At 39.6% G+C, this 57,091-nt stretch carries 61 protein-coding genes (2 of these 61 running past the window's edge); 34 read left to right on the top strand and 27 right to left on the bottom strand.

What is annotated here, in order from left to right; all coding sequences use genetic code 11:
* On the top strand, positions 1 to 569 hold the 3' portion of the coding sequence (locus BN985_RS03665) for a FecCD family ABC transporter permease (protein WP_042221167.1). Its footprint begins 445 nt before the window's first position; the window shows 569 of its 1,014 coding nt (coding positions 446-1,014); its start codon lies beyond the left edge, outside the window; its stop codon occupies positions 567 to 569.
* Between the two features lie 103 nt (positions 570 to 672).
* Here BN985_RS03665 and BN985_RS03660 read toward each other — a convergent pair whose 3' ends face one another.
* Together BN985_RS03660 and BN985_RS03655 are read right to left on the bottom strand one after the other, a co-directional pair.
* A complete protein-coding gene (locus tag BN985_RS03660) occupies positions 673 to 1,098 on the bottom strand; it encodes a pyridoxamine 5'-phosphate oxidase family protein (protein ID WP_042221165.1) in 426 nt (141 codons plus the stop codon).
* 173 nt (positions 1,099 to 1,271) lie between these two features.
* Positions 1,272 to 1,652, bottom strand: a complete 381-nt coding sequence (locus BN985_RS03655; RefSeq protein WP_052360598.1) for a helix-turn-helix domain-containing protein — start codon at positions 1,650 to 1,652, stop codon at positions 1,272 to 1,274.
* Between the two features lie 209 nt (positions 1,653 to 1,861).
* Here BN985_RS03655 and BN985_RS03650 point away from each other — a divergent pair, with 209 nt between their 5' ends.
* From BN985_RS03650 to BN985_RS03635, 4 genes are all read left to right on the top strand, one after another.
* Complete coding sequence (locus tag BN985_RS03650; RefSeq protein WP_042221164.1) at positions 1,862 to 2,251, top strand: hypothetical protein; 390 nt, start codon at positions 1,862 to 1,864, stop codon at positions 2,249 to 2,251.
* 92 nt (positions 2,252 to 2,343) lie between these two features.
* Positions 2,344 to 3,180: a glucose PTS transporter transcription antiterminator GlcT gene (gene glcT / locus BN985_RS03645; RefSeq protein ID WP_042221163.1), complete on the top strand. Its 837-nt coding sequence runs from the start codon at positions 2,344 to 2,346 to the stop codon at positions 3,178 to 3,180.
* 179 nt (positions 3,181 to 3,359) lie between these two features.
* Positions 3,360 to 5,417: a glucose-specific PTS transporter subunit IIBC gene (gene ptsG, locus BN985_RS03640; protein WP_042221162.1), complete on the top strand. Its 2,058-nt coding sequence runs from the start codon at positions 3,360 to 3,362 to the stop codon at positions 5,415 to 5,417.
* A 660-nt stretch (positions 5,418 to 6,077) separates the two neighbouring features.
* Complete coding sequence (locus BN985_RS03635) at positions 6,078 to 7,268, top strand: IS110 family RNA-guided transposase (protein ID WP_042222889.1); 1,191 nt, start codon at positions 6,078 to 6,080, stop codon at positions 7,266 to 7,268.
* Positions 7,269 to 7,908: 640 nt separating this feature from the next.
* Here the strand turns inward: BN985_RS03635 and BN985_RS03625 are convergent.
* From BN985_RS03625 to BN985_RS03600, 6 genes are all read right to left on the bottom strand, one after another.
* A complete protein-coding gene (locus BN985_RS03625) occupies positions 7,909 to 8,193 on the bottom strand; it encodes a hypothetical protein (RefSeq protein WP_042221159.1) in 285 nt (94 codons plus the stop codon).
* A gap of 129 nt (positions 8,194 to 8,322) precedes the next feature.
* Complete coding sequence (locus tag BN985_RS03620; RefSeq protein ID WP_042221157.1) at positions 8,323 to 9,360, bottom strand: Gfo/Idh/MocA family protein; 1,038 nt, start codon at positions 9,358 to 9,360, stop codon at positions 8,323 to 8,325.
* Positions 9,361 to 9,375: 15 nt separating this feature from the next.
* The gene (locus tag BN985_RS03615) at positions 9,376 to 10,359 is read right to left on the bottom strand and encodes an ABC transporter permease (protein ID WP_232225526.1); all 984 of its coding nucleotides are present in this window, start codon (positions 10,357 to 10,359) and stop codon (positions 9,376 to 9,378) included.
* On the bottom strand, positions 10,322 to 11,866 hold the full coding sequence (locus BN985_RS03610) for a sugar ABC transporter ATP-binding protein (RefSeq protein WP_042221156.1): 1,545 nt from the start codon (positions 11,864 to 11,866) through the stop codon (positions 10,322 to 10,324). Before BN985_RS03610 ends, BN985_RS03615 begins: the two co-directional genes overlap by 38 nt.
* Positions 11,867 to 12,111: 245 nt before the next feature.
* Positions 12,112 to 13,077 carry a substrate-binding domain-containing protein gene (locus BN985_RS03605; RefSeq protein ID WP_042221155.1) on the bottom strand — a complete coding sequence of 322 codons (966 nt, stop codon included), beginning with the start codon at positions 13,075 to 13,077 and terminating at the stop codon, positions 12,112 to 12,114.
* A gap of 125 nt (positions 13,078 to 13,202) precedes the next feature.
* Complete coding sequence (locus BN985_RS03600) at positions 13,203 to 14,195, bottom strand: LacI family DNA-binding transcriptional regulator (protein ID WP_042221153.1); 993 nt, start codon at positions 14,193 to 14,195, stop codon at positions 13,203 to 13,205.
* A 192-nt stretch (positions 14,196 to 14,387) separates the two neighbouring features.
* Here BN985_RS03600 and BN985_RS03595 point away from each other — a divergent pair, with 192 nt between their 5' ends.
* Entirely contained in the window at positions 14,388 to 15,356 is a 969-nt protein-coding gene (locus BN985_RS03595) for a sugar phosphate isomerase/epimerase family protein (protein ID WP_042221152.1), read from the top strand.
* Between the two features lie 354 nt (positions 15,357 to 15,710).
* On the opposite strand, the gene arsC is transcribed toward BN985_RS03595, so the two are convergent.
* The 4 genes from arsC to BN985_RS03575 all read right to left on the bottom strand — a co-directional run bounded on the left by arsC (position 15,711) and on the right by BN985_RS03575 (position 19,119).
* Positions 15,711 to 16,130, bottom strand: coding sequence for an arsenate reductase (thioredoxin) (arsC, locus tag BN985_RS03590; protein WP_042221150.1), 420 nt, complete (start codon positions 16,128 to 16,130; stop codon positions 15,711 to 15,713).
* Between the two features lie 12 nt (positions 16,131 to 16,142).
* On the bottom strand, positions 16,143 to 17,438 hold the full coding sequence (locus BN985_RS03585) for an arsenic transporter (protein WP_042221149.1): 1,296 nt from the start codon (positions 17,436 to 17,438) through the stop codon (positions 16,143 to 16,145).
* 11 nt (positions 17,439 to 17,449) lie between these two features.
* Positions 17,450 to 17,794 (bottom strand): ArsR/SmtB family transcription factor, encoded by a 345-nt coding sequence (locus tag BN985_RS03580; protein WP_042221148.1) that lies wholly within the window; start codon positions 17,792 to 17,794, stop codon positions 17,450 to 17,452.
* A gap of 95 nt (positions 17,795 to 17,889) precedes the next feature.
* Positions 17,890 to 19,119 carry a hemolysin family protein gene (locus BN985_RS03575; RefSeq protein WP_042221146.1) on the bottom strand — a complete coding sequence of 410 codons (1,230 nt, stop codon included), beginning with the start codon at positions 19,117 to 19,119 and terminating at the stop codon, positions 17,890 to 17,892.
* Positions 19,120 to 19,276: 157 nt separating this feature from the next.
* Between BN985_RS03575 and BN985_RS03570 the strand changes: the two genes are divergently transcribed.
* Together BN985_RS03570 and BN985_RS03565 are read left to right on the top strand one after the other, a co-directional pair.
* A complete protein-coding gene (locus BN985_RS03570) occupies positions 19,277 to 19,396 on the top strand; it encodes a DUF4023 domain-containing protein (RefSeq protein ID WP_081779477.1) in 120 nt (39 codons plus the stop codon).
* A gap of 10 nt (positions 19,397 to 19,406) precedes the next feature.
* On the top strand, positions 19,407 to 19,601 hold the full coding sequence (locus tag BN985_RS03565; protein WP_042221142.1) for an H-type small acid-soluble spore protein: 195 nt from the start codon (positions 19,407 to 19,409) through the stop codon (positions 19,599 to 19,601).
* Positions 19,602 to 19,648: 47 nt separating this feature from the next.
* Here BN985_RS03565 and BN985_RS03560 read toward each other — a convergent pair whose 3' ends face one another.
* Positions 19,649 to 20,392 carry a hypothetical protein gene (locus BN985_RS03560; RefSeq protein ID WP_042221141.1) on the bottom strand — a complete coding sequence of 248 codons (744 nt, stop codon included), beginning with the start codon at positions 20,390 to 20,392 and terminating at the stop codon, positions 19,649 to 19,651.
* Positions 20,393 to 20,530: 138 nt separating this feature from the next.
* Here BN985_RS03560 and BN985_RS03555 point away from each other — a divergent pair, with 138 nt between their 5' ends.
* Positions 20,531 to 21,235: an NAD-dependent protein deacylase gene (locus BN985_RS03555; protein ID WP_042221140.1), complete on the top strand. Its 705-nt coding sequence runs from the start codon at positions 20,531 to 20,533 to the stop codon at positions 21,233 to 21,235.
* A 20-nt stretch (positions 21,236 to 21,255) separates the two neighbouring features.
* Here the strand turns inward: BN985_RS03555 and BN985_RS03550 are convergent, their stop codons facing one another.
* A complete protein-coding gene (locus BN985_RS03550; protein ID WP_042221138.1) occupies positions 21,256 to 21,852 on the bottom strand; it encodes a YpjP family protein in 597 nt (198 codons plus the stop codon).
* A 191-nt stretch (positions 21,853 to 22,043) separates the two neighbouring features.
* Here BN985_RS03550 and BN985_RS03545 point away from each other — a divergent pair, with 191 nt between their 5' ends.
* Positions 22,044 to 23,057 (top strand): DUF3231 family protein, encoded by a 1,014-nt coding sequence (locus BN985_RS03545; RefSeq protein ID WP_042221136.1) that lies wholly within the window; start codon positions 22,044 to 22,046, stop codon positions 23,055 to 23,057.
* A gap of 89 nt (positions 23,058 to 23,146) precedes the next feature.
* Here BN985_RS03545 and BN985_RS03540 read toward each other — a convergent pair whose 3' ends face one another.
* On the bottom strand, positions 23,147 to 24,556 hold the full coding sequence (locus tag BN985_RS03540; RefSeq protein WP_042221134.1) for a SpoVR family protein: 1,410 nt from the start codon (positions 24,554 to 24,556) through the stop codon (positions 23,147 to 23,149).
* A gap of 183 nt (positions 24,557 to 24,739) precedes the next feature.
* Here BN985_RS03540 and BN985_RS03535 point away from each other — a divergent pair, with 183 nt between their 5' ends.
* Complete coding sequence (locus tag BN985_RS03535; protein WP_042221132.1) at positions 24,740 to 25,864, top strand: metal ABC transporter solute-binding protein, Zn/Mn family; 1,125 nt, start codon at positions 24,740 to 24,742, stop codon at positions 25,862 to 25,864.
* Positions 25,865 to 26,020: 156 nt separating this feature from the next.
* Here the strand turns inward: BN985_RS03535 and BN985_RS03530 are convergent, their stop codons facing one another.
* On the bottom strand, positions 26,021 to 26,950 hold the full coding sequence (locus BN985_RS03530; protein ID WP_042221131.1) for a TIGR03943 family putative permease subunit: 930 nt from the start codon (positions 26,948 to 26,950) through the stop codon (positions 26,021 to 26,023).
* A gap of 16 nt (positions 26,951 to 26,966) precedes the next feature.
* Positions 26,967 to 27,950 (bottom strand): permease, encoded by a 984-nt coding sequence (locus tag BN985_RS03525; RefSeq protein ID WP_042221130.1) that lies wholly within the window; start codon positions 27,948 to 27,950, stop codon positions 26,967 to 26,969.
* A gap of 242 nt (positions 27,951 to 28,192) precedes the next feature.
* Here BN985_RS03525 and rpsN point away from each other — a divergent pair, with 242 nt between their 5' ends.
* From rpsN to BN985_RS03485, 8 genes are all read left to right on the top strand, one after another.
* Positions 28,193 to 28,462 (top strand): 30S ribosomal protein S14, encoded by a 270-nt coding sequence (gene rpsN / locus BN985_RS03520; RefSeq protein ID WP_042221128.1) that lies wholly within the window; start codon positions 28,193 to 28,195, stop codon positions 28,460 to 28,462.
* Positions 28,463 to 28,489: 27 nt separating this feature from the next.
* Positions 28,490 to 29,650 (top strand): FAD/NAD(P)-binding protein, encoded by a 1,161-nt coding sequence (locus tag BN985_RS03515; RefSeq protein WP_042221126.1) that lies wholly within the window; start codon positions 28,490 to 28,492, stop codon positions 29,648 to 29,650.
* Positions 29,651 to 29,672: 22 nt separating this feature from the next.
* The gene (locus BN985_RS03510; protein WP_042222886.1) at positions 29,673 to 30,848 is read left to right on the top strand and encodes a GTP-binding protein; all 1,176 of its coding nucleotides are present in this window, start codon (positions 29,673 to 29,675) and stop codon (positions 30,846 to 30,848) included.
* A gap of 218 nt (positions 30,849 to 31,066) precedes the next feature.
* Complete coding sequence (locus BN985_RS03505; protein ID WP_042221124.1) at positions 31,067 to 31,999, top strand: metal ABC transporter solute-binding protein, Zn/Mn family; 933 nt, start codon at positions 31,067 to 31,069, stop codon at positions 31,997 to 31,999.
* Positions 32,000 to 32,031: 32 nt separating this feature from the next.
* The gene (locus BN985_RS03500; RefSeq protein WP_042221123.1) at positions 32,032 to 32,814 is read left to right on the top strand and encodes a metal ABC transporter ATP-binding protein; all 783 of its coding nucleotides are present in this window, start codon (positions 32,032 to 32,034) and stop codon (positions 32,812 to 32,814) included.
* Complete coding sequence (locus BN985_RS03495; RefSeq protein WP_042221122.1) at positions 32,786 to 33,655, top strand: metal ABC transporter permease; 870 nt, start codon at positions 32,786 to 32,788, stop codon at positions 33,653 to 33,655. Before BN985_RS03500 ends, BN985_RS03495 begins: the two co-directional genes overlap by 29 nt.
* Entirely contained in the window at positions 33,652 to 34,521 is an 870-nt protein-coding gene (locus BN985_RS03490) for a metal ABC transporter permease (RefSeq protein ID WP_042221121.1), read from the top strand. The genes BN985_RS03495 and BN985_RS03490 overlap by 4 nt, the downstream gene beginning before the upstream one ends.
* A gap of 226 nt (positions 34,522 to 34,747) precedes the next feature.
* Positions 34,748 to 35,095 (top strand): hypothetical protein, encoded by a 348-nt coding sequence (locus BN985_RS03485; RefSeq protein WP_042221119.1) that lies wholly within the window; start codon positions 34,748 to 34,750, stop codon positions 35,093 to 35,095.
* A 43-nt stretch (positions 35,096 to 35,138) separates the two neighbouring features.
* Here BN985_RS03485 and yhbH read toward each other — a convergent pair whose 3' ends face one another.
* The gene (gene yhbH, locus BN985_RS03480; RefSeq protein WP_042221118.1) at positions 35,139 to 36,302 is read right to left on the bottom strand and encodes a sporulation protein YhbH; all 1,164 of its coding nucleotides are present in this window, start codon (positions 36,300 to 36,302) and stop codon (positions 35,139 to 35,141) included.
* Between the two features lie 256 nt (positions 36,303 to 36,558).
* Between yhbH and BN985_RS03475 the strand changes: the two genes are divergently transcribed.
* Entirely contained in the window at positions 36,559 to 36,954 is a 396-nt protein-coding gene (locus BN985_RS03475; RefSeq protein ID WP_052360597.1) for a DUF3221 domain-containing protein, read from the top strand.
* A gap of 69 nt (positions 36,955 to 37,023) precedes the next feature.
* On the opposite strand, the gene BN985_RS03470 is transcribed toward BN985_RS03475, so the two are convergent.
* Together BN985_RS03470 and BN985_RS03465 are read right to left on the bottom strand one after the other, a co-directional pair.
* Positions 37,024 to 38,919: a PrkA family serine protein kinase gene (locus BN985_RS03470; RefSeq protein ID WP_042221116.1), complete on the bottom strand. Its 1,896-nt coding sequence runs from the start codon at positions 38,917 to 38,919 to the stop codon at positions 37,024 to 37,026.
* 55 nt (positions 38,920 to 38,974) lie between these two features.
* Positions 38,975 to 40,243: an MFS transporter gene (locus BN985_RS03465; protein WP_232225568.1), complete on the bottom strand. Its 1,269-nt coding sequence runs from the start codon at positions 40,241 to 40,243 to the stop codon at positions 38,975 to 38,977.
* 153 nt (positions 40,244 to 40,396) lie between these two features.
* Between BN985_RS03465 and BN985_RS03460 the strand changes: the two genes are divergently transcribed.
* Together BN985_RS03460 and BN985_RS03455 are read left to right on the top strand one after the other, a co-directional pair.
* Positions 40,397 to 40,741, top strand: a complete 345-nt coding sequence (locus BN985_RS03460; protein ID WP_042221115.1) for a PadR family transcriptional regulator — start codon at positions 40,397 to 40,399, stop codon at positions 40,739 to 40,741.
* Positions 40,722 to 41,870 carry a DUF2812 domain-containing protein gene (locus tag BN985_RS03455; RefSeq protein ID WP_042221113.1) on the top strand — a complete coding sequence of 383 codons (1,149 nt, stop codon included), beginning with the start codon at positions 40,722 to 40,724 and terminating at the stop codon, positions 41,868 to 41,870. Before BN985_RS03460 ends, BN985_RS03455 begins: the two co-directional genes overlap by 20 nt.
* 269 nt (positions 41,871 to 42,139) lie before the next feature.
* On the opposite strand, the gene BN985_RS03450 is transcribed toward BN985_RS03455, so the two are convergent.
* Positions 42,140 to 43,306: a TraB/GumN family protein gene (locus BN985_RS03450; RefSeq protein ID WP_042221112.1), complete on the bottom strand. Its 1,167-nt coding sequence runs from the start codon at positions 43,304 to 43,306 to the stop codon at positions 42,140 to 42,142.
* Between the two features lie 193 nt (positions 43,307 to 43,499).
* Here BN985_RS03450 and BN985_RS03445 point away from each other — a divergent pair, with 193 nt between their 5' ends.
* From BN985_RS03445 to BN985_RS03435, 3 genes are all read left to right on the top strand, one after another.
* Complete coding sequence (locus BN985_RS03445) at positions 43,500 to 43,811, top strand: PadR family transcriptional regulator (RefSeq protein ID WP_042222881.1); 312 nt, start codon at positions 43,500 to 43,502, stop codon at positions 43,809 to 43,811.
* Between the two features lie 19 nt (positions 43,812 to 43,830).
* Entirely contained in the window at positions 43,831 to 44,580 is a 750-nt protein-coding gene (locus tag BN985_RS03440) for an HAAS domain-containing protein (RefSeq protein WP_042221111.1), read from the top strand.
* Positions 44,581 to 44,665: 85 nt separating this feature from the next.
* Entirely contained in the window at positions 44,666 to 44,869 is a 204-nt protein-coding gene (locus BN985_RS03435; protein WP_042221110.1) for a hypothetical protein, read from the top strand.
* A gap of 13 nt (positions 44,870 to 44,882) precedes the next feature.
* Here BN985_RS03435 and BN985_RS03430 read toward each other — a convergent pair whose 3' ends face one another.
* Complete coding sequence (locus BN985_RS03430; protein WP_042221109.1) at positions 44,883 to 45,173, bottom strand: hypothetical protein; 291 nt, start codon at positions 45,171 to 45,173, stop codon at positions 44,883 to 44,885.
* A gap of 164 nt (positions 45,174 to 45,337) precedes the next feature.
* On the opposite strand from BN985_RS03430, the gene BN985_RS03425 reads away from it, so the two are divergent.
* From BN985_RS03425 to phnE (BN985_RS03410), 4 genes are all read left to right on the top strand, one after another.
* Positions 45,338 to 46,261 carry a phosphate/phosphite/phosphonate ABC transporter substrate-binding protein gene (locus BN985_RS03425; protein WP_042221108.1) on the top strand — a complete coding sequence of 308 codons (924 nt, stop codon included), beginning with the start codon at positions 45,338 to 45,340 and terminating at the stop codon, positions 46,259 to 46,261.
* A 90-nt stretch (positions 46,262 to 46,351) separates the two neighbouring features.
* A complete protein-coding gene (gene phnC / locus BN985_RS03420; RefSeq protein ID WP_042221106.1) occupies positions 46,352 to 47,140 on the top strand; it encodes a phosphonate ABC transporter ATP-binding protein in 789 nt (262 codons plus the stop codon).
* A complete protein-coding gene (gene phnE, locus BN985_RS03415; protein ID WP_042221105.1) occupies positions 47,124 to 47,915 on the top strand; it encodes a phosphonate ABC transporter, permease protein PhnE in 792 nt (263 codons plus the stop codon). Before phnC ends, phnE (BN985_RS03415) begins: the two co-directional genes overlap by 17 nt.
* Positions 47,912 to 48,703 carry a phosphonate ABC transporter, permease protein PhnE gene (gene phnE / locus BN985_RS03410; protein ID WP_042221103.1) on the top strand — a complete coding sequence of 264 codons (792 nt, stop codon included), beginning with the start codon at positions 47,912 to 47,914 and terminating at the stop codon, positions 48,701 to 48,703. Before phnE (BN985_RS03415) ends, phnE (BN985_RS03410) begins: the two co-directional genes overlap by 4 nt.
* Before the next feature lie 207 nt (positions 48,704 to 48,910).
* Here the strand turns inward: phnE (BN985_RS03410) and BN985_RS03405 are convergent, their stop codons facing one another.
* A complete protein-coding gene (locus BN985_RS03405) occupies positions 48,911 to 49,750 on the bottom strand; it encodes a LysR family transcriptional regulator (RefSeq protein WP_042221102.1) in 840 nt (279 codons plus the stop codon).
* Between the two features lie 121 nt (positions 49,751 to 49,871).
* Between BN985_RS03405 and BN985_RS03400 the strand changes: the two genes are divergently transcribed.
* Positions 49,872 to 50,420: a flavodoxin family protein gene (locus BN985_RS03400; RefSeq protein WP_042221100.1), complete on the top strand. Its 549-nt coding sequence runs from the start codon at positions 49,872 to 49,874 to the stop codon at positions 50,418 to 50,420.
* 144 nt (positions 50,421 to 50,564) lie between these two features.
* Positions 50,565 to 51,536: an HD domain-containing protein gene (locus BN985_RS03395; protein ID WP_042221099.1), complete on the top strand. Its 972-nt coding sequence runs from the start codon at positions 50,565 to 50,567 to the stop codon at positions 51,534 to 51,536.
* Between the two features lie 50 nt (positions 51,537 to 51,586).
* Here the strand turns inward: BN985_RS03395 and BN985_RS03390 are convergent, their stop codons facing one another.
* The 4 genes from BN985_RS03390 to BN985_RS03375 all read right to left on the bottom strand — a co-directional run bounded on the left by BN985_RS03390 (position 51,587) and on the right by BN985_RS03375 (position 54,438).
* On the bottom strand, positions 51,587 to 52,303 hold the full coding sequence (locus tag BN985_RS03390) for a GNAT family N-acetyltransferase (RefSeq protein WP_052360596.1): 717 nt from the start codon (positions 52,301 to 52,303) through the stop codon (positions 51,587 to 51,589).
* Between the two features lie 30 nt (positions 52,304 to 52,333).
* A complete protein-coding gene (locus tag BN985_RS03385) occupies positions 52,334 to 52,834 on the bottom strand; it encodes a hypothetical protein (RefSeq protein ID WP_042221098.1) in 501 nt (166 codons plus the stop codon).
* A 241-nt stretch (positions 52,835 to 53,075) separates the two neighbouring features.
* Positions 53,076 to 53,549, bottom strand: coding sequence for a methylated-DNA--[protein]-cysteine S-methyltransferase (locus BN985_RS03380; protein ID WP_042221096.1), 474 nt, complete (start codon positions 53,547 to 53,549; stop codon positions 53,076 to 53,078).
* On the bottom strand, positions 53,542 to 54,438 hold the full coding sequence (locus BN985_RS03375) for a DNA-3-methyladenine glycosylase family protein (RefSeq protein ID WP_042221095.1): 897 nt from the start codon (positions 54,436 to 54,438) through the stop codon (positions 53,542 to 53,544). Before BN985_RS03375 ends, BN985_RS03380 begins: the two co-directional genes overlap by 8 nt.
* A 188-nt stretch (positions 54,439 to 54,626) precedes the next feature.
* Here BN985_RS03375 and BN985_RS03370 point away from each other — a divergent pair, with 188 nt between their 5' ends.
* The 3 genes from BN985_RS03370 to guaC all read left to right on the top strand — a co-directional run.
* Complete coding sequence (locus BN985_RS03370) at positions 54,627 to 55,118, top strand: PH domain-containing protein (RefSeq protein ID WP_042221094.1); 492 nt, start codon at positions 54,627 to 54,629, stop codon at positions 55,116 to 55,118.
* Positions 55,118 to 56,623, top strand: a complete 1,506-nt coding sequence (locus BN985_RS03365) for a PH domain-containing protein (protein WP_042221092.1) — start codon at positions 55,118 to 55,120, stop codon at positions 56,621 to 56,623. The genes BN985_RS03370 and BN985_RS03365 overlap by 1 nt, the downstream gene beginning before the upstream one ends.
* Before the next feature lie 211 nt (positions 56,624 to 56,834).
* Positions 56,835 to 57,091 carry the 5' portion of a GMP reductase gene (gene guaC / locus BN985_RS03360; protein ID WP_042221091.1) on the top strand. 727 nt of this gene lie beyond the right edge of the window, so the window shows 257 of its 984 coding nt (coding positions 1-257); its start codon is at positions 56,835 to 56,837; its stop codon lies beyond the right edge, outside the window.

Raw genomic sequence — 57,091 nt, 5'->3', positions numbered from 1 at the left:
AAAATGGTGTTTCTCCAATACGGCTTATTCTAGTTGGGATCGGAATTAATGCAGCATTCTCAGCCTTGATTATTGTTTTTCAATTAAAAATGGATCCAAACGACTTTACAAGAGCTACAGTTTGGCTGTCAGGAAATATCTCAGGTACAGATTGGACATACGTCTATGCATTATTGCCTTGGATTCTAATTCTGTTACCATATACTTTTTCAAAAGCGAATACATTGAATACTATGAACCTAGGGGATGATATTGCGAAAGGTCTGGGTACAAAAGTTGAGAGGGAAAGATTACTACTATTGCTTGCTGCAGTCGCCCTTGCAGGCTCCAGTGTTGCAGTAGGTGGAGGAATTGCATTTCTCGGCCTTGTTACCCCACACCTAGTCAAAAAAATGGTTGGGACTAGGCATCAAGCTGTTTTACCCATTTCAGCTCTCATGGGGGGACTATTGCTTCTTGTCGCTGACACAGTTGGAAGAAACATTCTATCCCCCTCAGAAATCCCAGTAGGGCTAGTCGTTTCCGTAATCGGTGGCATATACTTCATCTACCTGCTCATTAAATCTTAAATAGAAGCAAACATATAACCATAGGTAGAATGTTAATCTTTAAAAAACGCCGAGCGAATTTCTAAAATTAGAATTTCACTCGGCGTTTTTACTTAGAAACAATTTATAGTTCTAACTCTCTCGGAGGCTGTCCTTTTTTATTCATCAAGCGAACTGCTGTCGGTTCAATTTCTAGAACAACGAGGTTCGGATCATCTGGACCATTAAAATACAACTTCATATGATCATTCCACAAAGCCTTCTTTACCTCTTCGGAATCATTAAATTTTACTTTACCTTCGTATTCAACAAAGCTGTCTCCAAACCCCTCTCCTTCATAACCTAAAATAATATGCGTATAAGGGTTTTCTTCTATTTCCTCTGTTTTGTCTGTATCTTCATTCGTAGGTGTATACAGCTTTAGTCCATCGTTATGAAAGGTCATATACCTAGAATGTGGCTTGTTGTTCTTTACGGTCGCCATCGTTCCAACATGACTATTATCAAGTATTTGCTCGACCTCTTTTTTAATTTCGCTTTGATTATTCATCAATATACACTCCCTTTGGTGGTCTATAGGTATTATTCCATTTGGACAAGAATATTAAACACATTATAAAATGAACTTCTTATCTTAGATCCGCCCATACAAAAAAGCAGCTGATTTTCCAATAAACCAGCCCCTTTTTATAGTTCTTACATTATATTTGTTTTCTTTATGATTTAGTGCTTTCTGCCATAAGAACCATGAAGTTTTCGATCAGATTGGTTTTTCACCATACGCCGGGCTTTAATAAGTAAAATTGCATCTTCTACCTCTGCTTTACTAACCTCCATATGCCCTATAAAGAGTTTATAGTCTTCCCACGTTTTATCTAGCTGCAAGTCAATTACGATTTTATGTTTTTCTTCTTTAAGAATATCCTGGACGGTTACACCAAATAGTTGTGCCATTTGGCAAAGGTGCTCATGACTCGGCTCCCTCTTTCCAAGCTCATAACTCCAAACGACACTTTTAGTAAAATGTAGTTCCCTTGCAATTTCTTCAGGCGTATACCCTTTTTCCTCTCTTAGTTTCTTTAATTTATCCCCTATTTCACTCATGAGTACCTCCTGCCTAACCATATATTCCCTTTTTTAAAAAATGTATAGTTAATATCATAGCACAAATTTTTTAATTTTAAATGGTAATTTTAATTTTTCTGAAAAATATATATTCTATTTACAAAATACAGATACAATTACTTGCTTGGCATGATTTTATTGCTAAATTCATAAACATAAAGTGAAACTTCAATCAGGGGGGATTAGTCATGGAAAAGGCACAAATTATTACGGAAGAAGATATAAAACGCTATGATATTTTAAATAAGCAAAAGAAAGAATTAGAGCAGGAAATGAATCGATTAAAAAAGAAATTTCATACGTATTTGGATGAAGAACTAGGAGAGGACAAAGCAGGAGATGTCACGCGAGGTCATTTTAACTTAAAACGACAAATTAGATCTAGTACTGCATACGATCCTGAATTAACAATTAAAATGTTAGAGGATGCGAGTCTTCAGGATTTTGTTCTCATTGAAAAAAAACCTGACACCGAAAAACTGGAAGCGGCAATTAAATTAGGTTTAGTGGAAAAAGAACCATTTGAAAAATGTAAAAAAGTGAAGTCTACCCAAGCTATTGTAGTAAAAGAAGTGTAGTCTATTATCCTTTTCTATTAATTACTAAATATATTTCTTTTCACGCTCCCTACTATAATGCTATGATATAGCTTTAAAGGACGTGATATGGAATGAGTGATTACCGAGTCATAAAGGTACTCAACAACAATGTATTGATCGCCCAAGATCAAAATCAACGTGAAGTGGTCTTAATCGGCAAAGGAATAGGCTTTAACAAAAGTAAAGATGCTGTTATCCGAGAAAACACAGTGGAAAAATTATTTGTTCTGCGTAATAAAAAAGAACAGGAACACTATAAGAGCCTCATGCCTGTATTAGATGAGAACACGTTAAATACTATAATATCTTCAATTGAGATTATTCGAAAACGGACAAAATCCATACTTAGCGAAAAAGTGCATGTTGCACTGACTGATCACATCCTGTTCGCCACTACAAGACTGTTAAGTGGAATGGCCATCAAAAATCCATTTTTAACGGAAACGAAAGCGCTATACCCTTTCGAGTATGAAGTGGCTGCAGAGGTGGTAGAATTCATTAATCACTCTATGGACATAGATTTGCCAGAAGGAGAAATTGGTTTTATTGCATTACACGTCCACAGTGCGATGACAGATAGAGCAGTCTCAGATGTCAATCGTTACTCCAAGCTTATTATCCAACTAATTGAAATGATAGAAGAACAGTTACATGTGACGATCGACCGGGAAGGTATGGAGTACGCTCGTTTACTCCGTCACTTGCGCTATACCATTGAACGGGTAGTTAACGGCGAGACTGTGCAAGAACCTGAAAAAATTGCTTTACTATTGAAATCTGAATATCCCACATGCTATAATCTTTCCTGGAAACTGATTAAAATTATGCAGCAAACGTTGAAAAAGCCAGTATATGAGGCCGAAGCGGTATATTTAACAATGCACCTTCAACGGCTTATATCTAAATAATGGAATGATATTATTATACGTGTTACTGATTCGATCAGGCATGAGTAGAGACGATTATGAAAATAAATGATCGGGAAGGCTATCCCTGTCATGCTTTTTCATCGTATCTGTTCATGCCTTTTTTGTTTGTCTTTATAGTTTGATCAGCTAAAAATATTAGCTATCGGGAGTGTTTTTCTATGTTTAAAAAAGCTTTTGGCGTCCTACAAAAAGTAGGTAAAGCATTAATGCTACCTGTTGCACTCTTACCAGCAGCTGGTTTGTTGCTAGGTTTTGGTAACGCTGCTCAACAGGAAACAATGCTAGAATACCTGCCTTTTCTAAATGCCGACTGGATCCAATTATTGGCTACCGTTATGGAAGACGCTGGGGGAATTATTTTTGATAACCTGGCACTTATATTTGCTGTCGGTGTAGCCATAGGATTAGCTGGTGACGGAGCAGCAGGTCTTGCCGCCATCGTAGGTTACTTGGTACTAAACCAAGTGATGAGTTCCTGGGTTGGTGTTACACCAAACATGGTGGAGGCAGATCCTGGTTATGCCAATGTATTAGGAATACCAACGCTGCAGACAGGTGTGTTCGGCGGGATAATCGTTGGGCTCATAGCAGCATTCTGTTACAACAGGTTCCATGATATTGAAATGCCTTCATTCCTTGGATTCTTTGCAGGAAAACGTTTTGTTCCTATCGTGACGGCTGCGATTGCATTTGTAGCAGGTTTGTTACTTCTTCTTATTTGGCCACCTGTGCAGACTGCGATGAACAGTGCATCTTATTGGTTAATTGAAGAAGGAACTTATTTAGCAGTATTCTTCTTCGGATTTATTAAACGTTTATTAATACCATTTGGGTTACATCATATATTCCATGCACCTTTCTGGTATGAATTTGGTTCTTATACGACCGAAGCTGGAAATGTTGTTCGTGGCGATATGACGATCTTCTTCGCCCAGTTAAAAGATGGTGTAGATATTACAGCCGGTAATTTTATGGCAGGGGAATTTCCAATTATGATGTTTGGACTTCCAGCAGCCGCACTTGCGATGTATCATGCTGCAAAACCAGCTAAAAAGAAACTAGTCGCGGGTCTATTAGGTTCTGCTGCGTTAACATCCTTCTTAACTGGGATCACAGAACCACTTGAATTCACATTCATGTTTATTTCACCACTATTATTCTTCCTACACGCTGTACTTGATGGTCTATCCTTTGTATTAATGACCATGTTTAGTGTTAACGTGGGGTACACTTTCTCTGGTGGCGCCATAGACTTTGCATTATTTGGAATTCTACCTAACCAAGAACCTTGGTGGATTACCATTATTCTCGGATTGATCTTTGCAGTTATTTACTACTTTATCTTCCGTTTCTTCATTAAAAAGTTTAATTTAATGACTCCAGGACGGGAACAAGAGGAAGAAGTAGAAAATGAAACAAAATCAGAAGCCGGCGACCTTGCTTTTAATGTATTAGAAGCAATGGGCGGACAGCAAAACATCGCACATTTAGATGCGTGTATTACAAGACTTCGCGTATCAGTCAATTCCATTAACGATGTGGACAAAAACCAACTTAAAAAACTAGGTGCTGCCGGTGTGCTAGAAGTTGGAGACAATATCCAAGCCATTTTTGGACCTCGTTCTGAAACGATAAAGGGGCAAATGCAGGATATTATTTCAGGTAGAAGACCACGTGCGACAGAAACAAACCAGCAAGAAGAAGTGAAGCAGCAGATTGAAGAAGTAAATCCGGAAGCATTGCAGAATGAACTCGCTACAGATGAAACTTTTCATGCCCCACTTCCAGGCAAGCTTATCTCTATTACAGAAGTACCGGATGAAGTTTTCTCTGCAAAGATGATGGGTGACGGCTTTGCAATCATCCCTACTGATGGAACGATTGTTTCTCCGGTAAATGGGAAAATTGTTAATGTGTTTCCTACAAAACATGCAATCGGGATTGAATCGGATGGTGGTAGAGAGATCTTGATTCATGTTGGAATTGATACAGTAAACCTTAAGGGTGAAGGGTTTGAAACACTTATTGAACAAGGCGATACAGTAGAAGCTGGACAACCTTTACTAAAAGCCGATTTAAATTATATTAAGGAAAATGCCAAATCAACTATAACGCCAGTGGTCTTTACAAACCTTCTAGAGGGTGAAAGTCTTACACTCCAAAAACAAGGGACCATTACAGCGAATGAAAAAGATATCATTCGCATTGAGAAATAGCTGTTAAGTGTATCATCCTGTTAACATTTGACGGTTTTGCACGAAGCAGACGTGCTTTATACTCGAGGAGATTTCGCTATCTAGGTATTCGCTACCTTTAATAGCAAATGTATGGCCGACAGTATTCGATTCTTTATTAAAAGCTTCGAATACTGTTGGCAATTTTTTTACTAAATCCTATGTTATCAACCTAAATAAGAATCAATATAAATATAGAGGGGCATGAATTTAGGTGAAAAGTCTTTCCTTTTTGTCATTTTTTGATATAATTTAGCTAAAGAACAGGCGTTCTTCAAGCAGAATTAGCGACTAATGAAAAAGTCACGGTGGTTTACATGAATAACCCGACCCTCTTCTAAGAAAAGGTATCCTTCATTAACCAAAGGTCTTACTCAACTAATTAAAAGAACTTCTTCAAAGGCAACGCTATCCCCCAATAACAGCGTAAACGCCCTAACTAGCTACACATTAAAAATGGAGGGTGTCGGTAGCTTCGCTTGAAGTATAATCTTCGTCGGAAAGTTTGACACCTCCCCTTTATAGAATACTCGAATTAGCTGGATGGCACGTGTTGTCGAATATCTAACGAGCATGATGATCTATAAAGAAGTGGAGGATTCTCCTACTATCTGGTTAATTTTTCATACAGGCGGTGTTAGTATGCATTATCTAGGTATTGATATTAGTAAAAAGGAGCACGAAGCTGGTCTTATTGACAATAATGGTAAACCTATCGGTAAAAGTCTACGCTTCGCTAACTCTAAACGTGGTAGTGAGAAACTATTAACGTTTATAAACAACCATCAACTTACCATAGAAAATTGTGTTATTGGGTTAGAAGCCACAGGTCATTACTGGCTTTCTATATTCACATACCTAAACCAACTTGGTTTTAAAGTAACAGCATTTAACCCCTTAAGATCGGACGCTTTACGGAACTTCTTCATTCGTAAGACGAAAACAGACGCACGAGATGCTTTTCTTATCGCACAGGTTATACGTATCGATATGCCTGATGCCACGCCCTTTTTAGAAGAGGATTTACTTCAATTAAAACAATTAGAAAGGCTACGTTATTCTCTCGTTGACCAAAGTTCAGATATTAAGCGCAAGATTATAGCTCTTTTGGACCAAGTCTTCCCAGAATATGAAGATATGTTTTCAGAAGTTTTTGGCACATCTTCTTCAGAATTGCTTAAGCATTATCCTATGCCTGAAGATATTCAGGCTATTGATACAGAAACATTGGCTAAGTTTCTAAATAATGCGAGTAAGAATTCATATGGAGAGCGTAGAGCCCATGAAAAAGCAACTAAAATTAAAGAATCTGCGGAAGATACCTTCGGTATCAACATGGCAACAGATGCCTTTAGGATGCAAATCCATCTGCTTCTAGAACAGATATCTTTATTGGACAAACAAATAGATGAGCTTGATAAAAAGCTGATGAAACTTGTAGATAACCAAAATACACATTTAACAACTATAAACGGTATTGGCTATCCAACCGCAGCCGTAATCTTAGGAGAAATAGGGTCCATAAAACGTTTCGAACGCCCTGAACAGTTAGTAGCGTTTGTTGGGTTAGACCCGGCTGTGAAACAATCTGGTAATTTTGAGGCTTCCTACGTGAAAATTTCCAAAAGAGGCTCCCCTTATTTACGACGAGCTATTTGGTATGCCGCCTTCTCTGCGAGCCAATGTGACCCGGCATTATCTCAGCATTATAAAAGGTTAAAAAGTAGGGGGAAAAGCCACCAAGTCGCTGTAGGAGCTGTAGCACGAAAGTTAACACACATCATTTTTGCCATTTTACGAGATCAAAAGCCATATGAGCCTCATGTGAAATAAAATGTTCACGAACTTAGGTTCCCCATAACACCTTGAAAGAGAGGTGTATTTTGGCATGAGATTTTTTAAATACATTCATATAAAAATATGTCTTTATCTCCTTGACAACTCATAGCTGGTCTTTCCGTGGGCACGGCCTTAGTCTCCTCAGAAGCAAAAATCGCTTCTTGCGGGGCCTTCGGACTCGTGCTGTTCTCACTGGAGTCTCCGCATTTATCCTTCGCTAAAGTGTGATTCAGATATCCAAAAATTAGGGGGGATCCGGATGCGTTCGAACTTTTTCTGCATTGCTCCGTTTGAATGTACGTTTTTTTCTTGTTTGATTTTCTTATGTCCCAGCCTCTTTTCACTTACTTATTCTAACAGCATCATCTACAAAGTCCTCTTTGTAGAAAGTTTAGTTCTATTTTTTAGTTCTCCATCGCCTGTTCTGTTGTCAGGTTTTAGAGAATTTCTCCATAATGTTTCACATAGTAACTGTAATCATGACTTGCATCAAATGTGCTAGTTCATTCTCTGTTTATATACTTAAAACAGGCATTTTCAGGTAAGGTTTTAGGCTATTATTAATCTGATCATTTCTTCACTATTCTCATAATTGAACATTTCAGCAAGGAATTGCTCAACTTTATGGACACAATTAAGCTTGGCAATATGATCGATATACTTCAATAAACGCCATAGGGGATTCTTTAACGGTATATGAATAGATACCCTGAGAAGTATGTAAGTACAAGAGACCTCCTCCATCCCCGATTTCTCGATAAGACATATCCATAATATCTTTCATGAGGAATTCTCTGTTTTGTGTGGTGATTTTCTCGTCATATAATGTTAAAACACGCTCGTGTTCAATATCAATTTGTTCTATGCTCGTTACCTTCCGTTCCACTTTAAAATACGTCTGTGTTGCCAAAAGGTTCATAACACCCCTCCATTCCCCTACATCTTACTATCTACCAGACATAAGGGCAATTAGAAAAGGGCAGAATGCTTAGCTGTCGGAGTGGACGAGAGAGGGCGCACCGCAACACAAAACAGTAGACCCTTCATCTTAGAAAGGGTCTACTGTAATAACAGTCCCTGTTTCTGCTGCCTCTAACATGGCCAATACAACTTTTAAAGATCCTAGGGCATCCTGTCCAGAAGCAATTGGTTTTTTTCCAGTGTTGACACATTCAATGAATGCATCGATTACACCTGTATTAGTTTGGTTATCGTTTGTTTGGATTGTCTCCAACTGATAATGAACCTTTTCCCCATTACTTTTTATTATTTCTAATTGATAGTCAGGGTGATGGTAAATCTTAAGTATTCCTTCTTCACAGTAAAGAATAGTACTATTATCTTCTTCCCCATAATAAGACCAGGAAAAGGACGCCGATCCTAGACAGCCTTTCTTTGTTTGCATACTAGCTACTACGTTATCACAGACTTCAATTGGCTTACCCTTCTCATCTAGTTTATTAAGTGCTCCCTGAAAAGCACTGATCTTGGTAATCTCGTCATCAAGAAGGTAATGAATTAAATCGAGCTTATGAATACCCAAATCCCCAGCCACGCCGAATCCTGAACGTTCTTTTTTGAAGAACCATGTAGAGTTTGATTTATTCACTCCCCAATGTTCCGGACCTTTATGTCCAAAGGTTGTTCGAAAGGTTAGAACCTTCCCCAGCGCTTCTTCTTGAATAATCTCTCTTGCCTTTTGATGGGCACGAGTAAATCGCTGGTTATGATCCACCATCAACACCTTATCCGATTTCTTCTGTGCTTCTACAATTTCCATTGCATCCGCGACAGTTAAAGAAATAGGTTTTTCACAAAGTACATGCTTTCCATGCAATAAAGCTTTTGTTGTGAAAATATGATGATGTTCATTGGAAGAACAATCACTAATCACTTTAATTGTAGGGTCTTCTAACAATGCGTCTACCGACCTCACCACAGATCCATTAAACATGGAGGCTAGACGGTCTGCCCGTTCGGGATTGCGATCATAAAAAACGATTTCAGAGATATGTTTATTTTCCTTATATTCAGGAGCATGGCGTAATTTAGCAATCGAACCACATCCTATAATACCTGCTTTCATCTTTAATCGCTCCCTCTATTCACGTTTTTGGAACACTACCGCTATAATGATGATCAACCCTTTGACAAAGCCTTGCAGGTGGGGTGATACATTCATTAAGTTCATCATATTATTTAGTATCCCGAGAATTAGGACACCAAAGAAGGTACCAATTATCTTTCCTCTTCCACCAGTCATTCTTGTTCCACCAATAATAACCGCAGCAATCGCATCTAATTCATAGGAAGCACCAGAACTGGAAGAGGAGATGGAATTAAGTCGAGAGGTTTCAATGGTAGCAGCAACACTAACCAAAAGCCCTGTTAGACTATATACCCCTATTTTCACTCTGTCTACCCGAATTCCCGATAACATTGCTGCTTTTTCATTACTTCCAATTGCGTAGACATACCGCCCAAATCTCGTTTTATGCATAAGCAAATAGACAAACACGGTCATGATAATAAAAATAATGATTGGGTAATCAATCATGAAAAATTCGCTATTGGCAATAGCACTAAAACCAGACACTTCCCCCGAGATGCTTCCCCCATTTGCAATATACAATGCAATTGACCTAGCAGCTGCCATCATGCCTAGAGTGGCAATAAAGGAGGCTATCCTTCCTTTAGCGACCATCAATCCATTCAGAAGTCCTGCAAAGGAGCCTACAATAAATGCTGTTAAAACAGCTGCTATAATGCTTCCGGTTGCATTTAATGCAATAACCGCAATAACACCGACCAATGCAAGAACAGATCCCACTGATAGATCAATTCCTCCAGACAGCATGACAACAGTCATTCCAAGGGCAATAATACCAATTATGGAAACTTGCATAAGAATATTCATCTGGTTGTTGAGATCTAAAAACCTTGGACTCATAAAAGATGCTGCGATAAAAATAATTAAAAAGGCTATAATAACGCTGTAATCCGACCACAGCCAGGATAGTTTTTCTTTAAATCCGGAACTCTCTTGCCTATTGTTTTGCTTTGGCTGCATTTCTGTATTTCCCACCTTCTCCTACCTCCCTTTTCGATCCGGTTGCATAGCTCATGATCAAATCCTCTGTGGCATCCTCCCCATTAATTCCAGCAGTAATTTCTCCTTGATACATGACGTGAATATAATGGCAAACCTTCATTATTTCTGGGGCTTCTGAGGAAAGAATGATAATTGCTTTTCCTTCTTTAGCCAGGTCAATAATATGCTGGTAGACTTCTCTTTTTGCCCCCACATCAATGCCTTGTGTAGGATTATCAAAAATAAGCACGTCTGGGCCAACCTCCAGCCATTTTGCAATGACGACTTTTTGTTGGTTTCCCCCACTCAATTTATCAATCGTAACGGTTGGATTATGCAGTTTTATGTTTAGCTTATCTCGATAAAAGGAGAATCTGCTTTTTTCCCTCTTTTCCTGAATAAAACCCGTCTTCTCAAAGTGACCCATGGAAGAAAGCGTCAGGTTATGAATAACGTTTAAATCTTTAATAATCGCATTTTCTTTACGATCTTTTGGAACGAGCCCCAGACCCGCTTTAAGCGCATGTTTAGGGTGTTTTATTTTCACTGATTTTCCATTTATCTTTATACTTCCAGTGGACTTTTTTCTATAGCCAAATAGCGTTTCAATAAGTTCGGTTCGCCCATCTCCTTCAAGGCCGGTAAAGCCAATCACTTGCCCTTTTCTTACGGAAAAGTTAACAGGGCTAAATGCTCCCTCACAACTTAAGTCTTTTACTTCTAACACCGTTTCTCCGAAAGCATGGTCCTGTACAAATCGCTCTTCTGATACAGATCTTCCAACCATCATGTTGGTAATTTGGTCCAGTTCTGTTCCTTCTAGACTTCCTGTTCCAACCCATTCTCCATCCCGCAGTACGGTATATCTATCACAAATAGCTTCAATTTCTTTTAACTTATGAGAAATGTAAATAATCGAGACGCCTGTCTCTCGAAGTTTTGCCATGAAATTGAACAGTCTCTCCACTTCATGCTCTGCAAGTGCAGTAGTTGGTTCATCCATTATGATAAGACGGGATCTGTGTAGTAGGGCCCGTGATATTTCTATTAGCTGCTTGTATGAGGTATCCAAGTCACGTACATACCCTCTTGGGTTTAGCGTGACACCCAGCTTAGCCAGTATATCCTCGGTCTGCCGACACATCTCATCCTCTTTCACAAAACCAAACTTATTACGCAGTTCTGAACCTAGGAACATATTTTCATAAATTCTTAAATCGCCCACGACATTTAATTCCTGGTGAATAAAACTTATTCCAAGTTCCTGAGATACTTTTGGAGTTGTCATGGTAACTTCTTCTCCATCTATCGCAATAGAACCAGCATCAGCTTGATGTATTCCCCCGAGGATATTCATTAATGTAGACTTACCTGCGCCATTTTCCCCTAGTAATGCGTGGATTTCCCCTTTATCTACTTGAAGCGATACTTTTTTCAACACAGGGACTCGGTTAAATGATTTTTCAATATTTTTCATTTGTACAATCCACTCGTTCGACATACCTATCCCTCCTCTAATAAAGTGAAACTCAATCAATGTGGGGATTCATTTTTCTCCCTGATTGTTAGTTGAACGAATCGGGCATGTTAGTCCGTTTACTCCCACTAAAAACTAACGGTTTCTCTTCATGTTTTGAAGTGGGAGTCTTACGAACGGTTGCTCCGGGATAAACAAAAGCGTAGATTGCCTAGACAAAATGAGATAAAGGAAACACAACGCTAACATTGTGTTTCCTTGCCATTTATTTAGAACTTAGAGTCAGGATCATAATGTTCCTCTACATTGTCTTTGATTACTTCTGTTGCTTCTAAAATAACCATTGTTTCTTCTGGCTCTTCACCTTTTGCTAGATCCGCCGCAATCTTCACACCTTCTCTAACCATCGTTGGTGAATAAAGGAAGGTAGCTGAAATAAGACCATCATCTCTTATACTTTCATATACTCCTTTTGCACCACCTGCGCCTGTTACAAATTGAATATCTTCACGTCCAGCTTCTTTAATTGCTTGAACCACACCTAATGCCATTCCATCATCCTGAGTAAACACGGCGTCAATTTCCGGTTGTGCCTGCAAAATGTTTTGCATCACTTCTAAAGAAGTCTCAGTTGAAAAGTCTCCACTTTGCGATGCAATGATTTCCATACCATCCGTACTCTCAATCGCCTCTTTAAAGCCTGCGCCACGTTGTTCTGTAACAGAGCTAGGTGGACCGGTAATCTCCACTATTTTCCCTTCTCCGCCTAACTTATCAATGAAGTACTCCCCGGCGTTTACACCAATTCCTTCGTTATCGCCTTTTACGACTACTGTAGCTGCATCATTCTCTAGCTCACGGTCCACAATAACTAACGGAATACCAGCATCTTTTACCTTTTGCCCCACTGGCGATAGTGCTGCAGATTCGATAGGAAGCATAACAATGACATCTACATCCTGGGAAATGAGATCATCCACATCATTCGCCTGCGAGTTTGGATCTGCTGCATTCGTCATAACATAGTTAATACCTTCTGAGTCCTTAATTTCCTTCGCCTGATTCTCAGCATTATCAATTAACGCCCCCATCCAACCATGTGTTGCAGAAGGAAGGGAAATCCCAATCGTTAGATCGCCGTCCCCCGAACCTTCACTTTCTCCATTGCTCTCTTCTCCACAAGCAACTAAACCAATAACGAATAATGCCATCAAAAACAAACCAAACCTCTTCACATCAAACACCCCTTTTTTGTTTTTGTAAAAAACCAGCCACGTTGTAATCGATTACAATTAGCTTGTTCTAAGGCTAGCGCTCTATTATCAAAGCTCCTATTTAATAACAGAGCGCTAGTCTTAGGTTAATATCCTGCTGTTGAGCCACGAATGACAAGTTCATGTTCAAGTATTACGCTCTCAACTGGATTTCCTTTAATTCGGTTAATAAGCATACTAGCTGCGATTTTCCCCATCTTATACATGGGCTGTGAAATGGTCGTCAAGGTAGGATAGGTCATGTTGGAGAAATCAATCTTGTCAAAGCCGACGATAGCAATATCTTGCGGGACTTTTAAACGTTGGTTATTTACTTCTTTTAGTGCACCGATGGCAAGTAAGTCTGACACAGCAAAAACTGCTGTTGGTCTGTTTTTTAGTTTTAGTATCTTTTTCATTGCCTGCTGTCCATAATCAAAACCCAGCTCTGCAGTATGTAAAACATAGTCAGAACGGAAGGTAATACCATGCTCCTCTAAGGCTTTTTGATAACCTTGTCTACGTTGCTGTGCATAAAGATATGTCTCATCAGAGTTAATCATCGCAATATTTCGGTGGCCTATCTGAATGAGATGATTTACAGCACGATAAGCAGCCTCTTCATTATCAATCGTTACGTAAGGAATTCCACTATTCGGAGTGTATTCACTGCATTGAATTATTGCATGCTTTTCAGCTAGTTTAGCTAACGATTCTCTATTTACTGCTGGGTCCATCGAGATAATGCCATCTGCCATCTTATTTCGCACTAATTCAAAATAAATATCCTCACGTTGGGGATTTGAGTCTGTCTCGCAAAGTAAAATATTATAGTGAAGACTAATTGCCGTTTGCTCAATCCCTTTAATTATTTCTGTGTAAAAAGGATTAGATATTTGTGGTATTAAAATTAAAAGTATTCTACTTTCTGAGTTTCGTAGATTTCTGCCAAGCATACTGGGTTCATAATTTAATTTGTTTATCGCTTCTTCAACCTTAAGTCTGGTTTTGTATGTAACACTATTCTGTCCGTTTAATACACGTGAAACAGTAGCTACAGATACGCCTGCTTCTTTTGCAACGTGATGTATGTTAGCCATAGGTATTCCCTCTTTCCCAGCGCATCTTTTGTAAACGTTTACAAATCCATAATATTACAGTCCTAATTTTCTGTCAATACTTTATTAAAATATATATAAAACGGTTGATTTATAATGTTTAATTATATATGTTTAATAATGTAAAGGATTACAAAAAACAAAGTTTAAGATTAATAGAGGAGGTTTTTTAAAATGAAATTGGGTGTTTTTACAGTATTATTCTCCGATAAGTCATTTGATGACATGTTAGACTATGTTTCTTCAAAAGGATTGGAAGCTGTAGAGTTGGGAACAGGTGGTTACCCTGGTGATGCACACTGTAAGGTTGATGAACTGTTACATGACGAACAGAAAATTATCGAATTTAAGCAAAAGGTGGAAGAACGAGGGTTAATGATAAGTGCTTTAAGCTGTCATGGTAATCCCCTTCACCCCCAGAAGAAAATTGCTGATCCTGCAGATGAGATCTTGAAGAAAACCATCGTGCTTGCCGAAAAGCTTGATGTCCCAGTTGTAAATACCTTCTCTGGATGTCCAGGTGACCATGAAGGTGCTCTTTACCCAAACTGGCCTGTAACACCTTGGCCGCATGATTTCCAAGAGGTATTCAATTGGCAATGGGAGAAAAAGCTCATTCCCTATTGGAAAGAAAAAAATGACTTTGCAGAAAAACATGGTGTAAAGATCGGCCTTGAGCTACATGGTGGCTTCTCTGTTCATACTCCTGCAACCATGTTGAAGCTACGTGAGGCGTGTGGACCGGCAATTGGAGCAAACCTCGACCCAAGCCATATGTGGTGGCAAGGCATTGATCCAATTGAGTCGATTAAGATACTTGGACGTGAAAATGCTATTCACCATTTTCATGCAAAGGATACGATCATTGACCAGCCTAACATGAACCGTAACGGACTTACAGATATGACGGATTATTCCCAAATGCGTGATCGCGCTTGGTATTTCCGAACAGTTGGATTTGGCCATGATACGAAAACATGGGCAGATATCGTGAGCACATTGCGTTTAATGAATTATGACTATGTGGTTAGCATTGAACATGAAGATGGCCTCATGTCAATAGACGAAGGCTTCACTAAAGCAGTAGAAAACCTCAAGCCAGTCATGGTTAAAGAATCCATGGGTGACATGTGGTGGGCATGAATACTCCCGCCACTTAGCAAGCTTGAAGTGGGGGAACTCTGGATGGATTTGATAGAATAACATGACTTAAAGAGAGACTGTGGGATAAGAGAGGTTTGATAGTTCAAATGGCGAACGAACATTATAACCTCGAAATTAGTTTACCCTTTCTATTCGTTGGGTTAGGTTTTCACACGCCCTTTAGCGGAGGAAAATACGCAGACTCCTCGGGGAGGAAAGGCATCGGTAAGACCCCGTAGTGCGAAGCACACGGAAGCTTACCAGCCGCCCCGGGAAAGCGAAGTATTTTCCGCAGCGTTGCTAAAAGTTCTACACTACCTTTCAAGATCAAGTGTACCAGTCTCTCTTAAATATTTACTTTCCCGTCTCGGCAAATTGCTTGATTCTTTCACCTATTTGATCTCTAACACGTTGGAAGACTTGCCACTTTTCTTCTTCTGTTCCTTCTGCTTTTGCGGGGTCATCAAAGCCCCAGTGCTCCCTGCGAACTTGTGGTGGCGTTACAGGGCATTTATCTGCTGCATCCCCACATAATGTTACAGCCAGGTCTGCATTGTTTAAAATTTTTGGATCAATAATGTCAGAGGTTTGATCAGAGATATCGATTGATACTTCGTTCATCGCCTGAACAGCCTTAGGATTTAAACCATGTGCCTCAATTCCCGCACTCTTTACCTCCCACTCTTCACCCAGTAATTGTTTTGCCCATCCTTCGGCCATTTGACTACGACATGAATTCCCTGTACATAAAAAATAAATGATTTTTTTAGCCATATATTGTTCCTCCTATAGAAAAGTTAACGTTAGATATAAACCAATTAATGTAATAAATAAAATTGGGATCGTCAGGATAATCCCTGTTTTAAAATACGTGCCCCATGATATTTTAATGCCTTTCTGAGAAAGAACATGAAGCCATAGTAATGTAGCTAGCGAACCAATTGGCGTAATTTTTGGCCCTAGATCAGAACCAATTACATTTGCATAAATAAGTGCTTCTCTTATTACGCCAGATGTATCAGTCTCGGCAATTGCAATCGCATCAATCATTACGGTTGGCATATTATTCATAACCGAGGAAAGGATAGCCGCAATGAACCCCATTGATACTGTCGCGATGAATAGCCCCTGCTCCGCGCTCGTTTGGATCACAACGGCTAAGATGTCCGTAAGCCCTGCATTCCGTAGACCAAAGACCACCACATACATTCCAATAGAGAAAAAGACAATCGCCCAAGGTGCTCCTTTAATTACAGCAAGGGTATTAACAGCCTTGCTTGACTTAGCCATGAGTAAAAAGAAAATGGCTACCACACCAGCTACAATTGAAACAGGCAGCTGAATGAACTCACTAATAAAGTAACCAACAAGTAATATTCCAAGTACATACCAGGACAGACGGAACATTTCCTTATCCTTAATGGCTTCTTCCGGCTTCATTAACTGCGTGACATCGTAGGTTGCAGGAATACTTTTCCTAAAGTATAGAAATAGAACTAGAATGGTTGCTCCTAAGGAGAAAAAGTTCGGTATGATCATTCGAGAAGCATATTCGACAAATCCAATATTAAAGAAATCCGCTGACACAATGTTTACCAAATTACTAACCACGAGTGGCAAAGAAGTCGTGTCTGCAATAAACCCACTTGCCATGATAAATGGAAAGACCATTTTTTCTTTAAACTTTAGATTTCTTACCATAGCAAGCACAATAGGCGTGAGGATTAACGCTGCACCATCATTAGCAAAAAATGCCGCGACAACAGCTCCAAGAATACTAACATAAATAAACATTCTAATCCCTTTGCCTTTTGCCGCTTTGGCCATATGTAAAGCTGCCCACTCGAAAAATCCAATTTCATCAAGCACTAGTGATATTAGGATAATGGCAACAAAGGCAAGCGTGGCATTCCATACAATACCGGTTACTTCTGCTACGTCATGGAAGTCCACTACCCCCACCAATAAAGCAAGTACTGCACCGGAACAAGCCGACCAGCCAATGGATAATCCTTTCGGCTGCCAAATTACGAAGATTAGGGTTACCAGGAAAATGAGTAACGCTAAGATGACAGATAACAATATATTTCCCCCTAACAACAATTTATTCTTGTCCCGTTCTCCTCAAGCTCCTTTAAACGATAACGCTGATCAGGAAGCTGTTCTAATAATGGCACAAGAAAGGTATAGTACGCATTCGTTTTATTCAGCGAATAAAAAATCCATTGCCCTTTTCTTTCTTCCTTTACAAGACCGACGTCTCGAAGCTTACGTAAATGTTGGCTAATTGATGGTTGACTCACTTGAAAGATCTCCACAAACTCACATACACAGCAGGTATGTTCATCTAACAGCTTTAGCATTGTAAGTCGCGTTTTATCCCCGAGTAATTTGAGGATGACTGCTGCTTGCTCCATTTCTACACTTACCTTTACCATTTGCCTCACCTCTTTTGCATAAGTATATAACTATATACTTATATACGCAACAACAAAAAACATGCTACTACATAAGCAGCATGCCTTGTTCCTATCTATATTTCCTCTTCTGGTTCTTTCAAAATCTGAACACGCTTTAAGGTTCGTTCATCTGTCCGCAAGATGTTAAAGGTTAATCCAGACGCTCTTAGGGTTTCTCCTTCTTCCGGGAAATAATTGAACTCCTTAATTAAATAACCAGCAAGCACATCTTCCTCTTCAGGTATGCTTGTATGAAAAATAGTATTTAAACGGTGAAGTGGTATTTTTCCGTGGCAGACGATTTCCTTATCTGTTGCTTTTTCCACGAGTGCTTCACTCATGACATCCGTCTCATCTTCAATTTCCAGCCCGATTAACACTTCGATGATATCCTCATGCGTGATAATTCCTTCTGTTCCTCCATATTCATCAAGCACTACAGCCATATGCTTCTTTTCTTGCATCATCTTACGAAAAACATATTCAATGGAGTGAAATTCAAACACGATGAGCGGGTCCATATCACTAAAGGATTCCAATGTTTGTTCAGGGTCTATCGACCAGGACAATAAATACTTCGAATGAAACACCCCGATTATGTTATCCACATCTTCTTCATAGATGGGATATCTTGTGAAAGGATTTTGGATCGCCACATCCCTAGCCTCCTCAAAGGTAGCATCATTTGGCAAGCCAACAAGATCCACTCTGGGGGTCTTCAAGGCATCCTTTACATTTAGATTATTGAATTCTAGAACCCCTTTAATTCGGTGGGATTCATCTTGTTTAAAAATACCTTCTGTCCGGGCAACATCCACCATTGCACGTATTTCTTCCTTCGATACAGAGGCCTCTTTGTCCTGTCCTTTAGATAGGATTTTTATAATAAATCCAGTTATTGCATTTAACATTAACGTTAATGGTTTAAAGATAGTAATCACAACACGAATAGCAGGATAGACGAGGTATGAAATGCGGTCAGGAAACGTTGCCGCAACCGATTTTGGAATAACCTCTGCAAAAATGATAATGACGATGGTTAAAATCGCAGAAGCCAGTCCAACGCTAAATCCATACTCTAAAGCAACCATTGTAACCAAAGTTGGCAGGAGAATGTTCGAGATATTATTTCCAATTAGAATAGCTGTGATAAACTGCTCAGGTTTTGAAACGATATCAAGTAATTTTTTGGACTTTTTATCCTGTTTTGACTGCAGTCTCATTTTATTAGTAGCGGTTAATGCGGTTTCACTACCGGAAAAGAAAAGCGATGTAAATATTAAAATGATTATAGCAATAATCACTTGGTTAATTCCTCCTTGGATGAATGCACTTAATCATAGTAACCATATAATAAAGTATTACCCTACACTTGAAAAGGAAAACGAAAATAATCATCACATGATTTCGCCTCCACTGGTTAAATTAATAAAGGGGACATTTTCTTCAGGAGGGGATTAAATGGAGAGTACAAATGAATTTGTTAAAAAGTTTAATGAAACAAAGCAAAAGGATATACAAAATAAAAAGCGCCAAGGTTTTAATGACCCGGCCAAAAAGCTTCCAAACAAGCGGCATTAAGGAGACATCCATGGATAAACAAAGGGTAAAGGAAATCCTAGAAGCTCCAAATTTAATTCAAGTTGAATATGCTGGGATACCGGTTTATATCCAGTCTGTTGCAGAAGATGGGGACAATGCTACTGTCTTTCCACTCGATGAGATGCATCATGAACAGATGGTAGAAATCAGCAGACTAACGGAAACCGTTCCAGTAAAACATTAGTAGGGAAACCGCCCCGTCCATGTGCTGCACATCGACGGGGAATTTCCCTACTTTTTATTTTGCCTTCGATCCATTTTAAAGTGTGCTATTTGATTTTCTGAGCCAGTGAAGAGCTTTGTAATATATGCGGTGGTTAGACGATAATTCTCTTCAATCTTTTCTGCTAAATGATTAGTTCGTTCGAACAAGGTAGATCGAATATGATCAAGTTGCCTAGTCAACTTTTCAGTTAACGCCTCCTGTTTTTCCAAACTCTCCATGACAGACTTCTGATGCTCCTCCTGTTTTGTCAGTTTGGTTTCGATTTTATCCTGCCATTCAGAATGTTGCTGCAAACTAGCTCGTAAATCCTTATCCTCTTTGTCACGAGACGTTATATGAGCCTTCATATCTGACTGGGACAATTGTAGGTGGTTCACTTTCACGGAAAGCTCCTTATCTGTTCGTTGTGTATCTTCTAGTAGCTTTTCCATTCTTGTATGCTTTGCCTCCATTTGCTCCAAAAGGCGGATCATTTCTGCATCACGTCTGTCTTGCATTGAATTATTTTGTTGTAATGCGTTTAACTCCGTTAGCATTTCTCGCCACTGTTTAGCAGTTGTATCCTGTTGTCTATTAAACATCTGATTCGTTTTCATATGTTGATGTTGAAGTGACTGATTTATTTTCTTTTGTGCTTTGATCATTTCGGCTACATGATTCCTAATATAAATCCCTTGATTTGGCTCTGTTAAATGTTCCTTATTTTTATACAAGGTTCGGTGCTTATTTCGATCCATATATAGCCCCATACCTGTCATCCTTTCTACCTTTCTTCTGTATAGCGTATGCAAGGACAAAGATTATGGGACACCACCCAGAAATTTGATACACTAATGACAAAACACTTATGTTTAATCACAGGAAAAGCGAGATGGGGATGGTGAAACATGCTAAAACAATGGATCGATGAAGCAACGTATACTGTGGTGTTTACAGGGGCTGGTATGTCTACTGAAAGTGGGTTGCCTGATTTCCGTTCCGCAAACGAAGGGCTATGGAATAACTTGGACCCAAGCGAAATTGCAAGTACGGATGCATTAAATAGAAATGTGCATGCATTTACTGAATTCTATCGCCAGCGAGTGCTTGGTGTGAAAACCTATGAGCCCCATAAAGGCCACTATATTTTAGCTGACTGGGAGAAACAAGGTAAAATAAAATCCATTATCACACAAAATGTAGATGGGTTTCATCAAGCGGCCGGTTCAAAACAGGTAGCAGAGTTACACGGTACACTACAAACATTGCACTGCCAATCTTGCAAAAAGCAATATAGTAGTGAAGCGTATATTGATAAGGAATATCACTGTCTATGTGGCGGAATTCTTCGTCCTTCTATTGTATTATTTGGGGAAGCACTACCACAAGACGCTTTTCAAAAGGCCTATAAAGAAGCTCAAGCCTGTGACCTAATCATAGTACTCGGTTCCTCTTTAAGTGTAACGCCAGCGAATCAATTCCCTCTGATCGCGAAGGGTAATGGAGCAAAGCTTGTTATTATTAACAGGGAGGAAACAAGTCTTGATTTTTACGCAGACCTTATTATAAACAAACGAAATATCGGAGACATATTAAAGGAGCTGGATTCCTAATCCAGCTCCTTTTAAGTACATTATGTCATCCATTTAGGTGGATCATTTTTACCCCAATATATTTCGCCAATTTCCCGGTGTGATTCAAACTGATCATGCTTTACATGGTAATGAAAGTTAAACCAGTGTCCTTCCAGCGGGCGGTTATCCCTACGCACATGAAACTTAGCAATGGCCTTATTTGTCCGCACATCATAAAGGTCAAATATCTTTTCTCCCCAACCATCTGTTGGGCTATCTGTTATCCCGATATAAGGATATTCAGATTCATCAATAGTAGCCACTGTAGTGGTTACCGCTTCCTCCACACCAAATAAAATAGCATTTAAGAATGCAGGATCAATTTGAGATGATATTTTCGGTCCTAGCTTATCCAGTGTTTGGGCCTGGGCCTCGTTCGCCATTGACTGGACAAGATTGGAGTCATCCGATTCCTGACTTGTCTCTTCTGAAGGAACTGCTTCTGCTAGCGAATGGGAAACATCTTCTTTTATATTCGTTTTAGCTGTGAAGTCGTCTTTACTCTCATCAGCATTTAAAAAAGCTGGGGGGACATATATTCCCAACGTCATTATTGTGATGAGGACGACTGCCGCCTTTCTTAGCCAAAGTTTCATAATCCGAACCCCTTTTATATACTTACTAAAAGTTTACCATGAAGAAAAAATATGTCCAGACTATTTTTGTTTTTTTACAAAACGATTACCAATTTTCTAATATTTATATCAGGTATTCATGTACCTATACATATTAAATGGCTATTAGGAAAGGCTACTATATAAAGAAACTTGCCAGGAGTGAAGAATTAATGAACGAAAAAAAGTTTTATTTAGATGCGGGGGAAATCGCCTCTCTATGGACCAACTATGTAAATGATACTATGTCCATTTGTATTTTAAAGTTCATGATCCAACATATGGAAGACCCAGAAATTAGACCAGCCCTTCAAACCGCACTAGATATCTCAAGTGACCATATAGAGAAGCTAACAGACATCTTTGAAGAGGAAGAATACGCCGTTCCAAACGGGTTTACAAGTAAGGATGTACAAGTGGGTGCCCCATGGCTATTCTCTAATACTTTTTGTCTAACCTACGTATCCCATATGGCAAAGGTTGGTATGCTCTCCTACAGTAGTTTACTATCCATGAGTACAAAACCTTCTATCAGGGAATATTTCACCAACGCATTAAACGAAACGGCCTCTCTATACAATCAAACCGTTGAAATTGCAACAAATAAAGGGATTAACGCCCGCATTCCTAATGTAGAGGTACCTAAAAAAACAGATTATATTAGGAGCAAACAATATTATGGTGGATTGAATCCTTTTAGCGATAAACGACCATTAAACGACATTGAAATCTCTCATTTATACATGAATGTTCTTTCCAATTATGTCGGTATGAAGCTTTCTTTAGCATTTGCGCAAACTTCCCCCACAAAGGAAGTACAGGAATATCTGCTGAGATGTAAGGATATTGCTAATAAGCATAATAAAATATTCGCCACTATATTGAATGATAATAATATTCAAACATCACAACTACCTGATGTAGCTGTTAGCAGCTCTACTACGCAAACATTTTCCGATAAAATGATTATGTTTCATATGGCTTTACTAACTTCAGCTGGCATTGGGAATTACGCTACTGCTGCCGCAGCAAGCCAAAGACTGGATCTTGCTCTAAATTATGAACGCTTGTCTCTGGAAGTAGCTAAACTCGCGAAAAGTGGCGCAGACCTTATGATCGAAAACCACTGGCTTGAGCAGCCACCTGGAACAAGAGATAGGGAAAAGCTTGCAAGAGAGAAAAAATAAAAGCAGCTTATAAGCAAGCTGCTTTTTTATTTCTTCTTAACAAAAGCTAGAAAAAAATATTTTAGAGTGCCTTGATTCGAGCATCATTCCTATAAATTACGTTGATAAAACTTTTTTCCATCATACGAGTAGACTACTGGCTTTTCTTCAACAGAGGTTTCCATATAAACGGTCTTACCCCATAGCTGGTAAATGTATGGCAAAACATTTTCCAAGTAACCTATGTCCAGCTCCATGCCTTCATAGCTATGCTTTAAATACAGCTCTCCATTTCGTAGGTAGTCACCATTTTCTACCGTAATGTATGGGAATCCTCCATTCACTCTCATGGACACTAACTGGTCTCGTACTTCTTCATATTTTTTATCAGTTATCGTATAGTCTCTGCCCTTTTTTTCAAACAGGTATAAATCTTCCCTCTGCACAAGTTCCTTCGTTAAGTAATTGCGGATAAATGAAATATCTGCTTCAATCTCACGTACTTCAAACATTTTCTCTCTACCTGATCCTGGCTCTATGCCGAGCTCTCGCATTTCCTTTGTTGGATTGTTATATCGATCTTCAATATCTTCAAAGATTTTCAATCCAAGGTAGTATGGATTAATACCTTGCTTGGACGGCTGCACGACTCCTGCATTCAATGTTGCAAACTCAATCGTGTCATCTGAACTAAGATCCATCTCCCGCAAGATACGCTGATGCCAGTAGGAAGCCCAGCCTTCGTTCATGATTTTTGTTTCCAACTGTGGCCAGAAATAAAGCATTTCCTCTCGCATCATCGTTAAAATATCGCGTTGCCAATCTTCGAGCTCTTTGCTGTATTCTTCAATAAATAATAAAAGATCTTTTTCGGGTTGTGGCGGGAACTTTTTACGTTTCTTCACAAATCGTTTTTCTTTTTCAGATTTATTATCCAAATCCCAAAGATCGTCATAAGCTGTCTTTGCTTTAAAAGGTTCTTCTTCCAGTTCCTCCTCCATATTATAAGTGGGGAGTTTTGGACGGACAATGGATGGGTCAATATGTTCCTGAATAGCAAGAATGGCATTTAAAAACTGCTCTACTTCTTCCTTACCATGGATCATTTCATAGTTTGCTATTCTCTCTGCCGTAGCCGTCATACTTTCAACCATGTCACGCCTCGTATTTGAAAAACGAACATTATTTTTAAAGAAGTCACAATGGGCAAGAACATGAGCAATGATTAACTTATTTTGAATTAGGCTGTTAGTATCAAGCAAGAAAGCATAACAAGGGTTCGAATTGATTACCAACTCATATATCTGGCTTAAGCCAAGATCATATTGCAGTTTCATTTTGTGGAATTGCTTTCCAAAGCTCCAATGGGAGAAGCGGGTTGGCATCCCATAGGCACCAAATGTATAAATGATGTCGGCAGGACAAATCTCATAGCGCATCGGATAAAAATCCAATCCAAACCCAGATGCAATTTCGGTGATTTCTTCAATGGCATAGTTAAGTGCTTTCGTATCGGTCAACGAATATCCCTCCTATTAAGCTTTATATAGTGTATGAGAAGGGCAATTAATGATGAACAACTTTCTTATCTCATTTACAATAGGAAAATAGACAAATCGAAACAATTACTATTTACAAACCGTAATCATTACGTTATGATATGTAAAGATAAAGCGAAACTTCAATCAAGGGAGCATGAACAAATGAAAAAGAGAAACTACATAGTTCTAATCGGACTATTTTTTTCACTATTACTGATAACTGCTTGTAATAGTGAGTCAGAAAATACTACCGCCGAAAGCAATGAGGAAGAATCCGACAACCCGCTCAAGATTTATACAACACTATATCCATTAGAAGATTTCACAAAGAAAATAGGTGGGGAATTTGTTGAAGTAGAAAGCATAATGCCACCAGGTGCAGATGCCCATACTTTCGAGCCAAACTCGAAGCAAATGGTAGATATCGCTAAATCCGATGCCTTTATTTATAACGGAATGGGCATGGAATCTTATGCAGAAAGCATCTCCTCTGCACTACAAGATGAAAATGTTGCTTTAATAGAAGCAGCTGATGGCATTGAAACGGTTGAACATAGCCATGATCACGATCATGACCATGATGGCGATGAAGAAGGGTCTCATGATCATGACCACGAGGGCGATGAAGAAGCTTCACACGATCACGACCATGAGAGCGATGAAGAAGGGTCACATGACCACGACCATGAGAGTGATGAAGAAGCTTCACACGATCACGACCATGAGAGTGACGAAGAAGCTTCTCATGATCACCATCACCATGGCGATGAAGATCCACATGTATGGTTAGATCCAATTCGTGCGATTAAACTTGCGGAAAATATTAAAGACCAGCTAGTGGAATTGAAGCCTGAAGAAGAAGAAACGTTTGAAGCAAACTTTGAAACATTGAAAGCAGACTTAGAGAATCTAGATAGTGAGTTTCATACTTTGATAGATTCAAAGGAAAACCCAGAAATGATCGTTTCCCATGCTGCGTACGGCTACTGGGAAGACAACTACGGTGTTGTACAGATTCCAATTGCTGGACTATCTTCCAGTGAAGAGCCTTCTCAGAAGGAACTTACAGAAGTAATTAGCATTGCAAAGGAAAAAGACTTGAAATACGTCATATTTGAGCAAAATGTAACGACAAAAGTAGCAGAAGTCATCCGCAACGAGATTGGTGCAGAACCATTGCAATTACACAATCTCTCCGTTCTTACGGAAGAAGATATGGAAAACGAAGAAGACTACTTTAGTTTAATGGGAAGAAATCTTGAAACCTTGGAGAAAGCATTGAAATAAGACAATAATGTGTGTATAAAGGTCTATTTCGCTGTCACTTAAAAACGATTGAATAAAGGGAAAAACGCCGGATGTTTACTCAAACTCTAGTTCATTACTAGTTTCGAGTATCGTCCGGCTTCTTTTTTTACTTACTATTCCATTTCCAAGCCTACTCTATAAATATTGGATTTGTATTGGATAAACATACGGCTGAGAAGGTTGCTCGATAATCTTCCAATCCGTAATATGAATAGTAGGAATCTCTTTTCCTTCATACTCCTGTAGCCTTAACTCTCCTGTAGCCTCGACCCATGTATCTTCAGCTAACTCATTTGCGCCATCAAGTTGTGAAAGGAATCCTACTACCCCTGCATCTGCTATACAATGGGTGATCAAAAACCGGGAAAGTACCATTTCATTATCAGAAAAACCTTCCTCTTTGTATACAAACCCTTGAAGTGTTATTTTTTTACCGACGAATACCTCCGGCTCTTGGTTTATCTGCTGGTAGTATACCGAATACAATTCTTCTGACATGGTAATGTCCTTCGTTTTCCTCAATGCTTCCATACTACTTTCATATTCTTCCATCGTCATCGTATTAGTTAGTAGATTTGGGTCTGGTTCGGTATGCTCAAGAGGAATTTGCTCTCCCTCTGGTTTCGCGCCACCTCCATTTCCCTCTTGCCCATTGTTTCCCAAGGATAGCATTATCCCTTTTTTCTCAGCAATGGACGCATCCAACGTAGTCTCAGGAAACAAAAGCCCTGTCGCAAGCGGTAGAATAATAACACCATAGGAGAAGATTTTCCTTAGTGTGAGCGAGCCATCACCATGGTCATGATGATGGTGATCATGATCATGACAGTGATTGTTTTGACACGCATGTGCCTGCTTATGAACAGATTCCTTGGTTATGGCCCAGATTCTAAAAATTTGTGTAAAGAAGAGTATAAGGAAAAGCCATGCTCCAATCATACTTAAATATTCGTATTTGGGATTAATATAGTGAATAATATCGCCTGTTTGATGCAGCTGTACGAGAAAAACAACAAACGTCATTAAAATAACAGCTCGAAAAGCCTGCTGCAACTGTATACGCATTTACGCACCTCCTTTATTAACCTACTTGAAAGAGCATTAATGTTAGAAATACAATGATGGTAACAATGAGCACAAATAACGTAACAAACTTTGCCTTAAATACACTAAGCATCATGAACGTATTTTTCATATCAATCATTGGCCCATAGATTAAGAAACCTAATATTGCCGTATCTGGAAAGAGACCTCTAAACGAGGCACCAATGAAGGCATCCGCCTCTGAACAAAGGGATAAAATATAAGCCAACGCCATCATAACGACGGTAGCTGAAGCCACTCCACCGCCTAGTGATACTAAGTCACCTGAGGAAATATACGTCTGCACAAAGGCCGCTAAAGCTGCGCCAATTATCAAGTACTTGCCCATATCAAAAAATTCATCTACTGCATGAGTAAAAGTGTGCTTTACCTTCTCTTGCAAGCCCGTATGCTTTATAGACGGAACAGGAAATTTTTGCTTTAGCTGGTTCCCTTTAAAGAGAAAACTTATAATAATCGCAACCACCATCGCAATGACAAATCCCAAAATCATACGTGCAGCAGCTATTTTGGCATCATTTCCGAATGCCATGTATGTGGAAAGAATGACGATTGGGTTGATTAAAGGCCCTGTAAGCAGAAAACCGATACCTGCATAAATTGGCACTCCTTTCCCAACAAGTCTTCTTACGATTGGTACAATGCCACATTCACACGCCGGAAAACATGCTCCAACTACACAGCTCATCGTGATTGCCAGGTATTTATTCCGAGGAATCCACCTACGTATATGCTCATCTGTTACAAACACTTGGATTAGCCCAGCTATTAGAACACCGATTAACACAAATGGTAATGCTTCTATTAAAATACTTAGAAAGAGCATATTCATATGATAGATGGACTTAGGTAACTCTATTATTTTCTCAACCTGTTCACTAAGTGTTAGTAGTGTCATCACGATTGCAAAGATGAACAAACCCGTTAATTCAACCAACAGTGTATGTCGCCTGGTAAGCATAAATAGATTCCCTCCCTATCAATTCATGCATGTCCTTTTCAATCCATCCTATTCTTGCAGAAGAAATGCTAGAACTTCCTTTCTATAAAAAAACTTCTTTCAATATCGAGACATATCTATTTACAAAGGTCATATTCTAAGTTAATATAGATTAAAACGTAACGATTACGATTTACAGATGCGGGAAGCGTCTTTTATTTTTGGAAGCAAATCGTAATGATTACACTTTAAGGAGGATAACCATGGCTAAAAAGTCTAAAATAGCGAAAGAGAAAAAACGTCAACAAACCGTTGAAAAATATGCAGAATTAAGAAGAGAGTTAAAGGATAAAGGAGACTATGAAGCTTTAAGAAAGCTCCCAAGAGATTCGTCCCCAACCCGACTAAAAAATCGTTGCCAGGTAACAGGCAGACCTCGTGGTTATGTCCGTAAATTTGGTATGTCACGAATTGCTTTACGTGAATATGCACATAAAGGGCAACTACCAGGTGTGAAAAAATCAAGCTGGTAATGGACGGTGGAAGGAGCTGTGAAGCCATTGTATAAATGGATTATTGTAGGGGGCGGTATCCAAGGGTGTACCATTGCAGTCCAACTTTTGCAGGCAGGTAAGGTTTCAACACAAGAGTTATTAATTATCGATCCCTACTCTAGACCCATGCACAAATGGTTGTCTTTAACAGAAAAAATTGGCATGACCTACCTGCGATCACCCTTTGTCCATCATATGGACACAAGACCTTTTGCTTTAAAAGATTTCGCTGAGAAAAATGATTATACCAAGCCTTTTCTAGGTCGGTATAAACGGCCTCAGCTTCAGTTATTTAATGATCACTGCAAATCGCTTTTTGATCAATTACATATTACAAAAAGCTGGCATCAAGCGACGGTACGCCAACTTAAAAGTGTTGGTACAAACGCGTGGAGCGTTGAAACAGATCAAAACACATTTACAACAGAAAGAGTCGTCCTTGCCATGGGAGTAAATGATAATCCCTATTGGCCAGGTTGGGCCATTGAAGCCAAATCCCACTATCCGAAGAAGGTTTCGCACTTATTTACTGAGAACTCTCCCCCTCCCTCCTCTGTATGTGTAGTAGGAGGCGGACTGACAGCGGCTCATATGGCAGTATTACTATGTGAAAATCCAGGCGTGGAGAAGGTTACCTTGATTAAAAGACATGATTTCCGCGTTCATGATTTTGACAGCGATCCTGGATGGCTTGGCCCAAAATATTTAAACAACTATCATAAAATCATTTCTCTTCCTGAAAGAAGAGCAACCATAAAAGAAGCAAGAAACCGTGGGTCTATTCCAAGGGAAATGTTTCTCAAATTAAAACGTCTAGAAGCAGATGGCTCATTGAAATGCATCGATGATGAAATACAAGATGTAAGTACACATTTAGCTAACCCGTTATTGCATTTCAAACGTAACCAGAGTGAAAGCTTCGAGGGAATTTACTTAGCTACAGGTTCAGCACAAGGATTACCAGAAGAAATCTGGTTAAAGCATGTCATTGATAGAGAAAGTCTCCAATGTGCAGATTGTGGGTTCCCTATTGTGACAAAACAATTGGAGTGGAAAAAAGGACTGCATGTTGCTGGTCCCTTGGCAGAATTGGAAATTGGCCCAGTCTCTCGCAATATATCAGGAGCTAGGAAGGCTGCAGCAATTCTTTCCTCCATCTCTATATAGCTCAAAGGTGGGAGATGACATGATGAATAAAAAAATACCTGTTACTGTATTAAGCGGATACCTTGGTGCCGGCAAAACATCGGTATTAAACCATTTACTACACAATAAACAAGGATACAAAATAGCCGTTGTGGTTAATGACATGAGTGAAATTAATATTGACTCGGCCATGGTAAAACAAGGCGGATTGATTCGTAGTGACGAAAAGCTTGTTGAGCTACAGAATGGATGTATTTGTTGTACTCTAAGAGAAGATCTCATTGTGGAGCTTGACCAACTTTCAACGCTTGAATTGGATTATGTTTTAATCGAGTCAACAGGAATATCTGAACCCATTCCGGTAGCACAAACATTTACATATGAAGCAGATGAATTAGACATCGACCTTCGACAGCACTACAAGCTTGATTCCATGGTTACTGTTGTTAATGCAGCTCAATTTTGGGAGGATTATTACTCGGGTGAAAACCTGCTTGACCGCCAGCAAGAGGCTGTCCCTGGTGACGAACGAGAAGTCGCTGATCTTCTTATAGACCAAATTGAATTTGCCAATGTTATTTTAATAAACAAAATTGACTTAATCCCAAAAGAAGAGTTACAAAAATTAATCGCCACTATAGCGAAGTTTAACCCAACCGCAAGGATTTTACCTACTGAGCATGGAAAAGTAGATCCAGGAAGCGTTTTAAATACATCCTTGTTTGACTTTGAGGAGGCTAGTAGCTCTGCAGGTTGGATAAAAGAGTTAAACGAAGAGCACATACCAGAGACAGAAGAATATGGCATTCAATCGTTCGTTTACAGAATGAATAAGCCTTTTCACCCTGAACGGTTCTTTCAATGGTTGGAAAAATGGCCACAAGAAGTAGTGCGCTCCAAAGGATTTTTCTGGCTTGCTAGTAGAAATGATGCAATTGGGCTTCTCTCTCAAGCTGGGAAATCTTTAAGCGTCCAAGGTGCCGGAAACTGGGTAGCTACTTTTTCTAAAGCAGAGCAAGACGAGCTCTTACAAGAAGACCTAGCAACAAAAGAAGCATGGCATCCCCAGTACGGGGACCGCAAGACTGAATTAGTGTTTATCGGTATGAAGCTTAATCAAATAGATTTAATTGAATCATTAAATCAATGTGTTTTAACAGAAAAAGAAATGGCAGAGGACTGGGCGATGTTACCAGATCCGTTTCCCCCTTTCCTATAATAAAATTTGCTCCCCTAATTGGGGGCTTTTTATTTTTTTTATAAAATCATTGCATTTTCTTCGCTTCCCGAATATAATTTGCCTATAGGAAACTTTTTAACCATCATAAAATTATTTATTCCATTAGCAACATCCAACAATTCAGCATATCATGCCAGTAGATTTTTTTTCGCATTGTTTTGCCTTAAGGAAACAAAATAGGGAGAGGGGAAAAGGAAATGAAAAAGTTATTCTTTGTTGGTTTTGTATTCTTGTTTTTTGGAAGTCTAATTGGTTGCTCAACAAACGCAGAAAACACAGATGGGTCTACTGAAGGGAAAGTTAAAGTAGTAACCACGATTGCCCAAATTGGAGATATAACAGAACAAATAGGTGGTGAAGCAGTAGAGGTGGAAAGCCTTATGGGTCCTGGGGTTGATCCACATTTATATAATGCAGTTCAAGGAGACATTAAAAAGCTTGATGAGGCAGATATTATTTTCTATAATGGTCTCCATTTAGAAGGACAGATGGACCAAATATTTGAAAATATGGAGCAAGAAAAACCAACGATCGCGGTTGCGGAAACTATTCCAGATAATGAGCTCTTGGCAGATCCTGAAAGTCCGGGTATCAGTGACCCACATGTCTGGTTTGACATTAGCTTATGGAAGCAAGCTGCTGAAGCGGTACGGGATGGGCTGATTGAACTAGACCCTGATAACGAGTCAATATATAACGAAAATACATCTAACTATTTAAGCGAACTGGATGATCTGGAGGCTTATGCAAAGGATAGATTTACTGAAATACCAGAAGAAAGTCGTGTATTAGTAACTGCCCATGATGCATTTAACTATTTTGGTGAAGCGTATGGTTTTGACGTTATTGGTCTACAAGGCTTAAGTACAGAATCTGATTATGGAGTAAATGATGTACAACACATTATTGATACGCTGGTTGAACGGAATATTAAAGGGGTCTTTGTAGAAAGTAGTGTATCCGAGCGATCGATCAATGCTGTCGTAGAAGGTGCGAAGGAAGCTGGCCATGATGTTGCCATTGGTGGAGAGCTTTATTCAGACGCTATGGGAGAAGCCGGTACAGAGGAAGGAACTTATATTGGGATGTTCAGACATAATGTGGACACCATCGTAGAATCATTAAAATAACGTAAACTTAAATTAAAAAGGGGATACGAAAAATGCAGGCAATAAATGTTACCAATCTAACCGTTTCCTATGATAGAAATCCTGTTTTGGAGAATGTTTCTTTCACCATCCCGAACGGCTCTATTACAGGCATTATAGGCCCTAACGGTGCAGGGAAATCAACATTGATAAAATCCATTCTTCGCCTGATCCCCTCTAATTCGGGGGAAGTGGAAGTATACGGAAAACCATATGGGCAACAAAAACAACTAATTGGATATGTTCCACAACGAAGTGAAGTCGACTGGGATTTTCCGACAAATGCTCTTGATGTCGTCTTGATGGGAAGATACCGCCATATCGGGATGTTTAAACGTGCAGGGAAAGCAGAGGTTGCTTGGGCTAAGGAATGTCTAAAGAAAGTGGGCATGCAAGATTATGCTCAGCGCCAGATTAGTCAACTTTCTGGCGGCCAGCAACAGCGTGTTTTTTTAGCTCGCGCCCTAGCTCAGGATGCCATGGTTTACTTTATGGATGAACCATTTTCCGGAGTTGATGCTGCAACAGAGCGGGCTATTATTGAGCTAATGAAGAAATGGAAGCAAGAAGGAAAAACTGTGATCGTCGTTCATCACGACTTACAAACTGCGGAAGATTATTTCGACCATATTTTGCTTCTTAATAAACAAACAATCGATTTCGGGGAAACAAAGAAGGTTTTTACACTGGAGAACTTAGAAAAAGCCTATGGTGGAAAAATTGCTTTCCTACAAAGGACCCCGAGCACAGCGAAGGAGCCGACAGCGCATGGAAGCCTTTCTTACCAGCCTGAGTAATGCCAATTTCCAATGGGTACTAGTGGGTAGCTTGCTCTTAGGGTTTGCCAGTGGTGTTATTGGAAGTTTTGTACTACTAAAAAAGCAAAGCCTTATCAGTGACGCTATGGCACATGCGGCATTACCCGGAGTCTGCATTATGTTTCTCATTTTTGAAGTAAAAAATGTTCCCATTCTCTTAATTGGTGCGGCGATAACAAGCCTTCTGGCAACCCAGGCTATTCAGTTTATTATTAACAAATCACGTATTAAAACAGATGCAGCAATTGGGGTTATCATTTCTGTGTTTTTCGGATTTGGTATCGTCTTGTTAACATATATTCAACAAAATTCCTCCGGCAGTCAGGCTGGACTGGATTCCTTTATTTTCGGGCAGGCTGCGTCGCTTGTAAAGAGTGATGTCCAGCTAATCTCTGGAGGTGCATTTCTCTTAGTGGTAATAACAGTGCTCCTCTTCAAAGAATTTAAGTTGACTCTGTTTGACCCACAGTTTGCAAAAGGTATCGGGTTACCTGTTTCCTTTCTTAATGGCCTTATGTTGTTTTTAGTTGTAGCAATTGTTGTTATAGGCATTCAAATGGTTGGCGTCATTCTGATCGCCGCCTTATTAATCACACCTCCCCTTGCTGCAAGGTATTGGACAGAGAATCTAGGCATTATGGCTATTCTTGCCGGCATATTCGGTGCAATTTCCGGAGTATCTGGAGCAGTCATCAGTACTACGGTTGTTGGGTTGCCAACTGGACCGGTTATTGTACTCAGTGCTTCGCTAATCTTTTTTATCTCCTTGCTGTTTGGTACGAAAAATGGATTTTTACAAAGGAGGGTTAGAGGAGTATGACCTACACATTATGGATTTTAATAACTGGTTGTTTAGTAGGCCTTACATGCGGTATTACCGGCTCCATCCTTGTATTGAGGAAAATGGCCATGATTGCAGATGCCATCAGTCACACGGTGCTCCTCGGCATTGTAGGTGCTTTTTTTGTAACACAGTCACTTAATGGGCTCCCTATGCTAATTGGTGCTGCAGTTGTTGGCCTACTAACCGCCTTTTTTGTGGAGACACTGCACCGTTCTGGTGTGCAATCTGATGCAGCAATTGGCGTTGTGTTTACCTCTCTTTTCGCACTTGGGGTAGTGCTCATAGCCTTTATTGGCGATCAAGTTCATTTAGATGTACAGCATGCATTAATGGGAGAAATCGCTTTTGTTCCATGGAACACGCTGCAAATTGGCGGGGAATCCTATGGCCCTATAGCCGTTTGGATGCTTGGCGGGGTACTCGTATTAAACACACTTTTTATTGCGATCTTTTACAAGGAAATTAAAATATCGACCTTTGATCCACAATACGCTATTTTGATTGGCGTTCCAGTCGTCTTTATCCATTATCTCCTAATGGCCATGGTTTCCTTATCAACGGTTGCCTCCTTTGACAGTGTAGGGGCGATCCTCGTAGTAGCGATGCTTATTGTACCTGGAGCAACGGCCTATCTTCTCACAGATAAGTTCTTTAGTGTGATATGGATGAGTGGAGCTATAGGCATTTTATCTGCTTTAATTGGTTACGGTGCAGCAGTATCCTTCAATGTTTCCATTGCGGGTTCAATGGCCAGTGCAACAGGCTTATTATTCCTGCTTGCCTTTCTTTTCAGCCCTAAGCACGGGCTTGTCTTTAAACGGCAACGTATGACGTCAACCTAGATATTCAAAAACAGGTTCTGGTGGAAATATAACCGGGGCCTGTTTTTTTGGTGCTTCTGGTGGCGATGAACTGCATTTTAAGTGATTTCTTTTTGCGTTTTGACGTTCATCCGAACCGCATTAGGAAATCCTTATCCGTGATCTCTCCATCCAAGTATTCTACCGCTTTCATTTTTAGGTATGATTCTGTATTAAACGGGGAAAATACGTTAATGGAGGGATGACAATGGAGCAATACTTAACGATCGAAAAATTTAATAAGCTATTAATGAAATGGAACGGAAAAAAAGTAAGGGTAGTCAAACAGGAAATTGATGACTGTGATGAAATGATTATTGACCTCCAGGCTGTAAGCTACGAATCAAACCCCCATCGTCTGGATGAATATACACCCCTTCATTCCCTTCAATTAAATGGGACAGGACAAGTAGAAAATAGTGCTCTTAATATGGAGCAGCTACCTTCTTCTGTATATGAAATCCCACTTGAAGACTCATCATTGTACCAATTTGATGGTTCCCGCTTCTCGCTTACAACTGACAGAGGCATTTATACGATTGAAGTGATCGAATAAAAACTGCCGTCAGCTACATCGAGCTGGCGGCAGTAAGTTGTGCTTATATTAATGCAGGCTTCTTAGAGAAAAAACTCTTCATCGCATGGTATACATCTTTCTTTTCCTTTAACACATAGTGACGGAATTTTTCATCTGTTAAGGTGCTGTATGCTCGCATTAAGGTGGAGGGCCGGTTATAGCTATTTACTTCTCCATAGCCGAACATCTGAGAAGAGTCCATAATTTCATTAACTAGTCTTATACAAGTTGGATTATCAGAGGTAATGTTTTCCCCATCAGAAAAATGAAAAGGATAAATATTATAGCTAGATGGGCTATACCTGTCGTGAATTAACTCCAAGGCCTTGTAATATGCAGACGAACAAATCGTTCCCCCGCTCTCCCCTTTAGAAAAAAAGTCCTCTTCTGATACTACCTTTGCTTCAGTATGGTGGGCGATAAACTCTATTTCTACTGTTTCATACTTGGAACGAAGAAAACGGGTCATCCAAAAGAAAAAGCTGCGTGCTACATACTTTTCAAATGTCCCCATAGAGGCACTCGTATCCATCATAGCCAGTACAACCGCTTTAGACTCTGGCTTTGTCACCTCATTCCAGGTTTTAAACCGCAAATCATCATTGTAGATGGGCATTATACTAGCTTTCCCCTCCGTAGCATTACGCTTTATCGAAGTAAGAATCGTGCGTTTCTTATCAATATTTCCCATCAACCCTTTTTTCCGTATGTCATTAAATTCAATTTTCTCTGTAATGATGTTGTCCTGATCCTTCTGCTCTAGGTCTGGCAACTCCAACTCAGCGAATAATGCTTCCTCTAACTCTTCCAAGGAAACTTCCGCCTCATAATAGTCGGTACCCGGCTTATCTCCTGCTTTCTTCCCTTGGCCAGCTGCTTCTTTCCCCTTCTTATTTGGTTCACGGGCGATGACATCTCCAACCTGACTGTCTCCATTTCCCTGCCCGACATGTTTTGACTTGTCGTAATTATATCTGATTTTATACTCATCCAATGAACGTATTGGTATCTTAATAACATCGCGGCCATTCGACATAATAATACTTTCCTCACTTACTAGATCAGGGAGATTATTTTTTATCGCGTCTTTCACCTTATCAATATGTCGTTTTTGATCTTGATAGCCTTTGCGATGGAGGGACCAGTTTTCCTGGGAGACAACAAAGCTTTCCTTTTTCTCCTGCATAACCTCTCCTCCTATTTACTTTTCAAAGCGATAATGACTTTCTCTATCTTATGCAATCCGACTACAATTATTGCATTTTTTAAACTTTTTGGACACATTAATTAGAATTTCTTTTGTTAAGGCTTTTGCAGTAATACCATAGCAAAACGATATAAATTTTGAATATTTACAAATTTATTTAGCTTATGTATTCTATACTTAATTGAAAAGCTACAGAAATGCTGTTTTGCCCTACTCAGTAGAAGGAGTGGTAAGCTTGGACCATGTTACCCAACAACCTTATAAAAAGTTCCTAATGACTAGTTTACTTGCTATGACGTTTTATTTGGCATTCAGTGAAGGTATATCAAATATAGGCATTGCTACATCAACAGAGATTCCAGAACAACACATGATAATCGAAGGCTATGTTGTGTCCAAATCCTGGGACGGTATTTGGGTTGCCAAGGAAACCGCCAACAATTGGGAACGATTAACAAGCCTTTTCACACGTAGTAGCCACCATATATTTGTATCAAGGCACCAGGATATTGGTAATAAGCGTATCTTTCAATCCCTCACCATAAACGAGAGTGTGCAAATATACTGTGATTACCTTCGAGAATCAAACCCTGGAAAAACCTCAGCATATTACATAGAGAGCATTTCATAAAAGACGAAAAATCCTCCTATTGAACATTCTTCAATAGGAGGTTCTTCGCATCTATCTTATTAGGTTAGCTTATCGATTCAACAAACTTCCCACATACCGCAACAGCTCATTAGCGGATACAGAATTATAGCCATGTTCATCTATCAAACGCGAAATGACTTCATTAACCTTTTTCAATTGAGATTCATCTGGTGTTTTGGATGAAGTCGTAATTTTTACAATGTCCTTCAAGTCAGCAAATAATTTCTTTTGGATCGCTTCACGCAAACGATCATGAGAATTGTAGTCAAATCGTTTCCCTTTTCGGGCATATGCAGAAATTCGTATCAAGATCTCTTCCCTGAAAGCCTTTTTCGCATTTTCCGAAATGCCAATCTGTTCCTCAATCGAACGCATTAACTTTTCGTCCGGACTCATTTCCTCTCCGGTCAACTGGTCACGCAATTTGTTCTTATTGCAAAATGCTTCTACATTATCCAAGTAGTTATCCATCAATGTTTTTGCAGACTCTTCATAAGAGTAAACAAACGCCTTTTGGACTTCTTTTTTAGCGATCTCGTCGTATTCTTTTCGAGCCACTGAGATATAATTCATGTAGTCTTCTTTCGCTTCGTCTGAAATCGATGCATGCTGGTCAAGGCCATCTTTCAATGCACGTAATACATCCAATGCATTAATGGAAGGTATTTCTTTTCTAATAATCGCAGAAGAAATCCGGTTGATGACATAACGTGGGTCAATTCCGTTCATGCCCTCGACAGGGAACTCCTTTTTCAACTCTTCTACATCAATCTGGCTAAAACCTTCTACATTCTCTCCATCATAAAGGCGCATTTTCTTTACAATATCTACACTTTGCTTCTTGGAATCCTCCAGCCTTGTCAGTATAGAGAATATCGCCGCAACCTTCAGTGCATGTGGCGCAATATGAACATGCTTCATGTCACTTTCATTAATCATTTTTTCATAGATACGTTCTTCTTGGCTCACCCGTAGATTGTACGGAATTGGCATGACAATGATTCTAGAATGAAGTGCTTCATTTTTCTTATTGGAAATAAAGGAACGATACTCTGATTCATTCGTATGGGCAACGATTAATTCATCCGCACTAATAAGCGCAAATCGTCCGGCTTTAAAATTCCCCTCTTGTGTCAGGGAAAGCAGGTGCCATAGGAACTTTTCATCACATTTTAACATCTCTTGAAATTCCATCATTCCCCGGTTTGCCTTGTTCAATTCTCCATCAAATCGGTATGCCCGAGGGTCTGATTCGGATCCATATTCTGCTATCGTGGAGAAATCAATGCTCCCCGTCAGATCTGCGATGTCCTGAGACTTTGGATCAGAAGGGCTAAATGTTCCAATCCCAATCCGTTTATCCTCAGACAGAAATATTCGTTCTACTTTTACATTCTCAATTCTATCCTCATATTCTTTCTCGAGACGCATTGTATTTAATGGCGACAGACTGCCTTCAATTCGAATTCCGTAATCCGCATAAAAGTCTTCACGTAAATGCTTGGGAATTAAATGCAGAGGATCCTCATGCATCGGGCAGCCTTTTATGGCGTAAACGGCACCTTCGTCTGTTCTTGAATACTGTTCTAATCCTCGTTTTAGCATGGTTACAATAGTAGATTTACCGCCACTAACAGGCCCCATCAGCAGTAATATTCGCTTACGCACATCAAGTCGTTTAGCTGCTGGGTGAAAATACTCCTCCACCAAGCGCTCGATGGACTCCTCCAAACCAAATATCTCTTCGCCGAAAAAGTCGTACATTTTCCTGCCATTTCGCTCACTTAAACCAGAGTGCTTTATCATATTATAGACACGCGAATGTGCAGTCTGAGCAACTTCTGGCCTTTCCCGCACGATATCAAGATAATCTGCAAACGTGCCTTCCCACTTTAATGTTTTCTCTTCCTCGCGATACTGCTTCACTTTGTTTAGTATATCCATTAGATTCCCTCCATCTAGGGCATGGTTTATACAGTTTATGCAGCAGGCTCATTCATCATGACGGTTTGTTTTCTACAGGGACGTTCGTCCGCTTGATAGAACGAAAAACAAAATAGAAGTACAATGAACCGATGAGATAAAGTGTTGCGGTGATCGTGAACACATTGGCATACCCCCAATAGGAACCATACTTGAGTACAATGGAGGTGGAAACAGGGCCCATTAAAGCCCAGCCTAAATTAAACACCATCTGGTTCACTGAGTTCGCAAGTCCTTTCATCGAGTCATCCACCTGTGACATCATGAGTGAGGATTGAATTGGATTCCCTGCATTCATCAAGGCTTGCCTGAACAAGAAGCCAATGGTTGCCAGCAGTAAATTCTCCGTATAGGCTGTCAGCAGTAAAAATGGTAATGAAAGGAGTTGTAATGTGACAACCGCACGTACCTCACCCATCCTACTCACAACATAAGGTCCAATAAACATAGCAATTGCCGTTGCCGCTTGCCCAATAGAAATAATAAGGCCCACTATTGAATTGGAAGCATCAAATCTGTCAGCAAAATACAAATTCAAGTAAGGAATAACGAGTCCACTACCAAACCCAATTAACAGCTGTGCAACTGCGAAAAGGACAATAATCTTAAATCCGGTTTTATTCTTGATTACATACTGCTTGATATTAATCTTCTGCCCTTTATCAATCTTTGGTTTACGTTTTTCACTCAGTTTTAAGATAGGAAAGAAGGATAGAAAGTAAAATGCACTTCCGATAATCAACGTATACCGTATACTCTGCAAATCTGTTGTTAGAAGAGAGAATAAATCCGTTAAGGTTCCTCCAAGGATACTCCCAATAACATTGGCAACTGTTACAAGCGCTGCGTGCAAGCTAAACAGATGCACACGTTGCTTTAAAGCGGAATTTTCCGCAAGCCATGGAACCGTGGAAACTTGCAGGAAGGCAGTGAAAAGCCCTGTAGCAAATCCTGCTACTAGTAACATAGATTCCACTTCAATTATACTTCTTAAAAATAAAACTATCCCTGAAGCCAGTATTCCGAAACCCATAATACGTTTACGTCCCATTTTATCACTGAGGAAACCGGCTGGTACGAGGATAATGGCCGTAGCAAGTGCGGTAAGCGCAATAACTTCTCCATTTACATTCTGACTATAGCCAAGCTCTCTTATATAGAAGTTATAAACAACCATAAAAATACCTAGACCAATCTGGGAAAAGATATTTGCCAGAATAGCTAGTTTAATATTGTTGTTATAGGATTTAAATTGTGTTGACCATTCCTGAAAAAATCGTATGATGTCCGCCACCTTATTATTTCGTGTCCCTAAATATATTAGCTACAAATGAGAGAAAAGTAAATACAAAATGTTTAGATTTACAGAAAATTATTGATCATTACGTCACACCGTGATATAGTCACACCATGACATAAATTGAAATGAGGAATGTCAATGAGTCTTGTCCATGTCATTAAAAAATATATCCCCATGACCGAAACTGCTTTTTACATCTTACTATCCCTCACAGAGCCACGTCATGGCTATGGCATCATGAACCATGTAAAAGAACTAACAAATGAGCGAATTAAGCTTGGTTCTGGAACTGTTTATGGAACGCTAACCAAAATGCAGCGAGATGGCATTATCTCCGTGTCTGCCGATGGAAAACGAAAAACCATTTATGAAATCACTTCTATTGGGAGAGAACTTATTACGTTGGAAATCGACAGGCTTGCGGAATTACATAACAATGGTCAAAAATATAAGGGGGTATTTGATGAAGATCCGCCTGTTTAAACCTTTTTGGAGTTATGATTTACCTAAAACGGAAGGATGGCTAGAGGAAATGGCACAGGATGGATTCAAGCTACTTTCCATCAACCTATTTTTCCGAACATTCACCTTTGAAAAATCCGATCCCACCACGGCAACCTATCATATTAACTACGATCCATCGCCAAACCCACTGCCTAACGCATTAACGGAAGATGGATGGAAGACTACTTTACAAAAGAGGAATTGGTCTATTCTTTGTAAGTTTGCGCAAAGAAACGAGGTACAAACTTGGCCTGTTCGAACAGCTATTCATTCACGTAACAATAAGCTTCAGTATCTCTTTGGAGGGCTTGGACTTCTGTTGTCTTTTGCAACCTTCGTGCATGTTCTACTTTTCCTTTTGGTGGCATCGACTAACACTGTAACAATTCCGGGATTAATTGGAGGGCTCTCTCCTTTTTTGTTTTTAATTTACCTGTCAACATGGATTTTTTCCCTTTATTCCTATTTCAAGCTACAGAAATCAAATGATAGGATCCTTACTGAATTGGCACCGGTTTCCTCAACCTCCTACCCATTGCCTGTTGAAGGCCAATACGTAGTGAAATGGAAATTTGGATGGATGTATGCACCGGATAAATTAGAGAAATGGTTAGAGAAAATGGCAGCAGCAGGCTATCATCTTAAGAAAGTAAGTCCAAGAGGTATTAAGTTCTATTTTATAATGGGTAAACCGAGATTAATTAAGTATCAAATCGACTACCGAGGAACAGGGAAAACAGGCTACATGTCCATTCACCGTGATGCCGGCTGGGAGGATATGTTTACCTCTACTATCATGTTTTCAGAATGGACGATTTGGCGACAGACCTATTCAAAAAACGAAGATCCTCCCATTATGCATAGTGATCAGGAAGGTGCTAAAAAACAGGCTAGAAAAGTAGCGATCATGAATACCTGTATCTTCTCACCTGTTCTGCTTTTAAATATCCTTGTGACCTATCAAAGATTGTCATGGCAGCAGATTCCCTCCACCACATTAGAGGTAACGAACTTCTTTCTTCAATTAGTTCTCATCACCTTATTTGGCTCCTTCTTTGTTCGATCATGGGCCTATTATGTGAGAGTGAGGAAAAAATTCCCAAACTAAAAGAGGGTGTGACAAAGATGCTTTAGGTACATAAAAACCCGAACTAACCTTGAATAAAGGAGAGTTCGGGTTATTTTTAATTTAAACGTAGGCAGAAAACGGAGACTCCAACGGGAACAGCACGAGTCGAAGACCCCACAGTGGTGCCCTTTCCACGAGGAGGCTGAGGCCGTGCCCGTGGAAAGCGGAGTGTTCTGCCAAAGTGATGCTAGAAAGTATTATTCGCATTTAAGCATTGAAACTTTAGTTATGTCCAGCCTCTTTACTTTTTATATATTTTCAATAAATCGACGGATAACATCCACTCCACCAATTAAGGTTCCAAGTGAGCTACCAAGGTTGGTTAGTAGGATAACTAACAGTACGCGGGTCACTTTATTTTGCCAAAAGCCCTTCACAGTAAATACATCTTCCGTCAAGGTTTCAAAGTCGCCCACATTCGGTCTCTTAAGATAAGCTTGTACAAAACCTGCAAACCACCCTGCCGCAAGAAGCGGATTTAAAGATGTCAGCGGTGCTACAATAAAGGCGGTTAAAATCGTTAAAGGATGGCCTAATGCAATGGTCGTTCCTATCGCAGACAAGGAGCCGTTCCAGACTACCCAGCTTATCGTTTGCTGCCAACCAGCAGTTGGATTAGCGATAAAGGTGTATGCAATAACAGCTAAAATGACAAATGGAATGGCCCAACCAATGATTTTAGGCATCGGTGATTTAGCTGGAAGCTCGGTTAACTTGTTTAAATCATGCTCCCGCTTTATCTCCTCTTTAATCCCTGGAACATGTGCAGCCCCAAGCACTGCAACGATTTTCTTACCAGGAGCATCCTTAATCTTTTGTGACAAATACTGATCACGTTCATCAATCAAGGGGGTTTTTAATTCTGGAAAATGCTCTGTGAATTCATGAAGAATCGTATTAATCGTATCCTGATTCTTCATTTTTTCCAATTCTTCTTCTGAAATGCTTTCCTTGCTAAATATACCGGCAATTACCTGCATTAGCAGGATCGCCTTCCCTTTAATACCGATTCCTCGCCAAATACGAGAAAAGGTGGTCTGGATATTACGATCCGCAAGCACCAGTTCTGCCCCTGTCTCTTTTGCTGATTCAATGCCCTGGATCATTTCTTGTCCAGGGTTAATATCAAACTGTTTAGCCATTCTTTTTTGGAAAGAAGATATGGCCAAATTCATCAATAATAGGGTAGCCTTCTTTTCCTTAATCACCTTGAAAATGTCCATATTGCGCCAGCGGTTTTCATCTTGAATAGATTGGTATCGTTGTTCATCCAGCTCCACACAAACTGCATCAGGGTTTTCTCTTTCAATAACTTCCTTCACTTGCTCTGCACTATGTCTAGAAACATGTGCCGTGCCGATAAGGATAAATTCTTTCTCATCTATATGTATTCGCGTTATATTCTCTTCCGTCATGGGTTACCTTCCTTTTAATCGGTATGCTCTCATTATACTTGAAAATTATTTAATTTTATAGTGTATCAAGTAAAAGTACAAAGTTCCAAACAAAAATAACTCTTGCATTACAAGGTAAATGATTTTATAATCAACACATACCTTGTAATACAAGATATGTGAATGGGGTGAAAATTTCTTGTCAACAACACAAATGATGAAGGGAATTCTTGATGGATGTCTGCTCTCCATTATTAGCGAGAAAGAGGTTTACGGCTATGAGCTCGCAGAAAAGCTAGAGGGATATGGATTTCATTCCTTTAGCGAGGGAACAATCTATCCCCTACTCCTGCGAATGCAAAAAGAAGAGCTAGTAACATCTACATTAAAGAAATCTACTGCAGGACCTAAACGAAAATACTATTCCCTCACACCCAAAGGGGAAAATGAACTTAAACAATTTAAAACAAAATGGAGCGATCTTCAAACTACGGTTAATAATGTGTTTAACAAGAAGACGTTGTAATAAAGGAGGAGGTTTTTATATGAAGGAGTTTGAGTTGTCTAAAAGAAGCCAAACATTTATTGAAGATTTACGTGTATATTTATTTTCCAGTGGAAAAAAGGAAGAGGAAATTGATGAGATCGTTACAGAGCTCGAAAGTCATTTAATGGAAGCTGAAAAGAGAGGAAAGTCTACAGAGGATATTATCGGTAAATCTCCGAAAAAGTACATGGAGCAACTATCAAACGAGATGAAAATAGACTATAAAACATGGTTGAAGTATTATGTCATCATCATTGCCGGGGTTTTTGCAATTACTATTATTGGTGACATACTCAATGGTCCAATTTCATATTCCTTGCTAGAAATTGGTGGTTCTCTTGTCATTAGTTTGCTTTTTATTATGCTTACCTTTTGGGTATTTAGGCTCGTTTCGTCTCGAACCCTTACTTATGGGGTTCAAGGTTTACTTTTCTTCCTTTTGGCCATTGTTCCCTTAGGATTATTTTTTGGAATCGAGTTTGCAGATAGATCGATCACCACCCCGGTAATAGAATTCGGCACAATTGGAACATGGGTTGCTGGTGGCATTACCATGATTTTCTTAATCGGTGTTTCTATATGGGCAAAAACATTTATTTTACCAATTGTTGCTGCCTTTCTCACATTGCCCGAATACTTGCTTGGATTCATAAATATGGAAGAGGAAGCAATGCTAATTTGGAGCACGATCATCACTTATGCTGGAATTGGTGCATACCTTCTATTCTCATTAAAACGAACAAAATAGTTGTAGAGGTGCTGCTTTTAGCATATTTGTGCAGCACCTAGCCATATAAGGTATACTAAGGGAGAATTAAAAAGGAGTGATAAAATTGAGTAAATCGAAAGCTCAAAAGCAGCGACAGAAACGGATGAGGGAAGGGAAAATGGATCCTACAAAGCTTCGCAGTCCATTTGCAAATCTAGATATGCAAACAAGAAAGACCAAGACGAAAAAGGATTACCTATATCGCACGAAATACCAGAATCGTTTTCCAGATCATCAAGGAGACGATTCTTTTTTATTTTCTTTTTAGCGAAGTAGTAGCCCTATCTTTTACGAAACCCACACCCCACAAAATATTGTAGCTTCATATATTGATGAATACTCCGGGCATCTCGTCCCTCTATGGTATATGGATTTATTTCTTCAGCTAGACGTTTCATAAACATCCGGTCACAGGCACAGTTTGGCCCACCATGTTGCTTATAGCATCGATCATGATCCCGACAAGCAGCATCAACCGCATTAATTGGCGGTCCCGGTCCGCTACACCCCGGACCACAGTACCTATATCCTTTTGGGAAACAAATCCCCCTGCAATTCCTCCCTCTCACCATTGCCACCTCCTTTGTACAAGGTATTCCATAAGGCAACAGAAGGTATATGCACTTTTCATACCTCTAGAAATTTTTAACAAATTATTTACACTAATTGTAAATTGGCTTAATAATTGCTTGTTATAGTATAGAGGCACTACACAATCATTCGTTGGAGGTATATTATGCTTAAAAAGTTTGCAACATTAGGTTTAACTGTCGGACTAGCTGCTGGAATTCTAAGTGCGTGCGGAGATTCTGGAGAGGCAGAAGGATCAAGTAGCTACAAACCAGAGGAATTAACTGTCCAATTCGTACCTTCTCAAAATGCAGATACATTGGAAGCAAAAGCAAAACCACTTGAAGATTTGCTTTCCGAAAGACTGGATATCCCAGTTAAAGTTAGTGTATCAACCAACTACAATACAATTATTGAAGCGATGGACTCTAAACAAGTCGATGTGGGATTTTTACCACCAACAGCCTACGTACTAGCTAAAGATAAAGGTGCCGCAGAGGTAATGCTCCAGGCACAACGATACGGAGTAGAAGATGAAACTGGACAACCAACAGATGAGCTTGTTGATTTCTATAAATCTATCTTTGTTGTAAAGAAGGATTCTGGTATTAAAAGTCTTGAAGATTTAAAAGGAAAGAAAATTGCCTTCCAGGATGTTACATCATCAGCAGGCTATGTATGGCCGGCAGCATCACTGATGGATGCAGGGTTAGATCCACTTGAAGATGTAGATGGTATTACAGTAAAAGGGCATGACCAAGGAATTATCTCCGTGTTAAACGGTGACGTAGACGCAGCTGTTGTCTTCCAGGATGCACGTAACACGGTAGCTGGTGATTACCCAGAAGTATTTGAAGAAACAGAAATCCTTGAATTTACGGAAGGGATTCCTAACGATACCGTATCTGTACGTTCTGATATGGATCAAGAATGGGTGGATAAGATCACCGAAGCATTTATTGACATTGGAAAAGATGAAGAAGGACATGAGATTATTAAAGAGATTTATACACATGAAGGCTATGTAGAATCAGAAGATAGCAACTTTGATATCGTTCGTGATTATGCTGAAAAGGTAAAAACAGAGTAGAATATCACCAAAATCACCTATATGTTTAAAACGTAGCCAGGCGATCCTTCGTCCTGGCTACCTATTTCTAATGAAAGTTGGTTTATTATCATGATAGAGTTTCAAAATGTATCTAAGACTTACCCAAATGGAACAAAAGGTTTAAAAGATATAAATGTCACCATCAATCCGGGAGAGTTTGTCGTTATCGTTGGTTTGTCTGGAGCAGGTAAATCCACGTTTTTACGTTCCATCAACAGGTTGCATGAAGTTACCGAAGGCGAAATTTTTGTTGGAGGGACTTCCATTACGAAGGCAAACGGAAAACAATTAAGAAGAATGCGTCGTGACATCGGCATGATTTTTCAACAGTTTAACCTAGTAAAACGTACAACAGTTATAAATAACGTTCTGTCTGGACGTGTTGGCTATCATTCTACCTTCCGTACCATGCTTGGTATTTATCCAAAGGCCGATACGGAGCTTGCCTTACAGTCACTTGAACGCGTGAACCTTGTAGAGAAAGCTTATACTAGGTCTGACCAGCTTTCTGGTGGACAGCAACAGCGTGTTTCCATCGCCCGCACACTTGCCCAGGAGGCAAAGGTGATTTTAGCTGATGAACCAGTAGCTTCACTTGATCCTTTGACCACAACACAAGTGATGGATGATTTGAAGAAGATCAATCAAGAGCTTGGTATTACGACTGTTGTGAACTTACATTTCATCGATATCGCGCGCCAGTATGCCACTAGAATCATCGGCCTGAATGCTGGCGAAATTGTTTTTGATGGACCAGTTGAAGAGGCAACAGATCAAAAGTTAGCAGAAATTTATGGCCAAAAGTTAGAAACCGCCGACGAAGAAGCAAGTGAGGTGCCTTATGTCGCAACTAGCTGAACCTTTACGTCCGACACCACCAAGAAAACTGAAGCTTTACTTCACCATTTTCTTACTAGCACTTTTCCTTTTTGCCAGTGCTTATCAAACCGATAGTACTTTTTCGGAGTTATTTACAGGTCTACCTAATATGACGGGGCTCCTTGTGGATATGGTGCCACCAAACTGGGCCTATCTTGATAACATCACACCAGCAATGTTCGAAACAATTCGTATGGCTGTAGTAGGAACAACCATTGGAGCTGTGTTAGCAATCCCCATTGCGCTTTTGTCGGCAAGCAATGTTTTTCAAAGCTCTTGGATTTGGTATCCGGTTCGCTTTGTACTTAACCTTGTGCGTACTATTCCTGAACTTTTACTTGCTGCAATCTTTGTAGCTATTTTTGGTTTAGGTCCATTACCAGGAATTTTTGCGTTGGGGATTTTTTCTGTTGGAATCATCGCTAAACTGACATACGAGGCGATTGAATCGATCGATAAAGGACCACTGGAGTCTATGACTGCTGTTGGAGCAAATAAGCTGCAATGGATTCGCTGCGCGGTCGTTCCACAGGTTTCCGCTCACTTTATTACATATGTACTGTACACTTTTGAAGTAAACATACGTGCTGCGGCAATTCTCGGCCTCGTTGGAGCCGGTGGAATTGGTCTTTACTACGATCGCACGCTTGGTTTCTTAGAATACGATAAGGTAAGTACGATTATTCTCTTCACATTAGTTGTCGTGCTTATCATTGATTACTTTAGTGGAAAGCTTAGGGAGAAATTACTATGATACGACCACAAAAACCAAAGAAGAAAATTGGACTGTATATATTAATCTATGGATCGCTTTTGCTACTTTACGTATGGGCATTTTCTGGTGTTCCCATGGACGGATTTAAGGATACTGCTGGCCAAATTTCAAAAGCCATTTTCAGTGGGATATTCTCACCAGACTGGGATTATGTTTACTTACCTGATGGAGAAGACTTGCTCCGCGGGCTGCTTGATACCTTAGCCATTGCGGTGTTAGGGACATTTATCTCAGCTATATTATGTATTCCATTTGCCTTTTGGGCATCAAAGAATATGAATCGAGCGAGATTTACGACAGGTACTGGGAAATTTATGCTTAGTTTTATCCGTACTTTCCCAGAGCTAGTAATGGCACTCCTGTTTATTAAGGCAGTTGGCCCAGGCTCATTTGCAGGGGTTTTAGCTTTAGGACTTCACTCCATCGGAATGCTAGGAAAATTATTTTCCGAGGAAGTTGAAGCAATTGATCCCGGCCCTTCTGAGGCGTTGGCTGCTACAGGTGCGAACAGAATCCAGACACTTCGTCTAGCTGTTCTCCCTCAAGTACTGCCAGGATTTATTTCCTATACGCTCTACCGTTTTGAGATTAATCTACGTTCTGCCAGTATTCTTGGCATCATCGGTGCTGGTGGAATTGGAACACCATTAATTTTCGCCATGCAGTCAAGGGATTGGGAGCGAGTGGGCATTATTCTACTCGGCATTATCGTAATGGTCGTGCTCGTTGATATGATATCAGGATTTTTACGTAAGCGCGTTGTATAAAGTGAAACTGCAATCAATGGGGGTTTTCCTTCTTCCCCCACTGATTGTTAGTTGAACGAATCGGGGTGTTAGCGTCCGTTTACTCCTACTTAAACATCACAGTTTCACCTCATGTTTTGAAGTGGGAGTCTTACGGACGGTTGCTCCGGGATAATTTTAGTATTTTGAGTAGCAGCACCGAACGATGGCGCTGTTTTTTTCTTGGGGTTAACTCTCAAGCACTTCTAAAAACGCTCTCATAGAAGGAGAGACCCATTTATTTTTATGCATAGCGGTAAATATCCCCACCTGTTCACGTTGGGAGTTGTGTACTTCCTTCAGTTCTCCACTTTTCATGAAATTTTCCACTGTAAAGGTAGGTAGCATCGCGTTTCCCAGACCACAAAGTACGCTTTGCTTGATGGCTTCAACACTGGGCAACTCAACTCGCGAAATAAACTCTTGTCCTCCTCCCTTTAAATACTCCTCTACTAACGGCCGCCAACTGCACGTATATTCCGTTACAAGCATGGTATCTGGCATTGTTGCAGCATCAGCTGTAACGTGGATAAGTTCATCTTGTTTAATCAGGTTTGTTACTAATTCAGTAGGATTGAAGTTTAACGTTTCTACCAAAATCGCTGCATCTATATCACCTTTCTTTAATTGGCCGGTAAGATTATCATATTGAATAGATTTCATAGTCAGCTCTACAAGTGGGTACTTTTCGCGAAATCTTTTGATAATCGTAGGAAGCCAGTAGATCATTAACGATTCACTTGCACCTATAGTCAGTTGTCCAGAAGGCTCTGAGGTGTCTTGTATGGCTTCCTTTGATTTTGCGTAAAGCCTGACGATATTCTCTGCATAGGGAAGGAATTTCTTCCCTGCTTCTGTTAACACCATCTTCCTACCCAGGCGATCAAAAATAGGTCTCCCAAGTTCCTGCTCCAAATCTTTCATATGTGTAGTAACCGATGACTGCGCATACCCCAATTCATCTGCTGCTTTTTTGTATCCATCCAATTCAACAATCGTTATAAAGGTGATTAACTGTCTAAGTTCCATTTTATATCCCCCTCCAAAAGTTCAATATTGTTGAACTTTATTATCAAAAACATCCGTTTTACTGAACTATATATATACTATATGATGGAATCAGCAATAACACAAGGAGCTGAATATATCTATGAAGATTATGGCACTATTGGGTAGTTCACGCAGGGATGGTAATACGGAGTATCTTGTTAATAAAGCTTTAGAAGGAATTAAACACACAGAGACCTACTTGCGTGAAAAACAAATTGAACCTATTATAGATCAACGTCATGTACCAGGTGGATTCGATAAGGTAGAGGATGAATATGAAACGTTATTCTTTGAATTTCTGGAGCAGGATATTATCATATTTGTAACACCATTGTACTGGTTCGGAATGTCAGCTCAGATGAAAGCATTCATTGATAGATGGAGCCAATATATGCAGGACAAACGAATAAACTTCAAAGAAGCAATGAAAGGTAAAAAAATATATGTCATCACAGCAGGAGAAAATCCACACCCGAGGACAGCTGCTCTTCCTTTAATCTTACAGTTTCAAGCAATTTGTGAGTATATGGGAATGGATTTTGCGGATTATATTATTGCCAAAGGAAATAAACCAAAAGAAGTGGTACAAGACACCATGGCACTTGCAAAAGCTTCTCTGTGGAATGAAGAGCTAAAGAACACAAAATAAAGCTTGTAAAAACTCTTTCCATGTCTCCTAAAGAAACAACCCAGATGAGCTAAATTATCTGGGTTAAAAGCCTGCCAATTCAACCATTTCGCTTAAAAATGCTATACTACTTATCGATCGCATTTTACATAAGGGGGAATCTACTTGTACAAACAGGAACAACTCATTTCCGAACCACTCTACCCATACATAGAGCCTCATCCATGGGAGATAGCATTATTTAAAAGCAAACCTGTAAGAAGGCTAAAACACTTATCCCATTTCGGCGGGGCTTCGTTTCTATCACCTGTCGTCCATAGTCGTTATGAGCATACTGTTGGGGTTTGGAAACTTACAGCTCGTTATTTCCCAAATGATTTAGAATTAAGAGTGGCGGCATTGCTTCACGATATAGGACATTTACCATTTTCCCATGCTATGGAAGAGGCACTAGGTTTTAATCATCACAAATTAACAGAGCAATACATACTAGAACAGGAAGTCTCAGCTATTTTACAAGAGGCTAACATCGACCCAAAAGTTGTTGTTAGCTTGCTGAATAAGCCCACAGCCATTACAGGAATTGGGAACATACTAGGACTTGATCATTTAGATAGTTTTTTGCGTGATACTTATATGGCTGGCCAAATCAGCAGGCTACCTCGCGACTTGCTAGGCGACATCCAATGCAGCCCTGATGGCATTGAGACCACATTAGATACCGGGAACTATTTGCTCCAGTTAATTCTGGCAGACCATAAGCTTTTTCTATCCCCAACCATGGTTGCTGTTGACCGTTTACTAGCTGAAGCTGTTAAGCTACATTGGGGAAAAATAACAGAACATAATAGGGAAGAATTTGCACAAATGACAGACGCGGATGTTCTTGCCATTTTGGCCGCTTCTCCTTCTTCTAAAGCAAGAGAGCTCTTAAAAATCATTCATTATGAACCTTATAGAATCAAGATCAACTCAGACAAAACGGGGAAAGGCTATCCGATTAGCATTCGAAAGATATATAGCAAGGTTCCTTTATGTAGTGGTAGCCCATTAACAGAATATAGTGAGGAAGCGCGGCATGTATTGCAAAATTTAAAAGACCTGGCATTTGATTTAGAATTGATTTTAGAACCCTAGTAATTGCATAAGACATTAAAAAAAGGCTCCCAATGTTGGAAGCCTTTTTACTAATCCTGTTTCTCTAACCGGTATATTCCTTTACGATCACGAAGTGTACAACCATTTTTAATAAAAATATTTATCATTGCTTGATTACTAGTATCCGTACTACCTACATAATAGGTTGCGTCCTTCTGTTTAAGAAGTAAAAGGGAAGCTAGATGCATAGAAGCTCCTACTCCACGGCCTCTCATTTCTGGGACAACCCCAAAGTAGAACATCCTGCCCTCATCTGCTGTTCCATCTTCAATGTGTGGGATGCTTATGCCACATACCTCTCCATCTAGGGTGAAATAATAACAAAAATCCCGCCATGTGGGACCAAGCTCGCTCTCTAATGAACCCATCACTTCCTCTATCGGCTGTTTTTTGTTCTTATTCGCTGAACCGGAGCGGCATCGCTCATAGAGACCAGCATAGTCTTGATTAGTCATGTTCCCTTCACTCAATCTGTTCGAATAAAAAGGAAAAGCCTGTTCTTCTATACTATTCAAAGACTTTGTATATTCTACAATGGTAGATACCTTGTTAAATCCTCGATCTAACAACACTGATTCAGAGGATTCCTCTAAAAGAACAGAGATGAACCCATACTCCGTCGACTGCCATTCTTTTACGAGTTCGCTTAATGAAGCTTCATACATTTCCTTGGGTATACCGTTCTTCTTTAATTGGTCAACAAGCCAATATTTGCCCGGACTTTTAATTGTATGGAATAAATTCATTAACCCATCACCTCATAATAGACAATGAAATTAACGAATGGCATTAATTTTATAATCATCGCCTTCTTTTACTATCTCCAATGATAAATAGCCTGCTTCACGCCTCTTTGATCCATCTGATTCTTGAAAGGATTCTTTATATTCAAAGTCATAAAGAAAATAGGAGGTCGCTTTTGTAACAACTTCATTTGTTATTTTTGTAACTTGGTTTGTTTTTGGACCTGTGAATTGTATAAATTCACTTTGCTCCAACATTTCCTCTGTTAACAATTCCTTTTTCACTAAGTTATATTCTTCCTCTGTTTGTGCGTATAAAAGCTTTTGATATTTCTGCCTTAGTGTCTGTGCAATATCTAATAATTCCTGTTCACTATATGTGAAGAAGTTGATTTCAGCTTCTTTAATTTTATTAGTAGAATCTTCCTGCATAACTACGCGCTTACGATTTTCAGCTAATCCCTGTTCACCGGAACATGCAGCTAAGGAAAGAATTAGTAATGCTGCACCTGCCAGTAAAAGATAGTTTCTCAATGGTTCTCTCTCCCTTTGTGATTCTGGTTGTTTTTACCTATGATGATTATACTATATTTATAGGTAAGCGGAAGAGAAAATCTTAAAAATATACAATTTATTAATAGAATATATCAAGTACATTACAATTTCATTACTCTTCCCATATTGCATTATACATTCCATCGGCTACTTCATCTACCATTTTCATTTAAAAAGCTGAATAATAAAATCCATTAAGACTTAGTTATTAATAGGAGATTCATTTATTCATTATCTTTTTCTCATGTGCTAACAGCCATTCTTTCCGCCACAAACCGCCCGCATAGCCAGTTAGCTTTCCACTTGTCCCTATAATACGGTGACACGGAAAAATAATACTAATTTTGTTTTTGCTATTCGCACTTCCAACAGCACGCACTGCTTTATCACGTTTAATGGATACCGCAATATCTCTGTAGCTTCCTGTTTTCCCATATGGGATCTCTCTTAGTGCCTGCCAAACTTCTTGCTGAAAAGGCGTACCCTCCAGTTTAAAAGGCAGATCAAATTCCAAACGCTCTCCCTTAAAATATTCATCTAACTGTGTATAACAATCCTTCACCGTCTGAGGGAGGCTTTCTGAAAATGTATAAGCTACCTCCTGCTTTTCGGTGTAAGAGACGTCATAGATCGCTTCCTCTGTTCCAGTTATTTCAATTATCCCTATCGGTGATTTATAATCTACTTTATTCATTTAAAGACCTCCATAAATAGATGGTTGCGTATGCTTCCCAGCCAGCCCAATTTCTTGCCAGTTTCGCTATTTCCTCCAACGTTGGCTTCCTACCAAGTTGTTGCTTTAATGCTTGATGTATGCCGGCGTCCGCGATGGGGAAAGCGTTTTGCATGCGAAAACATTTCATTAGCACATAATCTGCTGTCCAAGCACCAATTCCTCGAATCGACAGCAACTCTTTTTTTAACTCTTGATAGCTATTCTCTCTTAATGCTTGTTGTAAAGAACCATCTCGCATTTTCTCTGCTATACCTAGTATATACTCTGCTTTTCGGGATGAAAACTGCAAGACTCTTAACATTTCAATCGTGCAATCTGCTAGATCTTCCGGCTCTGGAAACAGCCAATAAGCCTCGCCCTCCCAATCAAGCTTTTCCCCAAACTGCTCCACGAAACGGCGCTTTAGTGTATAAGCGAACGTCAAATTGATCTGTTGTCCAGCGATAGCCCATACAAATGCTTCAAACAGGTCAGGGATTCCCACTATACGTAAGCCACTATACTGCTGAACAAGCTTACTTAAATAAGGGTCCTGCTGTGCTAATTGGTAGAAGGGTGCTACATCGCGCTCTAAGTCAAACCATTTCGTTACATAAACAGTGATGGACTCTTTGGTTAAACTGTCAGCTTTTCCCTTTAAAACATGTATGTAAAGCTTATCGTTTTCCTCCGTCACTGAAAATAGGATTGCACTCCCGTCTACCTTTAATGCTTTATACACTATTCTTCCTTCGACCCGATGCATTTCTTGATTCGAACGCTTTAAGAAAACGAGTGTCTCATCAAATTGATAGTTGCTTGGACATTCAGCTTCCATATAACTTTGTTTATCTTGCCATTTCACCATTTACTCCCCCCTCTTAATAGCTTCGTGGCTCTAACTCTACTACCTCTATTTTAACAAAAGACTGCCTCTATTTCGTTCGATACCTAGTGTAGATTTCATGAAAACTTGAAACATTTTGGCTAGTTTTTCGTATTAGTATTATCGACCAACCATATTGGTGCAACATCGTTGAAAGAGGAGTGTTACATATGTCGGAGAATCTTTTATCACCTAACCAAAAACTTTCCAAGAAAGCAGTAAAGGTATGGCGGCTTAGTGAAACAATTTCCAATATCATTAGTCTAATTGTGTTAGCAATACTGTTTTATCTGGATTACTATTTTTCTTGGGTTAGTTGGATAGGCTGGATTCTTATCGGGTTAGTTGTTATTACCATTGTGGGCGCAATTTGGGGCTATACTCGACCAGCTTTATTGTACAAGCATTGGAGGTTTGGGATTAGCGAGGAATTTTTGCAGTTAAAGTCTGGCGCAATAAAGGAAGAACATCAGCTTGTACCAATGACAAAGATTCAATCCGTTTCTACAAAGCAAGGGCCATTGCTACGTAAATTTGAGTTGTATTCGGTAACGGTACAAACAATGGGCTCTTCACACACGATTCCAGCTCTCGAAAAGGAAGTGGCGACAGAGCTAAGAAATACGATTGCCCATTACGCGAAAGTAGAGGAGATGGAGTAATGAATGAAGCAACACGACATCATCCCTTGCTAATCGTCTATGACTTTTTCTTGTTTATCAAAAACATCATCTTCTTCATTTTCATCCTATTTATTTTTCAAGCTGGTTCAGATTCCTGGTTTATCACGTATGGCAGGATTGCCTTTTACGTTTTAATAGCTGCTAAGCTCATTCATCTCATATTAAAATGGTCTACCAATAGGTACACCCTGACACAAACAGCATTCGTTCTAACTGAAGGAGTCTTTTCTAAGAATAAAAAAACGATTCCATATTCAAAAGTCCAGCATGTTAAACGGGAAACCAAATTATTTCACCGCATTTTCCGCGTCACATCGATAACGTTTGAAACGAGCTCTCAAGGTGATGATAGCTCTGTAAAATTTAATGTCGTAACACATGCTGAAGCAAGTCGATTAGAAAAGACGGTTTATGAGCAAACTACTGCTGTTAAACCAGAAGCGGATCCTGAAAATACGACGATAGAAAACACGGATACGCATCAAGGTTCAGAAAGCAAATCAGATCGAGTCGTGCATTTTAGTCCGACGAAAAAGGAAGTCATAAAAGCCTCCTTTACATCGTTAAGCTTCCTGGCTGTAATACCAATTTTAGGATCTCAGGTAAATAAGTTTGACGACGCTATTCCTACTGAGCAGCAAGCAGAAGGGTTCCTTGCATTCATTCTTGATCGATGGTGGATGATTGCCCTCTCTATCATTTTGGTAATTGCCCTATTAATGATCGGTGGCATGGTATGGACTTTCTTAAAATATGGGAAATATGAAATTGCATCAGATAGTGAGAAGATAGATATTACCAAGGGTGTGCTGGAAGAAACAGCATTTTCTATTACGAAAAAGAACGTCCAGGCCATTCAGATTCAGCAGTCTTTTATGAAACGGATACTCGGGCTTGCAGAAGTGAAGCTGGTGGTTGCTGGGGCACTAGGAGATGATGGGGCTGACGTTAATAGCCTTTATCCCTTTTTACCAGTAAAGAAAGCTCACCAGCTCGTAGAGGAAATATTGCCATCTTACAGGCTAACAGATTCGATGCAGTCCCTTCCTCGTGAAGCATTTTGGTTGCGCATGCTAACACCAAGCTGGTTCTGGATTACCGCCACTGCAGTACTTTTTTTCTGGAAACCAGACCTGTTTGGCTTTTCTGAATATTGGTGGGTTCTTTCACTCATCTTACTCGTTTTAGTCGTCATATCACGAATAATGAATTATAAGCATACCCGTTATACGATCAATGACTCATTCATCCAACTTAGAAGAGGGGGGTTCGGGTCGTCCTTGTTCCTGTCCAAACGAAGTAGAGTAATAGAGGTTGAAGTCTCACGTAATATTGTACAAAAAAAGCTTGGCTTAGCATCATTAGAAACAGTCAACCGCGCCAAGCCTGTTTTGCACACTACCATGGAGGATATCCCAACAGAATGGGCAGATGCATTTCTATTATGGTATCAGGATAGAAACCAAGAAATTGAGTTAAAATAATCTAACGGCCTCTGAGTTAACGTGGGGGAAATGTTTACTTAACAGCTAGGCAGCCATTCGTAGCTATTACTAGGAATTTGCCTGGCTATTTGGGTTTAGGGGGCTTTAATTTAACCAGCATTGACTTTTAATCCAAAATGATGTAAATTAAGCAATAGACGAACGATAATTATTCGTTTCAAAATAACATTCGGTTTTAGGAGTGTATAAAGTGGAAAATGTATTTGATTATGAAGATATTCAATTAATTCCAGCAAAATGTGTTGTTAATAGTCGCTCAGAGTGTGACACAAGTGTTACGCTAGGCGGATATAACTTTAAATTACCTGTCGTACCAGCAAATATGCAAACTATTATAGATGAAAAAGTTGCCGTGCATTTAGCCGAAAACGGTTACTTTTATGTCATGCATCGTTTTGAACCAGGAAAGCGAATTGATTTCATCAAGGATATGCAAAAAAGCGAACT

The sequence above is a fragment of the Oceanobacillus manasiensis genome, assembly GCF_000724085.1.
In the GTDB taxonomy this organism is placed as follows: domain Bacteria; phylum Bacillota; class Bacilli; order Bacillales; family Amphibacillaceae; genus Oceanobacillus_B; species Oceanobacillus_B manasiensis.
This window is presented reverse-complemented; position numbering and strand designations above follow the sequence as displayed.

What these genes read in the sequence shown, in the direction of transcription:
- BN985_RS03425 (WP_042221108.1), top strand. Translation starts at nt 45,338, where the DNA reads ATGCTTAAAAAGTTTGCAACATTAGGTTTAACTGTCGGACTAGCTGCT.
- BN985_RS03560 (WP_042221141.1), bottom strand. Translation starts at nt 20,392, where the DNA reads ATGGGGCTATATATGGATCGAAATAAGCACCGAACCTTGTATAAAAAT.
- BN985_RS03365 (WP_042221092.1), top strand. Translation starts at nt 55,118, where the DNA reads ATGAATGAAGCAACACGACATCATCCCTTGCTAATCGTCTATGACTTT.
- BN985_RS03490 (WP_042221121.1), top strand. Translation starts at nt 33,652, where the DNA reads ATGACCTACACATTATGGATTTTAATAACTGGTTGTTTAGTAGGCCTT.
- BN985_RS03580 (WP_042221148.1), bottom strand. Translation starts at nt 17,794, where the DNA reads ATGGTAAAGGTAAGTGTAGAAATGGAGCAAGCAGCAGTCATCCTCAAA.
- BN985_RS03505 (WP_042221124.1), top strand. Translation starts at nt 31,067, where the DNA reads ATGAAAAAGTTATTCTTTGTTGGTTTTGTATTCTTGTTTTTTGGAAGT.
- BN985_RS03500 (WP_042221123.1), top strand. Translation starts at nt 32,032, where the DNA reads ATGCAGGCAATAAATGTTACCAATCTAACCGTTTCCTATGATAGAAAT.
- phnE (WP_042221103.1), top strand. Translation starts at nt 47,912, where the DNA reads ATGATACGACCACAAAAACCAAAGAAGAAAATTGGACTGTATATATTA.
- BN985_RS03460 (WP_042221115.1), top strand. Translation starts at nt 40,397, where the DNA reads ATGAGTCTTGTCCATGTCATTAAAAAATATATCCCCATGACCGAAACT.
- BN985_RS03400 (WP_042221100.1), top strand. Translation starts at nt 49,872, where the DNA reads ATGAAGATTATGGCACTATTGGGTAGTTCACGCAGGGATGGTAATACG.
- BN985_RS03545 (WP_042221136.1), top strand. Translation starts at nt 22,044, where the DNA reads ATGAACGAAAAAAAGTTTTATTTAGATGCGGGGGAAATCGCCTCTCTA.
- BN985_RS03405 (WP_042221102.1), bottom strand. Translation starts at nt 49,750, where the DNA reads ATGGAACTTAGACAGTTAATCACCTTTATAACGATTGTTGAATTGGAT.
- BN985_RS03535 (WP_042221132.1), top strand. Translation starts at nt 24,740, where the DNA reads ATGAAAAAGAGAAACTACATAGTTCTAATCGGACTATTTTTTTCACTA.
- BN985_RS03660 (WP_042221165.1), bottom strand. Translation starts at nt 1,098, where the DNA reads ATGAATAATCAAAGCGAAATTAAAAAAGAGGTCGAGCAAATACTTGAT.
- BN985_RS03510 (WP_042222886.1), top strand. Translation starts at nt 29,673, where the DNA reads ATGAATAAAAAAATACCTGTTACTGTATTAAGCGGATACCTTGGTGCC.
- BN985_RS03390 (WP_052360596.1), bottom strand. Translation starts at nt 52,303, where the DNA reads ATGAATTTATTCCATACAATTAAAAGTCCGGGCAAATATTGGCTTGTT.
- ptsG (WP_042221162.1), top strand. Translation starts at nt 3,360, where the DNA reads ATGTTTAAAAAAGCTTTTGGCGTCCTACAAAAAGTAGGTAAAGCATTA.
- BN985_RS03650 (WP_042221164.1), top strand. Translation starts at nt 1,862, where the DNA reads ATGGAAAAGGCACAAATTATTACGGAAGAAGATATAAAACGCTATGAT.
- BN985_RS03525 (WP_042221130.1), bottom strand. Translation starts at nt 27,950, where the DNA reads ATGCTTACCAGGCGACATACACTGTTGGTTGAATTAACGGGTTTGTTC.
- BN985_RS03530 (WP_042221131.1), bottom strand. Translation starts at nt 26,950, where the DNA reads ATGCGTATACAGTTGCAGCAGGCTTTTCGAGCTGTTATTTTAATGACG.
- BN985_RS03570 (WP_081779477.1), top strand. Translation starts at nt 19,277, where the DNA reads ATGGAGAGTACAAATGAATTTGTTAAAAAGTTTAATGAAACAAAGCAA.
- BN985_RS03610 (WP_042221156.1), bottom strand. Translation starts at nt 11,866, where the DNA reads ATGTCGAACGAGTGGATTGTACAAATGAAAAATATTGAAAAATCATTT.
- BN985_RS03370 (WP_042221094.1), top strand. Translation starts at nt 54,627, where the DNA reads ATGTCGGAGAATCTTTTATCACCTAACCAAAAACTTTCCAAGAAAGCA.
- rpsN (WP_042221128.1), top strand. Translation starts at nt 28,193, where the DNA reads ATGGCTAAAAAGTCTAAAATAGCGAAAGAGAAAAAACGTCAACAAACC.
- BN985_RS03375 (WP_042221095.1), bottom strand. Translation starts at nt 54,438, where the DNA reads ATGGTGAAATGGCAAGATAAACAAAGTTATATGGAAGCTGAATGTCCA.
- BN985_RS03600 (WP_042221153.1), bottom strand. Translation starts at nt 14,195, where the DNA reads ATGGCTAACATACATCACGTTGCAAAAGAAGCAGGCGTATCTGTAGCT.
- BN985_RS03625 (WP_042221159.1), bottom strand. Translation starts at nt 8,193, where the DNA reads ATGAACCTTTTGGCAACACAGACGTATTTTAAAGTGGAACGGAAGGTA.
- BN985_RS03635 (WP_042222889.1), top strand. Translation starts at nt 6,078, where the DNA reads ATGCATTATCTAGGTATTGATATTAGTAAAAAGGAGCACGAAGCTGGT.
- BN985_RS03595 (WP_042221152.1), top strand. Translation starts at nt 14,388, where the DNA reads ATGAAATTGGGTGTTTTTACAGTATTATTCTCCGATAAGTCATTTGAT.
- BN985_RS03445 (WP_042222881.1), top strand. Translation starts at nt 43,500, where the DNA reads ATGATGAAGGGAATTCTTGATGGATGTCTGCTCTCCATTATTAGCGAG.
- BN985_RS03565 (WP_042221142.1), top strand. Translation starts at nt 19,407, where the DNA reads ATGGATAAACAAAGGGTAAAGGAAATCCTAGAAGCTCCAAATTTAATT.
- BN985_RS03555 (WP_042221140.1), top strand. Translation starts at nt 20,531, where the DNA reads ATGCTAAAACAATGGATCGATGAAGCAACGTATACTGTGGTGTTTACA.
- BN985_RS03430 (WP_042221109.1), bottom strand. Translation starts at nt 45,173, where the DNA reads ATGGTGAGAGGGAGGAATTGCAGGGGGATTTGTTTCCCAAAAGGATAT.
- BN985_RS03380 (WP_042221096.1), bottom strand. Translation starts at nt 53,549, where the DNA reads ATGAATAAAGTAGATTATAAATCACCGATAGGGATAATTGAAATAACT.
- BN985_RS03450 (WP_042221112.1), bottom strand. Translation starts at nt 43,306, where the DNA reads ATGACGGAAGAGAATATAACGCGAATACATATAGATGAGAAAGAATTT.
- BN985_RS03485 (WP_042221119.1), top strand. Translation starts at nt 34,748, where the DNA reads ATGGAGCAATACTTAACGATCGAAAAATTTAATAAGCTATTAATGAAA.
- BN985_RS03470 (WP_042221116.1), bottom strand. Translation starts at nt 38,919, where the DNA reads ATGGATATACTAAACAAAGTGAAGCAGTATCGCGAGGAAGAGAAAACA.
- BN985_RS03455 (WP_042221113.1), top strand. Translation starts at nt 40,722, where the DNA reads ATGAAGATCCGCCTGTTTAAACCTTTTTGGAGTTATGATTTACCTAAA.
- phnC (WP_042221106.1), top strand. Translation starts at nt 46,352, where the DNA reads ATGATAGAGTTTCAAAATGTATCTAAGACTTACCCAAATGGAACAAAA.
- BN985_RS03655 (WP_052360598.1), bottom strand. Translation starts at nt 1,652, where the DNA reads ATGAGTGAAATAGGGGATAAATTAAAGAAACTAAGAGAGGAAAAAGGG.
- BN985_RS03550 (WP_042221138.1), bottom strand. Translation starts at nt 21,852, where the DNA reads ATGAAACTTTGGCTAAGAAAGGCGGCAGTCGTCCTCATCACAATAATG.
- arsC (WP_042221150.1), bottom strand. Translation starts at nt 16,130, where the DNA reads ATGGCTAAAAAAATCATTTATTTTTTATGTACAGGGAATTCATGTCGT.
- BN985_RS03440 (WP_042221111.1), top strand. Translation starts at nt 43,831, where the DNA reads ATGAAGGAGTTTGAGTTGTCTAAAAGAAGCCAAACATTTATTGAAGAT.
- phnE (WP_042221105.1), top strand. Translation starts at nt 47,124, where the DNA reads ATGTCGCAACTAGCTGAACCTTTACGTCCGACACCACCAAGAAAACTG.
- glcT (WP_042221163.1), top strand. Translation starts at nt 2,344, where the DNA reads ATGAGTGATTACCGAGTCATAAAGGTACTCAACAACAATGTATTGATC.
- BN985_RS03620 (WP_042221157.1), bottom strand. Translation starts at nt 9,360, where the DNA reads ATGAAAGCAGGTATTATAGGATGTGGTTCGATTGCTAAATTACGCCAT.
- yhbH (WP_042221118.1), bottom strand. Translation starts at nt 36,302, where the DNA reads ATGCAGGAGAAAAAGGAAAGCTTTGTTGTCTCCCAGGAAAACTGGTCC.
- BN985_RS03495 (WP_042221122.1), top strand. Translation starts at nt 32,786, where the DNA reads ATGGAAGCCTTTCTTACCAGCCTGAGTAATGCCAATTTCCAATGGGTA.